The 55,164-nt window shown below is 64.7% G+C and carries 55 protein-coding genes and 6 pseudogenes; 29 read left to right on the top strand and 32 right to left on the bottom strand.

Annotated features, from left to right (window positions below):
• Positions 1–162 precede the first annotated feature (162 nt).
• A complete protein-coding gene (locus CXQ91_RS20210; protein WP_181038972.1) occupies positions 163–504 on the top strand; it encodes a RidA family protein in 342 nt (113 codons plus the stop codon).
• A gap of 2,189 nt (positions 505–2,693) precedes the next feature.
• Here CXQ91_RS20210 and CXQ91_RS24585 read toward each other — a convergent pair.
• The gene (locus CXQ91_RS24585) at positions 2,694–2,909 is read right to left on the bottom strand and encodes a hypothetical protein (RefSeq protein WP_146072390.1); all 216 of its coding nucleotides are present in this window, start codon (positions 2,907–2,909) and stop codon (positions 2,694–2,696) included.
• Positions 2,910–3,923: 1,014 nt separating this feature from the next.
• Between CXQ91_RS24585 and ppk2 (CXQ91_RS20200) the strand changes: the two are divergent.
• Positions 3,924–4,816 (top strand): annotated as a pseudogene (gene ppk2 / locus CXQ91_RS20200) (polyphosphate kinase 2).
• A gap of 227 nt (positions 4,817–5,043) precedes the next feature.
• On the opposite strand, the gene CXQ91_RS20195 reads toward ppk2 (CXQ91_RS20200), so the two are convergent.
• On the bottom strand, positions 5,044–6,147 hold the full coding sequence (locus CXQ91_RS20195) for a type I restriction enzyme HsdR N-terminal domain-containing protein (protein ID WP_104175673.1): 1,104 nt from the start codon (positions 6,145–6,147) through the stop codon (positions 5,044–5,046).
• A gap of 383 nt (positions 6,148–6,530) precedes the next feature.
• Here CXQ91_RS20195 and CXQ91_RS20190 point away from each other — a divergent pair, with 383 nt between their 5' ends.
• From CXQ91_RS20190 to CXQ91_RS20165, 6 genes are all read left to right on the top strand, one after another.
• Positions 6,531–7,121 carry a TerD family protein gene (locus CXQ91_RS20190; protein WP_104175672.1) on the top strand — a complete coding sequence of 197 codons (591 nt, stop codon included), beginning with the start codon at positions 6,531–6,533 and terminating at the stop codon, positions 7,119–7,121.
• A gap of 21 nt (positions 7,122–7,142) precedes the next feature.
• On the top strand, positions 7,143–7,724 hold the full coding sequence (locus CXQ91_RS20185) for a TerD family protein (protein WP_104175671.1): 582 nt from the start codon (positions 7,143–7,145) through the stop codon (positions 7,722–7,724).
• Between the two features lie 38 nt (positions 7,725–7,762).
• Positions 7,763–8,344: a TerD family protein gene (locus CXQ91_RS20180; RefSeq protein WP_104175670.1), complete on the top strand. Its 582-nt coding sequence runs from the start codon at positions 7,763–7,765 to the stop codon at positions 8,342–8,344.
• 121 nt (positions 8,345–8,465) lie between these two features.
• The gene (locus tag CXQ91_RS20175) at positions 8,466–9,659 is read left to right on the top strand and encodes a toxic anion resistance protein (RefSeq protein ID WP_104175669.1); all 1,194 of its coding nucleotides are present in this window, start codon (positions 8,466–8,468) and stop codon (positions 9,657–9,659) included.
• Between the two features lie 29 nt (positions 9,660–9,688).
• Positions 9,689–10,192, top strand: coding sequence for a hypothetical protein (locus tag CXQ91_RS20170; RefSeq protein WP_104175668.1), 504 nt, complete (start codon positions 9,689–9,691; stop codon positions 10,190–10,192).
• Entirely contained in the window at positions 10,192–10,743 is a 552-nt protein-coding gene (locus tag CXQ91_RS20165; RefSeq protein ID WP_104175667.1) for a TerD family protein, read from the top strand. The genes CXQ91_RS20170 and CXQ91_RS20165 overlap by 1 nt, the downstream gene beginning before the upstream one ends.
• A 41-nt stretch (positions 10,744–10,784) precedes the next feature.
• Here CXQ91_RS20165 and CXQ91_RS20160 read toward each other — a convergent pair whose 3' ends face one another.
• A complete protein-coding gene (locus CXQ91_RS20160; RefSeq protein WP_104175666.1) occupies positions 10,785–11,171 on the bottom strand; it encodes a hypothetical protein in 387 nt (128 codons plus the stop codon).
• Between CXQ91_RS20160 and CXQ91_RS20155 the strand changes: the two genes are divergently transcribed.
• Genes CXQ91_RS20155 through CXQ91_RS20140 form a run of 4 tightly spaced genes read left to right on the top strand, consistent with a single transcriptional unit; the run spans position 11,158 to position 16,096 of the window.
• Positions 11,158–11,526, top strand: a complete 369-nt coding sequence (locus tag CXQ91_RS20155; protein ID WP_146072389.1) for a hypothetical protein — start codon at positions 11,158–11,160, stop codon at positions 11,524–11,526. The genes CXQ91_RS20160 and CXQ91_RS20155 overlap by 14 nt on opposite strands.
• A 9-nt stretch (positions 11,527–11,535) precedes the next feature.
• Positions 11,536–12,744: an HpcH/HpaI aldolase/citrate lyase family protein gene (locus tag CXQ91_RS20150; RefSeq protein WP_104175664.1), complete on the top strand. Its 1,209-nt coding sequence runs from the start codon at positions 11,536–11,538 to the stop codon at positions 12,742–12,744.
• Positions 12,741–15,290: a phosphoribosyltransferase domain-containing protein gene (locus CXQ91_RS20145; RefSeq protein ID WP_104175663.1), complete on the top strand. Its 2,550-nt coding sequence runs from the start codon at positions 12,741–12,743 to the stop codon at positions 15,288–15,290. Before CXQ91_RS20150 ends, CXQ91_RS20145 begins: the two co-directional genes overlap by 4 nt.
• Positions 15,287–16,096: an HAD family hydrolase gene (locus tag CXQ91_RS20140; RefSeq protein ID WP_104175662.1), complete on the top strand. Its 810-nt coding sequence runs from the start codon at positions 15,287–15,289 to the stop codon at positions 16,094–16,096. The genes CXQ91_RS20145 and CXQ91_RS20140 overlap by 4 nt, the downstream gene beginning before the upstream one ends.
• A gap of 257 nt (positions 16,097–16,353) precedes the next feature.
• Here CXQ91_RS20140 and CXQ91_RS24870 read toward each other — a convergent pair whose 3' ends face one another.
• From CXQ91_RS24870 to CXQ91_RS20130, 3 genes are all read right to left on the bottom strand, one after another.
• A complete protein-coding gene (locus tag CXQ91_RS24870) occupies positions 16,354–16,530 on the bottom strand; it encodes a hypothetical protein (RefSeq protein WP_181038971.1) in 177 nt (58 codons plus the stop codon).
• 126 nt (positions 16,531–16,656) lie between these two features.
• A complete protein-coding gene (locus tag CXQ91_RS24865; RefSeq protein WP_258074154.1) occupies positions 16,657–16,935 on the bottom strand; it encodes a hypothetical protein in 279 nt (92 codons plus the stop codon).
• Between the two features lie 52 nt (positions 16,936–16,987).
• Positions 16,988–17,464, bottom strand: a complete 477-nt coding sequence (locus CXQ91_RS20130) for a universal stress protein (protein ID WP_104175661.1) — start codon at positions 17,462–17,464, stop codon at positions 16,988–16,990.
• A 169-nt stretch (positions 17,465–17,633) separates the two neighbouring features.
• Between CXQ91_RS20130 and CXQ91_RS20125 the strand changes: the two genes are divergently transcribed.
• The 3 genes and pseudogenes from CXQ91_RS20125 to CXQ91_RS25805 all read left to right on the top strand — a co-directional run bounded on the left by CXQ91_RS20125 (position 17,634) and on the right by CXQ91_RS25805 (position 19,591).
• On the top strand, positions 17,634–18,038 hold the full coding sequence (locus tag CXQ91_RS20125) for a nuclear transport factor 2 family protein (RefSeq protein ID WP_104175660.1): 405 nt from the start codon (positions 17,634–17,636) through the stop codon (positions 18,036–18,038).
• Between the two features lie 198 nt (positions 18,039–18,236).
• A pseudogene (gene ppk2 / locus CXQ91_RS20120) lies at positions 18,237–19,127 on the top strand (polyphosphate kinase 2).
• A 143-nt stretch (positions 19,128–19,270) separates the two neighbouring features.
• A complete protein-coding gene (locus CXQ91_RS25805) occupies positions 19,271–19,591 on the top strand; it encodes a prolyl oligopeptidase family serine peptidase (protein ID WP_374953686.1) in 321 nt (106 codons plus the stop codon).
• A 47-nt stretch (positions 19,592–19,638) separates the two neighbouring features.
• Here the strand turns inward: CXQ91_RS25805 and CXQ91_RS20115 are convergent, their stop codons facing one another.
• The 3 genes from CXQ91_RS20115 to CXQ91_RS20105 all read right to left on the bottom strand — a co-directional run bounded on the left by CXQ91_RS20115 (position 19,639) and on the right by CXQ91_RS20105 (position 25,142).
• Positions 19,639–20,058, bottom strand: a complete 420-nt coding sequence (locus tag CXQ91_RS20115; protein ID WP_181038969.1) for an SRPBCC domain-containing protein — start codon at positions 20,056–20,058, stop codon at positions 19,639–19,641.
• Between the two features lie 155 nt (positions 20,059–20,213).
• The gene (locus CXQ91_RS20110; protein ID WP_104175704.1) at positions 20,214–24,134 is read right to left on the bottom strand and encodes a Pls/PosA family non-ribosomal peptide synthetase; all 3,921 of its coding nucleotides are present in this window, start codon (positions 24,132–24,134) and stop codon (positions 20,214–20,216) included.
• Between the two features lie 156 nt (positions 24,135–24,290).
• Positions 24,291–25,142, bottom strand: a complete 852-nt coding sequence (locus tag CXQ91_RS20105; protein ID WP_104175658.1) for an amino acid-binding protein — start codon at positions 25,140–25,142, stop codon at positions 24,291–24,293.
• 253 nt (positions 25,143–25,395) lie between these two features.
• Between CXQ91_RS20105 and CXQ91_RS20100 the strand changes: the two genes are divergently transcribed.
• The 5 genes from CXQ91_RS20100 (at position 25,396) to CXQ91_RS20075 (ending at position 29,225) form a co-directional block, all read left to right on the top strand.
• Positions 25,396–25,857 (top strand): hypothetical protein, encoded by a 462-nt coding sequence (locus tag CXQ91_RS20100; RefSeq protein WP_104175657.1) that lies wholly within the window; start codon positions 25,396–25,398, stop codon positions 25,855–25,857.
• 268 nt (positions 25,858–26,125) lie between these two features.
• On the top strand, positions 26,126–26,392 hold the full coding sequence (locus tag CXQ91_RS20095) for a hypothetical protein (protein WP_104175656.1): 267 nt from the start codon (positions 26,126–26,128) through the stop codon (positions 26,390–26,392).
• 5 nt (positions 26,393–26,397) lie between these two features.
• The gene (locus CXQ91_RS20090) at positions 26,398–27,918 is read left to right on the top strand and encodes a CYTH and CHAD domain-containing protein (protein WP_104175655.1); all 1,521 of its coding nucleotides are present in this window, start codon (positions 26,398–26,400) and stop codon (positions 27,916–27,918) included.
• Positions 27,919–28,497: 579 nt separating this feature from the next.
• Positions 28,498–28,734, top strand: coding sequence for a hypothetical protein (locus CXQ91_RS20080; protein ID WP_104175653.1), 237 nt, complete (start codon positions 28,498–28,500; stop codon positions 28,732–28,734).
• A complete protein-coding gene (locus tag CXQ91_RS20075; protein WP_181038968.1) occupies positions 28,731–29,225 on the top strand; it encodes an SRPBCC family protein in 495 nt (164 codons plus the stop codon). Before CXQ91_RS20080 ends, CXQ91_RS20075 begins: the two co-directional genes overlap by 4 nt.
• Positions 29,226–29,258: 33 nt before the next feature.
• On the opposite strand, the gene CXQ91_RS24860 is transcribed toward CXQ91_RS20075, so the two are convergent.
• Together CXQ91_RS24860 and CXQ91_RS25405 are read right to left on the bottom strand one after the other, a co-directional pair.
• Entirely contained in the window at positions 29,259–29,420 is a 162-nt protein-coding gene (locus tag CXQ91_RS24860; RefSeq protein WP_181038967.1) for a hypothetical protein, read from the bottom strand.
• 83 nt (positions 29,421–29,503) lie between these two features.
• Positions 29,504–29,713 (bottom strand): annotated as a pseudogene (locus CXQ91_RS25405) (PhnE/PtxC family ABC transporter permease); the annotation flags it as partial.
• A gap of 216 nt (positions 29,714–29,929) precedes the next feature.
• Here CXQ91_RS25405 and CXQ91_RS20070 point away from each other — a divergent pair.
• On the top strand, positions 29,930–30,523 hold the full coding sequence (locus tag CXQ91_RS20070; protein WP_374953685.1) for an HAD family hydrolase: 594 nt from the start codon (positions 29,930–29,932) through the stop codon (positions 30,521–30,523).
• Positions 30,524–30,614: 91 nt separating this feature from the next.
• Here the strand turns inward: CXQ91_RS20070 and CXQ91_RS20065 are convergent, their stop codons facing one another.
• Entirely contained in the window at positions 30,615–30,869 is a 255-nt protein-coding gene (locus tag CXQ91_RS20065; protein ID WP_258074152.1) for a hypothetical protein, read from the bottom strand.
• A gap of 159 nt (positions 30,870–31,028) precedes the next feature.
• On the opposite strand from CXQ91_RS20065, the gene CXQ91_RS20060 reads away from it, so the two are divergent.
• Positions 31,029–31,247 carry a three-helix bundle dimerization domain-containing protein gene (locus CXQ91_RS20060; RefSeq protein WP_104175702.1) on the top strand — a complete coding sequence of 73 codons (219 nt, stop codon included), beginning with the start codon at positions 31,029–31,031 and terminating at the stop codon, positions 31,245–31,247.
• A gap of 52 nt (positions 31,248–31,299) precedes the next feature.
• Here the strand turns inward: CXQ91_RS20060 and ppk2 (CXQ91_RS20055) are convergent, their stop codons facing one another.
• The 3 genes from ppk2 (CXQ91_RS20055) to CXQ91_RS20045 all read right to left on the bottom strand — a co-directional run bounded on the left by ppk2 (CXQ91_RS20055) (position 31,300) and on the right by CXQ91_RS20045 (position 33,271).
• Complete coding sequence (gene ppk2 / locus CXQ91_RS20055) at positions 31,300–32,235, bottom strand: polyphosphate kinase 2 (protein ID WP_104175650.1); 936 nt, start codon at positions 32,233–32,235, stop codon at positions 31,300–31,302.
• A 108-nt stretch (positions 32,236–32,343) separates the two neighbouring features.
• Entirely contained in the window at positions 32,344–32,730 is a 387-nt protein-coding gene (locus CXQ91_RS20050; protein WP_104175649.1) for a hypothetical protein, read from the bottom strand.
• A 79-nt stretch (positions 32,731–32,809) separates the two neighbouring features.
• The gene (locus CXQ91_RS20045) at positions 32,810–33,271 is read right to left on the bottom strand and encodes a DUF1772 domain-containing protein (RefSeq protein WP_258074151.1); all 462 of its coding nucleotides are present in this window, start codon (positions 33,269–33,271) and stop codon (positions 32,810–32,812) included.
• 129 nt (positions 33,272–33,400) lie between these two features.
• Between CXQ91_RS20045 and CXQ91_RS20040 the strand changes: the two genes are divergently transcribed.
• Positions 33,401–34,372, top strand: coding sequence for an AraC family transcriptional regulator (locus CXQ91_RS20040; protein WP_104175647.1), 972 nt, complete (start codon positions 33,401–33,403; stop codon positions 34,370–34,372).
• Between the two features lie 44 nt (positions 34,373–34,416).
• On the opposite strand, the gene CXQ91_RS20035 is transcribed toward CXQ91_RS20040, so the two are convergent.
• From CXQ91_RS20035 to CXQ91_RS20005, 7 genes are all read right to left on the bottom strand, one after another.
• A complete protein-coding gene (locus CXQ91_RS20035; RefSeq protein WP_104175646.1) occupies positions 34,417–35,040 on the bottom strand; it encodes an HAD family hydrolase in 624 nt (207 codons plus the stop codon).
• Complete coding sequence (locus CXQ91_RS20030; protein ID WP_104175645.1) at positions 35,037–36,173, bottom strand: ABC transporter ATP-binding protein; 1,137 nt, start codon at positions 36,171–36,173, stop codon at positions 35,037–35,039. The genes CXQ91_RS20035 and CXQ91_RS20030 overlap by 4 nt, the downstream gene beginning before the upstream one ends.
• Before the next feature lie 2 nt (positions 36,174–36,175).
• Positions 36,176–37,474, bottom strand: a complete 1,299-nt coding sequence (locus CXQ91_RS20025; RefSeq protein WP_104175644.1) for an ABC transporter substrate-binding protein — start codon at positions 37,472–37,474, stop codon at positions 36,176–36,178.
• 77 nt (positions 37,475–37,551) lie between these two features.
• Positions 37,552–38,373, bottom strand: coding sequence for a carbohydrate ABC transporter permease (locus CXQ91_RS20020; protein ID WP_104175643.1), 822 nt, complete (start codon positions 38,371–38,373; stop codon positions 37,552–37,554).
• The gene (locus CXQ91_RS20015; protein WP_258074150.1) at positions 38,370–39,314 is read right to left on the bottom strand and encodes a carbohydrate ABC transporter permease; all 945 of its coding nucleotides are present in this window, start codon (positions 39,312–39,314) and stop codon (positions 38,370–38,372) included. Before CXQ91_RS20015 ends, CXQ91_RS20020 begins: the two co-directional genes overlap by 4 nt.
• Positions 39,311–41,488, bottom strand: a complete 2,178-nt coding sequence (locus CXQ91_RS20010) for a PQQ-binding-like beta-propeller repeat protein (protein ID WP_104175641.1) — start codon at positions 41,486–41,488, stop codon at positions 39,311–39,313. The genes CXQ91_RS20015 and CXQ91_RS20010 overlap by 4 nt, the downstream gene beginning before the upstream one ends.
• A 41-nt stretch (positions 41,489–41,529) precedes the next feature.
• Positions 41,530–42,408: a MurR/RpiR family transcriptional regulator gene (locus tag CXQ91_RS20005; protein ID WP_104175640.1), complete on the bottom strand. Its 879-nt coding sequence runs from the start codon at positions 42,406–42,408 to the stop codon at positions 41,530–41,532.
• A gap of 207 nt (positions 42,409–42,615) precedes the next feature.
• Here CXQ91_RS20005 and CXQ91_RS20000 point away from each other — a divergent pair, with 207 nt between their 5' ends.
• On the top strand, positions 42,616–42,924 hold the full coding sequence (locus CXQ91_RS20000) for a hypothetical protein (protein ID WP_146072388.1): 309 nt from the start codon (positions 42,616–42,618) through the stop codon (positions 42,922–42,924).
• Positions 42,925–42,956: 32 nt separating this feature from the next.
• Here the strand turns inward: CXQ91_RS20000 and CXQ91_RS19995 are convergent, their stop codons facing one another.
• The 4 genes from CXQ91_RS19995 to CXQ91_RS19980 all read right to left on the bottom strand — a co-directional run bounded on the left by CXQ91_RS19995 (position 42,957) and on the right by CXQ91_RS19980 (position 44,751).
• On the bottom strand, positions 42,957–43,391 hold the full coding sequence (locus CXQ91_RS19995) for a low molecular weight phosphatase family protein (protein WP_104175638.1): 435 nt from the start codon (positions 43,389–43,391) through the stop codon (positions 42,957–42,959).
• Positions 43,388–43,708, bottom strand: coding sequence for a hypothetical protein (locus CXQ91_RS19990; protein ID WP_258074165.1), 321 nt, complete (start codon positions 43,706–43,708; stop codon positions 43,388–43,390). The genes CXQ91_RS19995 and CXQ91_RS19990 overlap by 4 nt, the downstream gene beginning before the upstream one ends.
• 117 nt (positions 43,709–43,825) lie before the next feature.
• Positions 43,826–44,386 (bottom strand): hypothetical protein, encoded by a 561-nt coding sequence (locus CXQ91_RS19985; protein WP_258074164.1) that lies wholly within the window; start codon positions 44,384–44,386, stop codon positions 43,826–43,828.
• Positions 44,387–44,418: 32 nt separating this feature from the next.
• Positions 44,419–44,751 carry a hypothetical protein gene (locus CXQ91_RS19980; protein ID WP_181038966.1) on the bottom strand — a complete coding sequence of 111 codons (333 nt, stop codon included), beginning with the start codon at positions 44,749–44,751 and terminating at the stop codon, positions 44,419–44,421.
• Positions 44,752–45,258: 507 nt separating this feature from the next.
• Here CXQ91_RS19980 and CXQ91_RS24580 point away from each other — a divergent pair.
• The 3 genes and pseudogenes from CXQ91_RS24580 (at position 45,259) to CXQ91_RS25400 (ending at position 47,483) form a co-directional block, all read left to right on the top strand.
• Entirely contained in the window at positions 45,259–45,906 is a 648-nt protein-coding gene (locus tag CXQ91_RS24580; RefSeq protein WP_146072387.1) for a hypothetical protein, read from the top strand.
• 247 nt (positions 45,907–46,153) lie between these two features.
• Positions 46,154–46,876, top strand: a pseudogene (locus CXQ91_RS25800) (acyltransferase family protein); the annotation flags it as partial.
• 106 nt (positions 46,877–46,982) lie between these two features.
• Positions 46,983–47,483: a hypothetical protein gene (locus CXQ91_RS25400; protein ID WP_258074149.1), complete on the top strand. Its 501-nt coding sequence runs from the start codon at positions 46,983–46,985 to the stop codon at positions 47,481–47,483.
• Between the two features lie 72 nt (positions 47,484–47,555).
• Here CXQ91_RS25400 and CXQ91_RS19960 read toward each other — a convergent pair whose 3' ends face one another.
• The gene (locus CXQ91_RS19960; RefSeq protein WP_104175634.1) at positions 47,556–48,500 is read right to left on the bottom strand and encodes an alpha/beta fold hydrolase; all 945 of its coding nucleotides are present in this window, start codon (positions 48,498–48,500) and stop codon (positions 47,556–47,558) included.
• 26 nt (positions 48,501–48,526) lie between these two features.
• The gene (locus tag CXQ91_RS19955) at positions 48,527–49,507 is read right to left on the bottom strand and encodes an alpha/beta hydrolase (RefSeq protein WP_104175701.1); all 981 of its coding nucleotides are present in this window, start codon (positions 49,505–49,507) and stop codon (positions 48,527–48,529) included.
• Between the two features lie 333 nt (positions 49,508–49,840).
• Here CXQ91_RS19955 and CXQ91_RS19950 point away from each other — a divergent pair, with 333 nt between their 5' ends.
• Positions 49,841–50,353, top strand: coding sequence for an Hsp20/alpha crystallin family protein (locus tag CXQ91_RS19950; RefSeq protein WP_104175633.1), 513 nt, complete (start codon positions 49,841–49,843; stop codon positions 50,351–50,353).
• A gap of 34 nt (positions 50,354–50,387) precedes the next feature.
• On the opposite strand, the gene CXQ91_RS19945 is transcribed toward CXQ91_RS19950, so the two are convergent.
• On the bottom strand, positions 50,388–50,609 hold the full coding sequence (locus CXQ91_RS19945; RefSeq protein WP_258074148.1) for an acyl carrier protein: 222 nt from the start codon (positions 50,607–50,609) through the stop codon (positions 50,388–50,390).
• 73 nt (positions 50,610–50,682) lie between these two features.
• Positions 50,683–52,167 carry a glycosyltransferase gene (locus CXQ91_RS19940; protein ID WP_104175631.1) on the bottom strand — a complete coding sequence of 495 codons (1,485 nt, stop codon included), beginning with the start codon at positions 52,165–52,167 and terminating at the stop codon, positions 50,683–50,685.
• Between the two features lie 58 nt (positions 52,168–52,225).
• Between CXQ91_RS19940 and CXQ91_RS25795 the strand changes: the two are divergent.
• Positions 52,226–52,426, top strand: a pseudogene (locus tag CXQ91_RS25795) (hypothetical protein); the annotation flags it as partial.
• A gap of 53 nt (positions 52,427–52,479) precedes the next feature.
• Here the strand turns inward: CXQ91_RS25795 and CXQ91_RS25790 are convergent.
• Both CXQ91_RS25790 and CXQ91_RS19935 read right to left on the bottom strand, forming a co-directional pair.
• Positions 52,480–52,823: pseudogene (locus CXQ91_RS25790) on the bottom strand (IS5/IS1182 family transposase); the annotation flags it as partial.
• Positions 52,824–53,293: 470 nt separating this feature from the next.
• Positions 53,294–54,229, bottom strand: a complete 936-nt coding sequence (locus CXQ91_RS19935) for a PASTA domain-containing protein (RefSeq protein WP_104175630.1) — start codon at positions 54,227–54,229, stop codon at positions 53,294–53,296.
• Positions 54,230–55,164: the final 935 nt, after the last annotated feature.

Raw genomic sequence — 55,164 nt, 5'->3', positions numbered from 1 at the left:
TCTCCCGAGGAATCCTCATGAACTCAACGCCGGAAACGGACCCGTCAGCTAAAGGCGGCGGCTGAGATCCGCAGGTGCGCGCACCCTTCCACGAAAGGGTCGGAAGACGGTATCCGCTTTTGCAAGTGTGCCGTCGGTAGGAGGCCAACACCGCCTGCTAGGGTGGCCCCAATATCCCCGCTACAAGCCGAAAGCCGCCCGAAGGAAGCCATTCCTCGCCATCGCTTCAGTCCTCAGCTCCACCAGTCAAAAGCCCCGTTTTCCCATTACGTTGAACATGAAGGTATCGGATATACCGCGGGAATCATTGGCCAGCGCCGTGATTCCGGAGAGCTGGTTTCTGACGATGTGTCCCAGCAGTGCGATGCGATGCTGGCCAATCTCCAGATCCTGCTCGATGAACAGGGACTGACGCTGAATGATCTGCTGCGCACCACTGTATATCTGACTGATTACCAGGATTTCGAAGCCATCAACCGGCGTGTATTCCAGGCGCCTGTCTGAACCGTATCCCGTCCGCACCACCGTTCAAGTGGCAGCCCTTCCACTGGGCGCCAAGGTGCAGATTGAATCAGTAGTAGCTGTCTCCTGAAAGGCTCGAGTCAGGCTGTACCGTCCCGGCGATTGCGTGCTGGGACCGTCCGGGAGATTGCGAGCCTGACTTGCCGATGTCGCCGCGTGCCATACAGCAGCCCGTGCCACGGTGATGCCCGTCAGCCGGGCCAGGATGGCCGGGGGCAGCTGCATCGCAAGTTGGCCCATGGCTGCACTGCGCGCTGGCGCCGGTTCCAGTCCGATCGCGCGGAGCCGCCGGGTCATGGTTGACGTTGTAATCGGACGGCCGTGGATCGGCCCGGGGAATAGCCATTCGTGGTCTTCGCCGATGCCGCCAAATCGTGCCACAGAGCGTGCGGCTATGGCCGCCCGGGCCGGGATTTCGAGCGCTTCGGGAAGTTGGAGGGGCTCCGGACCGAAACGGATGTGGATGGTGTCTTCGCCACTCGGAATCAGTGCCACGTTTCCATGCCTTGTTGATCCGCATCGTTGCCGGCTTGGACATGAGGTCGACGTCTGCAACGGTCACAGCAGTTGCCTCGCCAAAGCGGGTTCCCGTCATGACCAGGAACTCGGTGAAAGCCCGGTACCGCTCCCCCATACCCTCAAGGATTAGCCCGAATTCAGCATGCGTCAGGAACCGGGTCTCGTCCTCTGCTTTTTCACCTGACGGGAGCTGAACATGTCGGCAAGGATTGTCCTTCCGATAGCGCAGCATGACAGCCGTCTCCATGGCCGCGAAGATCAGGCCGTGATTGTTCTTGATGGTCTTCGGAGACCTGCCCTTCCGCTGCATCGTCTTGATCCAGTAGGTCAGGTGCCGGTAGTCGAGCTTGTCGACCGGAATATGACCGATGACGTCCGCGATGGTGCAGCTTCAGCATCGTTTGGTACGTGTGCACTGTCCCGACGGACGGGCGCACAAGAAGGTCGATGTGCTCCTGAATCACTGCCGCCACAGTCGGTGATTTGGTCTGGTTCTTGACTATCGCATGCTGGGCGATCTCGAAGGACTGCTTGTTGGCATCAAGGAGTCGCTTGAGCGTGACGGCTTCTGCCTCGGTGGCGAATGTAATGCCTTGTTCTTTACTGGTGGCCGGGTCCCGCCAGCAGACCATGAAGGACGAAGTTCCGTCCTTTTCGTGCGCTTTCGAATGCTGGCCATAGGAAAAATGCTACGCCGCTGTCCACACATTTTGGAGATTTGTCCACAGTCAACGGCCCATTAGGCCGCTGACCTGCGGAAACACTGTGCCCGAGGTGGGACTCGAACTGCATTCCCGGCCCTGCGAATTCGGGCCTCCCGCGGAAACCTGCGGAATCCGCCCCGATCCAACCGATGTACGACCCGATCCGAAGCCGAAACTGTGGACATTGTCCACACCCCTTTCTGACACATTTTTGAGTAACGCAGAGCGACTGCCGCGCTCCCCAACCTGGGGCGCGGCAGCTCTGTGTGTGCCAACGAGACTTGCGCACGCGATTGCCCTGCACCCGGCTTTGGACCCTGCTCTTGCAGCACATGCGCGGACTCTAAATTCGTCACCGGCCGTTCTTCCTTTAGACCCTTTCATCGACTGAAATCGGAAAATCGCATGACCGGACACCCAAACAGCGCCGTAGCCAGGGTCTGTCCGCTCACAGAGTCAAAAGCCATGGGTCAAGGTCGTAGAACTCAGCGAAAGGGTCCAGTCAACACTGCTGAATTAAGTTCGAGCTTCCGTGAAAGAACCGCTGGTGTAGGCGCCGAAGCCTCCCACGAGAGGATGATTCTCCCGCCCCAAATGCCCTGAACCGGGACGCACCGCGCGTTGTCTCATCCAGGCCGGGGCAAAGTCAGGAATCCGGCACGCGCCTGTCTCACGTATGCCGCAGTGCACCGCCCCGGGTTCAAAGAATCCCAACGACCAACCTCACCGACATGCCGTAACCGGAGCGCCGGGTTCACGCGTGTCCGCCCGGCCAAAAGAGAACGGCGCCCAAGCAATTCGAGGTTCGTCGTTGCGGAAGCCCCGGAACCGGAGCCGCTGATCCGGAGGTTGGCGCTGTCGGCACCGCGGAACAGCCAGACGGAGCTTCGGCCGGTTTGATGGGCTCAATTGCCCGAATAGTCAGCGTCGGCCACGGTATATGGACTGCTAAGCCCACGGCGCCGACTCAACGGACTCTACGGCGTAGGGTTTGGTCGCCGACCGCTGCAGTGGACGACGCAGGCGCACCTGGTACGGGCCATCGCGGAACGCAGCGCGTGGATCCAACTGGACAACCAGGAGTGGTTCGTCGCGTGCGGCGTCCACCCGCACCACCATCCCGGCCCGCCGACCGTCCACCAGCAGCGGGGTCGCCGGCTCCACCGCCGCCTCCCTAAGGCGATCCTGAAATTCCGCCGCCGCCGCCAGAAAGAGGATTCCATGGGCGGTCCCAACGACCCTAAGCGGGATCACCGCATCAGGCGGCGGGGATGCCGGAGAGGGCCGGGGTTGCAGGTGATATTCCTGGGCAGACGACGCTCCGGCCGACGTCAAGGCTCGTTCGCATTCTAGGCATCGGGTCCGCACCCCGACGTCGGCCAACAAGGTCACGAGCAGTCCTCTGGGTGCGTGTGCCCATTTGTCGGCCACAACCTGGCACCACGCCGTGTGGTACTCCCTGCCGTACTTCATCACATAGACCTGATCATCGCCGAGGAGGGGCATCCCCTCCCGCCGGGCGGCCGGCTCGATCGGTTTGAGGCCGCCGAGACCTCTGGTCTCTGGATGGGCGGGGTGGCTGGCCTTGAGGTACTTGCGCATCAACGGATTGAGTTGCCGTTTTGGTCTTGGAATTCCAGGGCCTTCCTGTGGCGGCGGGAGTGCGATTCGCTCACACCTCTCATTTCCCCCTATCCAGCTTGCGGCCTTTTCTCGCAAGTTGCCAGCCGAAACCACGACTGTTGGTGGGAAAGGCGGGTTCTTCTTTCATCTTCGATTGGCGGTTCCGGACCGGGGCGTGCCTGGTCTTGTAATCCGTGTCCGCTATCTAGTTATGACGAGCTCGTCACCAACGGAGGAAACTTCCCGGTCTGGGACTCAAGGACACGGCCGGCGGCCCGCTCCGGGGCCCGGTGCGGAAACCGGCGCCCGGCCCTGACCGGATACGTCGACGCGGTCAAGTTCCGGGCCGAACTGCTCAGCTTCCACTTCGAAGGCGGAGTCTTTCCAGAATGCCTAGCGCCGGCGTCGCAATCCCGCGACCCAGCGACCGCGGCTGACTGGGTTGTCCCGCTAACCTCCCCTGTCCGGGACCGAACCCCGCAGCCCAACGGTCACCGGAACCGCTGCGGCCGATGTGTTCACGCAACGTTCATGCCAGCGAAGTACGTTCAGCTGATGAACGTTTTTGACCTGGCCCGCCACGGCTTCACAGTGCTGGATGAAGATGACGACGACCCTGTCCTGCTGACCCCCGAGGGCACGCCGGTCGACACCTGGAGGGAGGGTTATCCCTACGGGGCCAGGATGACCCGGGAGCAGTACGAACTGGAAAAGCGGCTTCTGCAGATCGAACTGCTGAAGCTGCAGAAGTGGGTCAAGGCCACGGGCCGTCGCCTTGTCGTGCTTTTCGAAGGCCGGGACGCCGCGGGCAAGGGCGGCACGATCAAACGATTCACCGAGCACCTGAATCCGCGCGGCGCCCACGTTGTGGCGCTGGAAAAGCCCAGCGAACGTGAACAGACGCAGTGGTACTTCCAGCGCTACGCCACCCACCTGCCGGCTGCGGGAGAGATCATCATGTTCGACCGCTCCTGGTACAACCGTGCCGGGGTGGAGCGGGTCATGGGTTCTGCACCGATGAGCGGTACCAGGGCTTCCTTCGCCAGGCCCCGGCCTTCGAACAGGTTCTGACCAACGACGGCATTGACGTGGTGAAGTTCTGGTTCTCTGTGTCACGGACAGAGCAGCTGACCCGGTTCGCGATCCGCCAAGTCGATCCCGTGCGGCAATGGAAGCTCTCCCCTATGGACCTGGCCTCACTGGATAAGTGGGATTCCTACACAACTGCCAAGGAGACGATGTTCCTGGCGACGGACACCGATTGGGCGCCGTGGACAGTGGTCAAAAGCAACGACAAGAAGCGCGCCCGGCTTGAGGCCATGCGCCACGTCCTTCATATGTTTGACTACGACGACAAAGACACTGAACTGGTCACCGCACCGGACAGCCTCATTGTCGGCCCGGCCTCGAGAATCTTCGAAGACGGCGAAAGGCCCGGAGCACATTAGGCCCAGCCGTAGCCGGCAGTCCTGCTGGCATGGCCCGGCCCGAAACGGAAGTTAATGCCGACTTGGTGATCTGCGCCTCGGTTTTACCCGTATAGCGACCGGGAAATGGCTGTGTCCAGCGGCTTTATGCTGTTCCGGCAGCTCCCGCATATAGGCCCCTGGGGCAATGACTCGTGAAGACAGCAGAACTGAGCCGGAAAACCATCCGCTGAGTACCCGTGGATTTACTACATACTCCGAAGCTTAGGGTCAACGATCTCGGTCCGGATCACTGCCGCCAGCGTCTGGGCCGTGGTGGTGATCCCGGTATTCCGCTTGATTTCCTTGCGGATGACGTCCAGCACCGAGTCGGACAGGATGATGTCCAGAAGTGCATCCGGCGACGTTGCCGCGCGGTGCTTCCACAGCTCATCGATCCGGCGACGCTTGAGCGCCTCCCGGTGGAGGAAGAACATTTTCTCCGCTTTTTCCTCCACCGATTCTGGGCCGAGGAGGTCAACCTCGAAGGCGAGATTCACAATCACGGGGAGCCCGCCGGTGAGGTGGTAGGCCTGCCAGACCTGCCCGTTGGTGAGGATCATCCATTCCACACCCTCGTTGACCGCATACATCTGGACTTGGCGGAGGTGGCGCTCACCGAGTTTCTGGCTTACCCGCTTGACCTCGATGAAGGCAATCAGCTGCTTATCAATTCTGACGCCGTAGTCCGCGAAATCCTGCTTGACCATGTACTCGGTGGTCAGGTCGCGGAATTTGTCATAGCCCAAACCCTCGCAGAGCATGTCCGTGATCAGAAGACGGGTGTCGCCCTCATTGGCGTCCCGGGCCAGGAGATCGTGGAGCGGCCTCGTGAACCGCTGCACGGCAGCCTTGACCTGCTCATGGGCCTCGGACTCCCACTTCGGCAATTTGGCGGCCGGCGGCGCGGGTTTGATCTCTGCGACCACTGTGACGGCTTCGGCGGCGTCGACTGCCACGAGGCGCACTTCCAGAGCCGGCGGTGCTGGCGCTTCAGCGGAATCGTCGCCGGCTGACTCTTCGTCGGCAGGAACGGCTTGGGGAGCATCGACAGCACCCATGGGACGCGACAATTCGTCGGGGAGTTGAACATGTGCGTCCACCACACCAAAAGCCGCTTGCTTCAACAGCCACTGGATTGTCGGCAACCAGGGCTCCACGGCCTCCCTGCTTACCCCCGGGGCCTCGACGGTCCTCGCCGCGGAGATGGCCTCCAGATCAGCGGTGCGCGGAACCAGGTGACCCTGCCCGGCTGCCTCAGTGGCCCACTGGGAAAGCACCTGCAGGCGCGCCTGATACTTAATGTCTGTCATTTTCCCCCCCAATTGAATTCAGTCCCTTCTGAATTCGTCAATTAGACGAGACCATACACCGCCGCCTTGTCCGCCTCCGCCCGCGCCACGACTGCAATTGCAGCGTACCCGTGCCGGACGCCGGATTGACCGAAATTCCGCAAATGCACTGGCGTTTACCGCGAGTTCATGCATTCGCCACCTCTTTGATTTTGCCGCCAGCGAAAGGCGGCTTCGAACTTATCTCCATTCAGGCTAGGATCGCTCTCGAACCCGGCCTGATCGGCATGGTCTGCGACCTCCGCTTCGCTAATGTCACATGTGCACAAGGAACTAGCGCATGGGCGGGCTCGTTGGGACTTGAGGACGCAAGTATTTTCAAACTAGCTGGAGGTTGAAAAATTATGGGATTGAGCTTGCAGAAGGGCCAGTCGCTGTCGCTGACCAAAAAAGACGGCGGTTCGCTCACGAAAACCAAAATGGGGCTGGGCTGGGACTCGGCGGCTCCGGTCAAAAAGGGCTTTTTCGGAAAGGCCAAGACCGTAGAGGTCGACCTCGATGCGTCGGCCATTTTCTTCGACGCGGCCGGCAAGTCGCTTGACCAGGTCTGGTACAACCAGCTGCAGAGCAAGGACGGCTCCACGCGCCACACCGGAGACAACCTGACGGGCGACGGCGCCGGCGATGACGAGACCATCCTGGTCAACCTGGAGCTCGTCTCCCCGGCCGTGGCACACATCGTCTTCGTCATCAGCAGCTACACCGGCCAGACCTTCGACCAGGTACAGAATGCCTTTTGCCGGCTGGTGGACGACTCCACGGCAGGAAGCCCGGAGATTGCCAAGTACCAGCTGACCGACTCGGGGACCCATTCGGCCATGATCATGTCCAAGGTATCCCGTGAGGGTGCGGGCTGGACCTTTAAGGCCATCGGGGAGCGGGCCCAGGGCCGCTCGGTTGCGGACTTGATTGCACCGGCCGCCGCCGTCCTCTAGCCGTTCGAAGGATTCCTTATTTTGTCGAGTCTGACCCTTACCAAAGGTAATAATCTCTCCCTCACCAAGGCCGATCCCGGGCTGGAACGGGCCCTGATCGGCCTGGGCTGGGATCCGAGGACCACCAGCGGCCAAGCCTTCGACCTGGACGCTTCGGCGCTCCTGGTCGGCGCGGACGGCAAGGTCCGGTCGCAGGACGACTTCATCTTCTACAACCAGCTCCAGGCCAAAGACGGTTCGGTGGTCCACCAGGGCGACAACCGCAGCGGAGTGGGCGAGGGCGACGACGAACAGATCCTGATCGACCTCAGCCTGATCGCAGCGGACGTGGACCGCGTTGTCATCGTTGTGTCCATCGACCAGGCGGATGCCCGCGGCCAGAACTTCGGCCAGATCCGTGGCGCGTACTGCCGTGTCCTGAACCAGGACACGGACCAGGAAGTGGTCCGCTACGATTTGAGCGAGGATGCGGCACCTGAAACGTCAATGATTTTCGCCGAGATTTACCGCAACCGTGCCGAATGGAAATTCCGGGCGGTTGGCCAAGGCTATGCCACGGGACTGCACGGCATCGCCACCGATTTCGGCATTTCGCTGGACTAGTTCGCAAGACCGATTCAACACGAAGGAATGGTACAAACATGGCAGGACTAACCCTTACCAAAGGCAGCAATCTGTCCCTGACGAAGAGCGCACCAGGCCTGTCGAAGGCTGTAGTGGGGCTGGGCTGGGACCCGCGTACGACGACGGGTGAGGCTTTCGACCTCGACGCCTCCGCCCTCCTGGTGGCCGCGGACGGCAAGGTCCGATCCTCCGCGGACTTCATTTTCTACAACCAGCCCGCTGCCGCGGACGGCTCCGTCACCCACCTGGGCGATAACCGGTCCGGCGAAGGCGCCGGCGACGACGAACAGATCCTGGTCGATCTCTCCCTGGTGGCCGCCGACGTCGAGCGCGTTGTCATTGTGGTCTCCATCGACCAGGGTGAAACGCGCGGCCAGAACTTTGGCCAGGTGCGCAGCGCGTACTGCCGCGTGATCAACCAGGTCGATGACAAGGAAATCGTCCGCTACGACCTGAGCGAGGACGCAGCGCCCGAAACGTCGATGATTTTCGCTGAGGTCTACCGCAACAACGGTGACTGGAAGTTCAAGGCCGTCGGACAGGGTTACGCCACCGGCCTCGCCGGCATAGCCAAGGACTTCGGCGTCGACCTTAGCTGATTAGTTTGCCGGACTGATTAGGGTCCGGGCAGACTCCTTCCGCTCCGCATCGTTTCCACCTGAGGTGGTGTCCCGGCCAATCGAAACCGGGACACCACCGAACTCTTGAAAAGGCAGCATCATGAATTCTCCGTTGACTCCCCCCGACGCCGCTGAGGCTTCATTGGTGCTTCACGCTCCGGAAGCCCCTGCCATTGTTCAGCCCGAAGACGCGCTCGGCATGGTGCCGGTTCCCGACGAACGGCGCGCCGAGATCAACAGGCAGGCCAGGGAGTTCGTGGCCGGCCTGGCCAAGCTGGACGCGCGCAGCCCGGAGTTCTCCTCACAGGTCGATGGCATTAACAAGATCGGCAGCGCCGAGATCACAGCGTCAAGCAGCTCCTCCAGCAGGCTGCTGGAGCGTTCCTCGACGTCCATTGCCGGCGCCAAGAAGTCCGGGAACAGCGCTCAGGTGGCGGTCGCTAACACCCTGGGTGAGCTGCGGAGCACAGTGGAGGACCTCACTCCCAACCAGGCCAACATGAGCGTGGGCAAGAAGATCCTGGGCTTCATCCCCGGCGGCAATAAGCTGGCCAAGTACTTCCAGAAATACGAATCGGCGCAGACCCAGCTGAACCAGATCATCAAGTCCCTGATGACGGGCCAGGACGAGTTGCTCAAGGACAATGCCAGCCTAGCCAACGAAAAAGTCCAGCTCTGGGAAACGATGCAGGCACTGAGTGAATATGCCGTCTTCGCCAAGGCACTGGACGCCGCCTGCGTGGAGAAGATCGACTCCGCACGCGCCGCCGGGCAGATTACCGAGGCACAGAAGATGGAGGCGGACGTCCTGTTCCCCGTGCGCCAGCGCCACCAGGACATCCTGACCCAGCTCGCCGTCTCCGTTCAGGGGTACCTGGCGATGGACCTGATCCGTAAGAACAACGTTGAACTGATCAAGGGTGTGGAGCGGGCACGCACCACCACCATCTCGGCACTGCGTACGGCGGTGATCGTGGCCCAGGCCCTGGCCAACCAGAAGATGGTCCTGGACCAGATCGACGCCGTCAACACCACCACCAACAACATGATCCTGAGCACCAGCGAAATGCTCAAGGACCAGACCGCGCGCATCCACCAGCAGGCGTCCAGCTCCGGGGTCAGTGTGGAGACGCTGCAGAAGGCCTTCGACAATGTGTTCGCCACGATGGATGCCATTGACACGTTCCGGTCCGAGGCAGCCAAGAACATGGAGAGCACCGTCGGGGCCCTCGAAGCCAGCGTCCAGAAGGCCAGGCCGTACCTGGAACGCGCACGGCAGGGCCAGACAGACTAAGTGACAGCGAAGCAGCAGGCGGTACCGCAGTGATTGGTAAGTTCATCGGCTCCCTGTTCGGCGGCGCCCCCGCACCGGGCATCGCTGAACAGGCGCCCGAGCCAACGGCCGAGGCCGAGCTAGCGCAGACCACCGGATCCCTGGACAACCTGCGCAGCGCCATCCGCCGGGCCGGTGCTGAGCTGCCGACGTCGGTGTCCTCGCAGCTGCGCCAAATCGACGATGTGCTGCGTCCGCTGGTCAGCCACATGGCCGAACACGGTGCTTCGATGGAGCAGCAGGTGCTGCTGAACTCCATCGTCTGCAGCTACATCCCGGACCCCCTGCGCACGTACCTGGCGCTCCCGGACAGTGCCAGGACTGAGGACTCCGGACCAACGCAGCTGCTGGCGGAGCAGTTCGCCACGCTCGAGGAAATAGCCCGGGACCTGGCCAACCAGGTGCGGATCGGTGCCATTGCCGAGCTGTCCACCCACGGCCGGTTCCTCGAAGACAAGTTCGCGCCGTCCGCGCTTCGGTTGGAAGGCCGCTGATGGGCAACCTTGTGGCCGGGGCTAACGCCGCCCTGACGGCCGAGAACCCGGGACTGAGCAAAGTCATGATCGGCTTGGGCTGGCAGTCCATCCCCAGCCGCGGGCCCCAGTCTGAGCTGGTTCCCCTGGCCATCATGTGCGACGCCGGCGGCCGGGCCGTCTCGAACGATCACCTGGTGTTTTTCAACCAGATCGCGAGCCCCGAGGGCTCGGTGGCCTTCGCCGGCACCGAGGACCAGGAGCAAATCGACGTGGACCTGTCCCTCGTACCGGACAGCGTCGCCAAAATTACGTTCATTGTCTACGTCGACCCCGATCTCCGCGGGCCCGGCACCTTCGCTGCCATCCGCGGCCAATACATCCGGGTGGCCACCGCACAGAATCAGGAGCTGGTGCGCTTCGATATTCCCCAGTCCCCGCAGGACAACATCACGGCCATGATGTTCGGTGAACTTTACCGCCACCGCGAGGACTGGAAATTCCGGGCCTTGGGCCAGGGCTACACAACCGGCCTGCGCGGCGTGGCGGCCGACTTCCGGTTCGATGTCTAGGCGATGGCACTGAACAGGTCCAGCATCCGCACGGACATAACCTACCTCAGCCGCAGGGTCAGGCCGGCCGCCCGCGATGAAATATCTGCCGCGGCAACGTTCGCTCCGGCACCCGTCCCGGCGGCAGCGCCGCCGTCGTCCCCTGCGGCACCAGCTGCCACTACGTCGCTGTCCCTCAGCCGGTCGCCCGCGCCCACATCCGCGGCACCAAACACGTCAGCTGCCGCCCCGTCGGCCGTATCCCGGCCCCGGGCCGCGGCCCGGCCCACCAGGCTCTTTCCGGCTCCCGGGATCGGCGCGACGAGGCTGCTCAACGCCCAAACGCCGATGATCCGCCTTGACCGGCGCCAGTCGGCGATCGGCAGCTTGCTGGTGACGGGGGCAACCTCGGCGGCATGGGAAAGCTCAGAACACGTGACCGGGGCCATGAGCGTGGACGGCGCCGTCTCCGGCACCACCCTCGAATGCTCGGGAAACCGCCCGCTGGTCGGCTACGTGGACGGGACGGCCGCCGTGGCGCTTCGGCATATCCGGGAGCTGCGCCGGGCGCTGTTTATCGGACAGCCTTTCTCCCCTCTGACCGTGGAGATTTTCGACGGCGGCACCGTGACGCTGCCCGCGGCTGACGGAGAGCTCAGATACATCCTGTCCCTGACCGCGATCGATGGCGTTATCGAGCTACGCGCCGAACCGGTGCCCGCCCGCGCCGACGCCGCCGAGCTCTGGCAGGAATTCGGCTTTTCCATGACCACCAAAGCTGCCGCCCGCCGGCAGGAACCGTGACGGGACGGCATGCGCCATTTCAGTTTTCTTAGCGACGAGCACGCCTCGCGCCTGTTCCACATCGCGCCGCAGGAGCTGAGCCTGGGCTCGGCCCCCGCGGTGCTGGCCGTGGCCCTGGGCGCCACGCTCTACACTCCGGCGGACCGCCCGAACCTGGCGCAGGATATCCGCAAACAGGCGGCCCGCGGCTGCCTGAGCATGGTGATCTGCCTCGAGGATTCCATCGCCGATGATGCTGTGGACTCCGCCGAAACCAACGTTGTGGACACGGTGACCCGGCTGCATGCCGGTTCCGCCGGGCCGCGCGGCGACAGCGGCCCCGACGGCGACTTCCACTCCGACGCGGGGCCATTGCTGTTTCTCCGCGTCCGCACCCCGGAGCAGATGCTGAGCCTGGCCCGCCGCTGCGGCAACGCGCTGGACCTGCTGGTGGGCTTTGTCATTCCGAAGTTTGAAAATGAGACCGGCCGGGCGCAACAGTTCCTGGATGCCCTGCATTTGATCAACGCTTCCCGCGGCGGCGGCCGCAGGATGCGGATCATGCCCATTATGGAATCTCCGCTGATGATCCACGGCGAGACCCGGGCCGGGACCTTGTCCGGTATCCGGGACCTGCTGCAAGCCAACCGGGAGGATGTTCTGGCCGTCCGCGTGGGCGCCACGGACATGTCCAGTGCTTTTGGCCTGCGCCGCTCCCGGGACCTGACCATCTATGATGTCAAGGTGGTTGCCTCCGTGATCGGGGACATCGTCAATATGCTGGGCAGGCCGGACAACGGATTCGTGATCTCCGGCCCGGTCTGGGAGCACTACAGCAACAGCGAGCGGGTGCTGCGCCCGCTGCTGCGGCGCACTCCCTTCGCCGACGCAAATGAAATGCCCCTGCGTGACCGGATTCTGACGGCCAACCTCGACGGGCTGATCCGCGAAATTGAACTCGATCTGGCCAACGGGCTGCTGGGCAAGACCGTCATCCACCCGACCCATGTCCCGCTGGTCCATGCCATGTGCGTGGTCAGCCACGAGGAATACGTGGACGCGCTGGAGATCGCCGGCAAGAACGGCGGCGGCGCCTCAGCCTCGCCATACGGCAACAAGATGAATGAGATGAAGCCCCATCAGGCCTGGGCCGTCCAAACCCTGCTGCGTGCCGCAGCATTTGGCGTGGCCGCCGAGAACATCACCTACGTTGACCTCCTGGAAGCGAGCATGAATTGAGCCAGCACCCCTGGACCGGCGGCTTTGTGCGGGACGCCCTCGGCGTCGGCATCAAGACGGACCACTCCGCCAGCCTGCTGCCGGTCGAGGCCCTGGTGGGACTGGCCCTGCGTCGCAACCCCAAGCGGGCCCATCTGCTGGTGTCCCGGGTGCTGGGCAAACACGTCCCGTCAGAACCCGGGCTGGTCATGGCCGCCGGTGAGCTGCTGGGGGTGCTCGTCGGCGAGGCGCTCTGCGACTCCCCGGAAGCGTTGCCGGCCTCCCGGACCATTGCTGCCGGGCTCGCCGCGGTCCTGCGAGGGGACACGCACGACGGCGCCCGGCGGGCCGCGCTGCAGAGCCTCCGGCGTCAGTTGGCCGGGTTGAAGTCCCGCAACCAGCAGATCATTACCATCGGCTACGCGGAGACGGCCACCGGCCTGGGGCGGCTCGTGGCCGACACGATCGGTTCGTATTACATCCACTCATCCCGGCACGCCCCGGCGGGCGCCGCCGCCTACGGGTCCTTCGAGGAAGCACATTCGCACGCCACCTCACACCGGCTGCTTCCCACGGACCCGCGGCGCCTGAATGCCCACGAACCGGTGGTGCTGGTCGACGACGAACTCAGCACCGGGGCCACGATCATCAACACCATCACCGAACTCCACGCCCTGGCACCGCATCCCAGCTACACGGTGGCCGCGCTCGTGGACCTGCGGACACCGGGTGACCGGGCCAGGTTCGACGAACTGGCCGATCGCCTCGGAACCCGCATCCGGGTGGTGGCCCTGGCCACGGGACAGATCACCTTGGGCACGGACATTCTCCAGCGCGCTGACGAGGTGGTGGCGGCACTGCCGCAGGCGCCGGCAACCCCCGAGGGGGCACCCGGAACGGTGACCTTCCTCGAGCCCGGGACGGCCGGCGCAGCTGTCCGCAGCGACCGGTTCGGCAACGGCGGTTCCCCCTCGGCGGCCACCCTGGCCGACATCGGGGAATCGATCCACCTGGTGCTTCCACAGGCGGCTGCCGCGGAGTCCGTCCTGGTCCTGGGCAGCGAGGAGTTCATCCACGTGCCCCTGGCCGTTGCCGATGCGCTGGACCGGCTGAATCCGGGCCGCGGCGTACGGTTCTCCACCACCACCCGATCCCCTATCGTCGCCCTTGATCGCCCGGACTACGCCATCACCAGCACGCTGCGGTTCGCCAGCCATGACGCCACCGTGGACGGGCCCGGTGTGCGCTTCGCCCACAATGTTTCCCCGTCCGGCCGCAGATTCGGCACGATCGTCCTGATGCCCGAACCTGGAACCACCGCGGATGTCCTCTCGGGTCCCGGCAGTGTGACGGAGGCGCTCAGCGCCGTCTGCAGCGCGGTCGTCGTCGTCCTCCTGCCTGCCTCACCCATCCTCCCGGCGCCGCTGGCCGGACCGGCGTTTGGGTCCTACGCCCCGGAGGAAGTCACTTGGCTGCTGAAGGACATCGGTGATGCCGCGTTGGAAGCGCCAGCGGCCGATCGTGAAGCCGCCATGCAATCGGGCGGGGCGAACTATGCCGAGTCCCTGCCGATCGAATATTCGCCCTCTGAGCAGTACCAGCAGCTATACCGGGACGCCTTGGAACGTTCCTCGGCGCGCGTCGCGCAGGCCGTGGGCACTGTGACCGAGATGGCGCTGGCCGCGCGTCGCAACCGGCCGGTGCTGGTTTCCCTGGCCAGGGCCGGCACACCGGTCGGCATCCTGATGCGCCGCTGGGCGCAGCAGATCCACGGCATCGACCTTCCCCACTACACGATGAGCATCGTGCGCGGAGTCGGGCTGGACCAGACGGCGCTGCGATACCTGGCCTCCCATCATGACCCGGAACAGATCCTCTTTGTGGACGGTTGGACCGGCAAGGGTGCGATCACCCGCGAGCTCTCGGCCGCCCTCGACCGCTTCGCCGAAACCGACGGCATTGCCTTCCCGAAGGACCTCGCCGTGCTCGCCGACCCCGGGCACTGCGCCGCCATGTACGGCACGCGGGAGGACTACCTCATCCCCTCCGCCTGCCTGAACTCGACGGTGTCCGGTCTCGTGTCCCGCACGGTCCTCAACGCGGAGTTCATCGGCCCGGACGACTTCCACGGGGCCAAGTTTTACCACCAGCTGCGCGGTGACGACGTCTCGCGGGATTTCCTGGCGGCCGTTTCCGCCCATTTCCCAGCAGTCGAAGCGTCCGCCCGGGCAGCAGCCCAGGCCCTGCTGGCCGCGGACAGGACGCCCACCTGGGCCGGCAGGCTCGCGGTAGAAATCCTCGGCCGGGAACACGAGATCGACGACCTGAACCTCATCAAACCCGGGGTCGGCGAGACAACCCGGGTGCTGCTGCGCAGGGTGCCGTGGAAGGTCCTGGTGCGCCCTGATGCCGCGCCCGAGATAGCCCACATCCTGTTGCTGGCTCAGCAGCGCGGTGTCCCGGTGCTGGAGGTGACGGACCTGCCCTTCAGCTGCGTGGGGCTCATCGATCCGACGTTCAGCGGGGTATCCGGTGCCGTTGGAGTTCCTGCGGCGGCGGCCCTGTGAATTCCGTCCTGGTGGCCTCGGACCTGGACCGGACACTGATCTACTCCGCGAAGGCCTTTTTCCTGGACGTCCCCGACCACCTTGCACCGGACATGGTGGTTGCCGAGCTCCACGAGGGGGTCCCGATCTCGTTTATGACCCGCACCGCGGAGCGGCTGCTGCTGGAACTGACACGGACAACCATCTTCGTCCCGGTGACCACCCGGACCGAGGCCCAGTACCGGCGGGTCCGGCTGCCCGGTGCCGTGCCTGAATATGCGGTCACCACCAACGGCGGTGTCCTGCTCAAGAACGGTGAGCCGGACATCGAATGGCAGACCACAGTGGGGCAACGGGTCTCGGAGGGCTCCGCGCCGCTGGCCGTCGTCGAGGAATTTCTGTCCCGGGAGGCCTACCGGTCCTGGATCCTCCGGCTGCGCCGGGCCGAAGAGCTCTTCCTCTACGCCATGGTGGACCGGGAGCTTATGCCTGTGGAATTCGTGCGGGACCTGGACGCATGGTGTGCCTCGCTCGGCTGGACGGTGTCCGTCCAGGGCCGCAAGCTCTACTGCGTACCGCACGCGGTGACGAAAAACAGCGCCGTCGCAGAAGTCGCCCGGCGCACTGGGGCCTCCCGCGTGATCGCCGCCGGGGACTCGCTGCTGGACGGTCCGATGCTGGCCGAAGCTGACGTCGCCTTCCGTCCCTCCCATGGAGAACTCGCCGCCATCGACTTCCGCAGGCATCATTTACGCGTGACCGATGCCCGAGGCATCTTGGCAGGCGAGGAAATCTCCCGGCGCATCCATGCGCTGGTCCAGCGCTAAGGCACGCGTCTGCGGATGGCAGCCCGGCCGGCCGTGGACAGTGCCCGGGGCAGCAGTTCCCGCTAGATTGCTGGCCGGCCGGCAGACCAGATCCGGACGCGGTGTTCGGGTCGGCACAGGCTGACGGCCGCGCTGTCAGCCAAGAGCCTCGCAGACCTCACTCGGGTCCCGGCCGTTTTCCTGTTGAGATGGTGCTTCTTGAGCCGGCATGGGCGGGGTTCTGCCGTCCGGGGTGCAGCCTGATGTTCCAGCGGAGATCATGACGCGGCAGCGGCGGGTACTTCCTGGTTCAGCTCATGTTCCGAGGCCGGCGACTGGTCTCTCAGTGGCTGGTGCGGGCTTGTGTCGGCGGTCCTGGTTTCGTTCGCGGTCCGGCTGGGGAGCAGGTTCATGGCGTCGGCGGACGGAGTGGCGGGTTCGGCGAAGTACGTCATGAGGCTCAGGCCGGGGCGGACGCTAGGGCTAGGACTTCGTAGCCGATGGTCATGTCGCAATTCGGTTATCCACTGCTGAAATTGGGAGCCACTGGGGTACTGAGATTTCGGCGTTGGCACCCGGGGTTACTGGCTGCGGATTTGATTCTGTTCAGGCTCGGCGATGGCGGGCACGTCGGTTGTTTTGCGGCTGGCATCGTGACGGACCGTGGCGTTCCAGGTGGCCAGCAGGTTCAATGCGTCATACCCGGGGGTGCCTGGCTCGGCGCTGTAGGCGATGAGAGTAAGGCCTTCATCGCCGGGCAGTTGCATGGCCTGGAATGTCAGTTCAAAGTCCCCCACGACCGGGTGATGATAGCGTTTCACCCCGGTGCGGTGGAGCCGCACGTTTTGCGCGGCCCACATGGTCCGGAAGTCCTCGCTTCGAGTGGACAGCTCTCCAATGACTAGAGTCCACTCACGCGCAACCCGGAACAATAAGAACCGGCCGCCCCTGTGAGCGGACCAGGACAGCGGACACCGAGCCTTCGAGGAACCGGTCCATTGCGGCAAGGATGCCGGGCCGGCGGCCGCCCACGATGATCAAGGATGCGCCGGCGCTCTTCGCCAACCGCCCGAGGGCCGGCGCAACGTCACCATTGAGCACCCGGAACGACCACTCCGCGCCCGGCGATCCGAGGACGGCTTCAACCCTAAGCAGGAGCTCACCCGCGGGAAAATCAGTCTCTTCGTTGGCCGCGGGGTCCAGCGAAAGAGCTGTGCGCGAGCCGCCCGGCTCCCACTCCGTCAGGTAGCTGGCAGGATCCACGAACGCACAGACAAGATGCAGACCCAGACCGGCAGCGAGGTTCGCCGCTGCCACGACCAGCCTCTCCGAAAAATCCCAAGCCACGCCCACAACGATCGGCCCGTCCGGCCAACTCTCATCGGACATGAATCTGCAATAGCTCAACGGGCCCACCGAATAATCCGCGCGACCGCTCAAGCTCAACGACGTCCATAAGCGACAGGATAGCCAACCCAGGTCTGGCTTGCACCGGAAGAGCGACCTGTCCCCCGGCACGCAACTGCAACGAACGGGCCAGCGGTGGTAGCGTTCCGGCATGAATGACGCCGCCGCATTGGCCGTTGGGTTCAACGAATGCATCAACGCGCGGAACCTGAAGGGGATGACGCGACTTATGGCCAATAACCATACGTTCATCGATACGGCCGGAACGGCAGTCATAGGCAAGGCTGCCTGCACTGAAGCCTGGCGCGGCTTCTTCGAGTCTTTTCCCGGGTACAGGAACATCTTTGAATCCGTATTGTCCCGCGGCGGCCAGGTCACAATCGTCGGCCACACCGTGTGCCCAGGCGTCCCCTCGCTCGCGGGACCTGCGCTGTGGACAGCAATTGCCGTCGCGGACGGGCTAAGTGAATGGCGCGTCTACGAGGACACTCCGGAAGAGCGACGCCGCCTGGGCATCGACGATGAGTGGTTTACCCATGCCACCGCGCGTTCCTGACTGCAGGCCATGGCCGCAGATCTGGCGCGCCCTGATTGTCTTAGGAGTGGAAGACCTACTGTTTTGCCGCGGACGGACGACGGCGACGTCCGTTCGGCAGTTGCGCCCGCCGCAACGCATGACGGGGTTATACGGGGGCTCCTCCTCCGCGTCCGGTGTGTTCACGAATTGTTCATGGGAGCAAAGTATGTTCGGTCGATGAACGTTTTTGACCTGGCCCACCATGGCTTCACTGTGCTGGATGACGATGACGACGACCCCGTCCTGCTAACTCCCGAAGGCACACCTGTCGACATCTGGAGGGAGGGTTACCCCTACGGGACCAGAATGACGCGGGAGCAGTACGAGATGGAAAAGCGGCTGTTGCAGATCGAACTGCTCAAGCTGCAGAAGTGGGTCAAGGCCACTGGCCGACGTCTCGTGGTGCTGTTTGAGGGCCGGGACGCCGCGGGCAAGGGCGGCACGATCAAACGATTCACCGAGCACCTGAATCCGCGCGGCGCCCACGTTGTGGCGCTGGAAAAGCCCAGCGAACGTGAACAGTCGCAGTGGTACTTCCAGCGCTACGTCACCCACCTGCCGGCCAAGGGAGAGATCATCATGTTCGACCGCTCCTGGTACAACCGTGCCGGGGTGGAGCGGGTCATGGGGTTCTGCACCGATGACCAGTACCGGGGCTTTCTCCGTCAGGCCCCGGCCTTCGAGTAGGTTCTGACCAACGACGGCATTGACGTGGTGAAGTTCTGGTTCTCTGTGTCACGGACAGAGCAGCTGACCCGGTTCGCGATCCGTCAGGTTGACCCGGTGCGGCAATGGAAGCTCTCCCCTATGGACCTTGCCTCACTGGATAAGTGGGATTCCTACACCACTGCAAAGGAGACCATGTTCCTGGCTACGGACACGGCGTGGGCGCCGTGGACCGTGGTCAAGAGCAACGACAAGAAACGCGCCAGGCTGGAGGCCATGCGCCACGTTCTGCACATGTTTGACTACGACGACAAGGACACCGAACTGGTCTCCGCACCGGACAGCCTCATTGTCGGCCCGGCGTCGAGAATTTTCGAAGACGGCGAAAGGCCCGGAGCCTAAGCCGACCATCCACCGTCGGGCCCACGGTTCCTGCATTCGGCTGCAGGAGGTGCCGGCCGCCACAAGCGCCCGGCCACCCGTCCTCCCTGAAGTCCGCGTCACCGGTGCTGGTGAACTCGACCAACACCTAGCGCGCGGTCTCGCTGACGTTCGAGCAATTCATCTACGGATGGGCAAACGCACTACCAGCAGATGAAGCCCGCGAACTGTACGAGACCTTCCGTCCTTTCACGGAGGCCAAGGTTTACACCCAAATCCTGAATGGGCCACTGCTGATTTTCTCCGGCGAAAAGGACCACACCGTTCCCTGGTCCATCGCCCACGCGTCCTTCAATCGGCAGGAGCGCAACCCGGGACTCACCGAGATCAAGGAAATACCCGATCGCGGCCATTCACTGACCATCGACCACGGCTGGCGCGACGTGGCGGACACAGCCCTGGAGTTCATCAAACATCACGGCTAACAGGCCGCTGCGCGCCAGGTTGAGCTGCCGGTCACGTCCGGGAGGCGTCAGCCGATCAGTTCCGCGCGTTCCTTGACGGCGTTGACGTAGCCTGTGCAGTCCTGTCCGAGGTCCGGCACGGTCCGCCAGATCATTCCCAGCAGAGGGCCGCTGAATTCCTCTCTCACGCGCAATTGAGTTTTCCCTCCCTGAGGCGAGAGCGTGAACGTCCGGACACCGGTGAACAGGCCCATCGGCAGGCCGCCGGTCCAGGTCATCACCTCTCCGGGGATCTGTTGAACGCGCAGGCGGAAGCTTCGGTGTCCGCCGGTGATGGTTCGGATTCTGATGGTGCCGCCGTTGCGTATCTGTCCCTCGATACGTGTGATTCCGGAGTCCCAGACGGTGTAGTTACCTTCATCGGTGATGATGTCCCACACGGTGGAGGAGCGGGCGTAGATCATCGTTTCTGCCTCAAAGGATTTCATACCCCGACAGACTACCCAGCGCAATTTACGACTGTCGCTGGACTTCGGGCTACTGCGGTGAACAGCACATGAACAGGGCGGGTCTGACGGTTGCGATGATGTTGACGCAAGCGCATACCCGCTCTCTCCGGCTGCCGCCACCACCATGGGGCGCGTTACACGCTTTGCGGAACGCTGACGGCGGTGGCGCCGGGTGGGGTGGTCCAGGGGCTGACGGGGTTGCCGATCCAGTAAGTCCCGGCGGGGACGGTTTCCCCGCGCATGACCAGGGATGCGGGCCCGACGGTGCCGCCGGCCCCGATCCGGGCGGCGGGAAGGATGACGCCGTGCGGGCCCATGGTCGCGCCGGACTCGAGGGTGACGGTGTCGATGCTCATGACCCGGTCGTGGAAGAGGTGGGTCTGGACCACGCAGCCGCGGTTGACGGTGGAGTTCGCGCCGAGGGTGACCAGGTCCGCTTCGGGGAGCCAGTAGCTTTCGCACCAGGTGCCGGATCCGATCCGGGCGCCGAGGGCACGGAGCCACCAGACCAGGGCGGGGGTGCCGGCCGCGGCCCGGGCGAACCAGGGGGCGGTGACCATTTCGATGAAGGTGTCCACGACCTCGTTGCGCCAGATGAACGAGCTCCACAGCGGATGCTCCCCTGCGCGGATGCGTCCCACGAGCAGCCATTTGGCCGCGACCGAGCTTCCGGCGGCCACGGCACCGGCGGCCAGGACCACCACGGTTCCCAGCAGCGCCGCGGCAAGGTAGCCGCCCCGGGTGGCGATCAGGTCAAGGACTGCCAGGACACCGGCGGCGATGGCAGCGGTCAGGATCACCGGAACGGCGCGGCCCAACTCCCAGCAGGACCGGTAGATCTTCAGCCGCAGCGGGGGGTTGAAGGTCAGGCTCTGGTCCATATCCATCCGTGCCCGGCGCAGCCGGACCGGCGGGCTGCCCAGCCAGGACGTCCCGGACTTGGCCTTGGACGGTGTCGCGGACAGGACGGCGACGAGGGAGTTTTTCGGGACGCTGCGTCCGGCCCCGGTCATCCCGGAGTTGCCCAGGAACGCCCGTTTGCCGATTTTGGCCCGTCCGATCTTCATCCAGCCTCCGCCGAGTTCGTAGGAGGCGATCATGGTGTCATCGGCCAGGAACGCCCCGTCCCCGACCGTGGTCATCGAGGGCAGCAACAGTACGGTGGACGCTTCCACGTTCCGGCCGACCGTGGCGCCGAGGAGCCGGAGCCAGACCGGGGTGAACAGGCTGGCGTAGAGCGGGAAGAGCAGGTCCCGGGCGATGTCCAGGACGCGTTCGGTGGCCCAGACCCGCCAGCCGGTGAGGCTGCGGACCCGGTAGTGGCCCGGGGCCAGGCCCAGGCCCAGCAGCCTGACGATGGTCACGATCAGGATCATGTTGGAGGCGAACCAGATGACGGCCGCCACCGGGACCGCCCACAAAAGCACCGGCCAGGAGGAGGCGAGCGAGTCCTGGCCGTGGATGGCCCGAACCACGACCAGGGCCCCTGCTGCTGCCGAGATGTAGGGAATGGTGGCCAGCAGCGCGGACGCGACGGCGTAGACGGGGAACCAGAGCCGGGCACCGGGGCGCAGCGGCGGCGGGGCGGGCCAGTCCTGCTGTGCTTTGCCGAGGCGTTGTGCCGGTGAACCGGCGAACCGCTGGTTGGCTTTGACTTTGCCCAGGACCGCCGAGCCGGGGGCGACTTCGGCCCCGGCACCGATCCGTGTGCCGGGCATCAGGGTGCTGCGTGAACCGACGGTGGCGCCCGGTCCGACCCGGACGTGTCCGATATGGACCAGGTCTCCGTCGATCCACCAGCCCGACAGGTCCACTTCGGGTTCGATCGAGGAGCCCGTGCCCAGGCTCAGCATCCCGGTCACGGGCGGGACGGAATGCAGGTCCACGTCCTTGCCGATCTTCGCGCCCAGGGCACGCGCGTAGTATGGCACCCAGGGTGCGCCGGCGAGGCTGACGGCGCCGGAGAGGTCGGCGATCTGTTCGGCGAGCCACAACCGCAGGTGGACCTTGCCGGAGCGCGGGTAGCTGCCCGGGGCGATGCCGCGAAGCAGGATCCGGGCTGCTGCGGCGGAGAGGGCCATCCGTCCCCATGGGCTGACGAACACGGCCCAGGAGGCCAGCACCCACCACCACGACACGGTCGGGGCTGCGCGAAGCACCCCGGTGGCGAGGATGTTGTTGATGGCCATCAGATAGGTCAGCCAGCGCATGGACACCAGCAGCTGCAGCGGGATCCCTGCCAGGAGCTGGAAGATCCTAGATTTCAGTGCGGTCGGCTGCACGTGCCGTTCGGCCGCCTGGATGGCTTCGTCACCCCCGTCGGGCTGGGACAGCCGCGCCAGCTCGGCCAGGGCGCCCAGTCGTGGCTGCGCGTAAATGTCCGCTACCGTGATCGTCGGGTAGCGCACCCGCAGGGCCGAGACCAACTGAGCCGCGGCCAGGCTGCCGCCGCCGTGGGCGAAGAAGTCGGCGTCCAGGCCCTCCGGAGCTGAACCGAGCACCGCAACCCACTGCCCGGCAATCCACGCGGTGCGTTCGTCAAGGTCCGCCAGAGGCACCGCGTCACCCTCCGGAGGGTTTCCCAGCGGCCAGGGCAGGGCATTGCGGTCCACCTTGCCGCTGGTCTTGACCGGCAGCGAGTCAATGACGGTCAGCATGGGAATAAGGGGCGCCGGGAGGCGGCCGGCCAGAAGTTCCCGGGCCCGGGCCAGATCGGGAACGACGCCCGGCGCCGGTGCAAGGTAGCCGACGAGGATCTGGTTGCCTGCGGCTGTGGTTTGCACGGCGACGGCGGCCCCGTGGATGCCGGGCAGGGACTGGAGGGCTGCGTCGATTTCGCCCAGTTCGATCCGGCGTCCGCCGAGTTTGACCTGTTCATCGGCGCGGCCGACGAAGATGAGTCCGGCCTCCTCGTAGCGGACCAGGTCACCGCTGCGGTATGCCCGGTCCCAGCCCAGGGTGTCCATGGGAGCGTACTTCTCCGCGTCCTTGGCCGGGTCCAGGTACCGGGCCAGGCCCACACCGCCGATGATCAGCTCCCCGATCTCACCTTCTACCACGGGGATCCCGGCCGGGTCGACGACGGCAAGGTCCCAGCCGTCCAGGGGCAACCCGATCCGCACCGGGCCTTTTCCGTCCATTTGCGCGGCGCAGGCCACCACGGTCGCTTCGGTCGGTCCGTAGGTGTTCCAGACCTCGCGTTCGTCCACGGCGAGCCGGGCGGCAAGTTCCGGCGGGCAGGCCTCACCGCCGAAGATCAGCAGCCGGACCGCCTCGAGGGACTCAGCCGGCCACAACCCGGCGAGGGTAGGGACCGTGGAGACAACGGTGATGCCGTTCGTGATCAGCCACGGACCCAGGTCCATGCCGGTCCGGACCAGGGACCGCGGGGCCGGGACCAGGCAGGCGCCGTTGCGCCAGGCCAGCCACATTTCCTCGCAGGAGGCGTCAAACGCCACGGACAGCCCGGCCAGGACCCGGTCCGAGGTGTTCACCGGCTCGACCGGCAGGAACAGGCGCGCTTCGGCGTCGACGAACGCCGCAGCGGAGCGGTGCGTGACCGCCACACCCTTCGGCGTGCCGGTGGACCCGGAGGTAAAGATCACCCACGCATCATCGGCCGGCGTGGCCTGCCGCGGCGCCGGGAACGGCCGGACCCGGTCCGGGGAGGTGATGACCTCACCGGCACGCAGGACCCCGGCGACCCCTGCCTCATCAAAAACCAGCCGTGCCCGCTCGTCCGGGTCATCGGCGTCAACCGGAACATAGGCCGCACCAACATACAGGGCGGCCACGATCGCGACGTACAGCTCGTTCGTTCCGGACGGGATCCACACTCCGACCTTGTCACCGGCGCCGATCCCGGCCTGATGCAGCCGCACGGCGTAGGCCTTCACCTCGCGGAGCAGCTCCGCATAACTGAGCGAGGCCCGACCGTCGTCGAGCGCGGAGGCATCCGGGAACCGCCCTGCGGTTTCCAGCAGGATCTGAATCAAAGTACGCGGCGGGGCAGCGTCAGCAGCACGTGCCAGTTGCGCGCGAGGGGTTGTCACCATCCCATTGTGTCCGAGGCCCGGCGCGGCGGCATCGATCCTGCCGTAAGAGTCAGGCTCGCCAACGGATGTGACGTTCATAGTACTTCTCCGATCCGGATCGCCAGGGAGGCACGGCACCCGGGAGAGCCCGCCCTTCGTGCTCCGACACCGTCGCAGCTAGTCGAGGCCGGCATGGGGAACCGGGCGTCCCCTGGACAGTTCGGTCAGCTCGGCCAGTTCGGCCAAACGATGTGCCCGTGCGGACTCTGCAGGGGTGAAGGGCGCCTGCGGGCGGGCGAAAAACAAGGGCCCCAGCCGAGGCGACGGTATCTTCAGCAGCAGACCCTTCGGGTGATGCAAGTGCGCACCGGGCGGGTCCGGCACCAGTTCTGCCCCGAGGAGGTCAGCGACGGCAAGCTGCAGTTCGTCCGGATTCCCCGCCACCCGCAGAGCAAGGCTCAGGGCTTTCGTCTGTCCGTCGGCCAGGGCCAGCGCAGTGGTTGGCCAGGCCGTGGCACTTCGGCCCCCGCCGGCCTCCGCGGCGCCGAGCAGATCAAGCTGTGTCACGTATTCCGGTGCAGAGATAAGGAGCTCCGTCAGGACCCCGCCGGGGACCGGGTGGAGCTGCAGACCGAGCACATCGGTCTTGCTTCCGGCCAGGCTGCGGGCCAATTTTCCCTGCGCCGACGCGTGGTCATCCACAAGGGTCCGGACCCGCCAGAGTGTGGCTGACGTGTGCAGCCGCCGCTGGTGGCGCAGAGCCGGCGCGTGCAGCCAGTCCCGCAACGCACGCCTGACGGACGGCTCGGCCACCCAGATCACCAGAACCGTCGCCGTCAGGGTTAACACCAGCACCTTCTGAAAATAGGGCATTTCGGTGTTCACCACCGCGGCGTGCACCAACAGCTCCACGGGCAGCATCACAGCGACGTTCGCAAGGGTGAGGCGCACCTTATGCGGATGGGGCAACTGCCCGCAGACGTCGCAGGCCAGCGCCGCGCTGGCCGCATCCCGGTCCGTTCGTTTCATGGCTTCATAATCCCGCTCCCGCCTTTCGTCCGGATGACGGCCGGACCAACACCGGATCAACGGTTAACCCGGCCCCTTCACAACCGCCGGTAGACCCCCGGACCCCGACCCTGGTGTGACATGCCGGGCACGTCACACAGATCACATGAGCCACAACGGCTCTTTGAAGATGCGCCACAGGACCTGCGGATAACCTTGCAAGCATGAAATCGTTCGAGGCGGAGACCCTAATCCTGGCCGGATCCGGCACGGTGTGGGACATCATCACCGACGCGGAAACTACCCGGTCTGGGATTCCGGAATCACAGAGGTCAACGGCAAGGTGGGCCACGGCGAACGGATACGGGTCCGGACCCGGGACGGCGGCAAGAGAACCTTCCGCCTCCGGGTTGATCAAATCCCCGGAAAGCTCACGACATGGACCGGAGGACTTCCGCTGGGACTGCTGCAGGTCGAACGCACCTTTACGCTGGCGGACTACACCGGGATCACCCATCTGAAGGTCAGGGATACGGCCAAAGGTCCGCTGACCGGACTGGTCCGGAAAACGGCGCGCGGCACCCACCCGGCCCTGACCGGCTACGTTGATGCGGTCAAATTCCGGGCCGAACTGCTCAGTTTCCACCTCGAAGGCGGAATCTTTCCCGGCTCGCCCGTCCCCGGCACGCCGGACGACGCAGAGACGCCAACCGAACCGCGCGGGAGCGCCCGCTAGTCCCATCCGCTGCACGGGCAGCTGCCGGGTCGGCAACCCGGTCATGCCGGGGACCGACCTACTCCGACGGCTTCGAGGACCTGTAGGGGCCTGTACCCGGCATCCGGTGCAGCCGCCGGTTCGGACTTTCCGGCCCGGAGACCTGGCCTGTTCCTGCCGCCTCCGGAGCCCTACAATCGTTGTGGACGCAACCGGTCAAGGCACCCCCGGGCACCGCCCGCAGGGGGAACCACAGCACGTTCCAGCGGTGCCGGCAAGGATGCGGACAGTGACAGACATTCAGGGGCTCATCAGCTCCCTCGAGCCCGAAGACCACGCCCTGCTCCAGGAACGAGGCCCCGGGCAGCTCCTCAGCCCCGACATGCTCGATGCCATTGACCGCGCAGCCGGCGGCCCCGGCGAAGGCCGCGGCTACTACGTCGTGCGCGGCAGCCTGGTACCGCTGGAACGACGCCAGTACTACCTCCGTGATGACGTCGTTGCCGCACTCTTTGCCCCCTCAACGCTGGAAGGCGCCGCCGGGGCGGACGCCTGACCGCCGTGACATCCGACGACCAGCTCGAAACGGAACAAAAATACGACGCCGAGACCTCCACTCCGCTTCCGGAGCTAGTGGACATCCCTGGTGTGGAACGCGTCGCGGTGCCGGTGTCAGACCATCTCGAAGCCGTGTACTTCGACACCCCGACCCTTGCCCTCGCCGCGCGGCGCATCACCCTGCGCCGCCGCACAGGAGGGGCCGACCACGGATGGCACCTCAAACTCCCCGCCGGCGATGACCGGCGGCAGGAACTCCACGCCCCGCTGGGCCAACCGGACTCCGTGCCGGAGGAGCTGGCCAACCACGTGCACGTCTACACCCGGGGTGAGCACCTCGTGCCCGTCGCCCGGCTGACTACCCAGCGCACCACGCACCGGCTCTACGGGCCTGGCGGCGAGCACCTGGCCGATTTCGCCGACGACCGGGTGCATGCCCAAGCCCTGCACCCGGCACAGACAGAGCAGCAGTGGCGTGAATGGGAGATCGAACTCGTTCATGGCGCCGACCGTCTCTTCGCGGCAGCCGAAGGAACCATCACCACAACGGGCGCGGTCCGCTCGGCGCAGGCCGCCAAGCTGGCACGGGCACTGGGTGAGGCCTGGCCGCCCGAACGCGTGCCCGGCATCCGGGAGCCGAGGAAGAAGGGACCGTCAGCCGACGTCGTCACCGCCTACCTGAACGACCGGATCACCGAATTCCTCATCCATGACCCGGGCGTACGCCGCGAAACCCCGGACGCGGTCCATCAGATGAGATCCGCGACGCGACGCGCCCGCTCAGCCCTGACGACGTATCGCCCGCTCTTCGACAAGTCCGTGGTCAAGCAGCTTGCGGATGAATTGAAGTGGCTGGCCGGGATCCTTGGGCAGGCTCGGGACGCGGAGGTCATGCGCGAACGCCTCCACCTTCACCTTAGTGACCCGCCGGAGAAGGACAGCACAGGCCCGGTCCGCGCGACAATCGAACGCGAGCTCGACACTAAATACAACACCGGATATCGGAAAACACTCGAAGCCCTGGATTCCGGGCGCTACTTCCGGCTCCTGAAAGACCTCGAAAACTTCCGCGACGACCCGCCCACCAAGCCGCGCGCCGCCAAGCCCGCCCGCGGCGTCACGGCCCGGCTGGTAGACGAGACAGCCAGACGCCTCAACCGTGCGCGCAAAGCCGCTAAGCGGGCCAGATCGCGGCGCGACCGCGACACCGCACTGCACCAGGTGCGCAAAGACGCCAAACGCCTCCGGCACGCCGCCGAATCCGTCGCCTCGATCCACGGCAAACGCTCCGCGAAACTGGCGACGGCAGCCAAGCGGCTGCAGCAGATCCTGGGCGACCACCAGGACAGCGTCCTTGCCGTGGCGCTGCTGACACGCCTCGCCGCCGCACCGGACCTGCCCCCGGATGCAGACCGCATCTACGCCCGGCTGCTGAAGATCGAGGAGCGCATCTCCCGCGACACCGAAACTGCGTACCGCAAAGCCGCCACAAAGAACGCGCTCAACATCCGGCTGCGCCACTGACGAGGGACCCGCGGAGGCCAGGCCGGCTCAGGAGATCCCTGCACGTCCTGCCAGACGAAGCTTCAGGCCGGGCCAAGCACCAGCGCCTGAACGGTCGCTACTTCCGAATGTCCCGAAACGGCCCTGATGCTGAATATCTCCGTATCAAGCAACCGCCTGTCTCCAGTGCGGGGATCCCTGATCCAAAACAGATTTCCCGACTGCGGGGTGTCCGCCACGCTGCCCCGGTGAACAAGTTGACCGCCAGACCAGGCTTCAATCTCCTGGCCCACAGCCGGCACAACGCAGGAACCGATTTGAGGGGCCTCGCCCGTCTCAACCAATGCATTCGTCCGTTCAAGGCAATCCGTCACCGCTCAACAATGCCCGACACACGTTGACCCTTTCTTTCGAGGGGATGACCATCTGATGTCGGCAGGCATTCCCACAAAGGAATGCTAGGGCGGCGCGCCTCCTTGACTTCGCTGCCCCCGCATCATGAACTGAACCTTGCCGTGTGATGAAGCAGGCGTTGGCGGCTCCAGTCATTCCCGTCCCGGAAAACACACCGGAACGGGCCGGAGAAACAGGCCACAGCAGATGAAAACCAGCAACAACAACGAAACCCGGCTCGAAGCGGTACGCGCCGGCGATACCCTCACATTGCAGCGCTTCCGCTTCAGGGTCCTGTCCTCGCACCTGCAGGAAGATCTGGTCACGCTGGAACTGGACGACGCCCCCGAACAGCCACTGACGCTCATCGGGATCCCCTCCATGGCAGTCACCATCGAATCCCCTCACGAGAGCCAAGGCCGTAGCGAAACGAATTCTTGGTGAAGCCTGACACCATCCGGCCGGCATTGGCGGCAACCGAAAACCTCACTGTCTACTCTGGGCTGGTGGATTATTTTGAGTCGGAAGCGCTGATCAATGCACGGGCCTCGACGGTGTGGGAAGTCATCACCGACGCCGGGAACCTCACCGTCTGGGAATCCGGGATCACCGCCATCGACGGAGAACTGCGCAACGGTGGAACGGTCCGGATAAAAGCCTCCGACGGTGGCGTGCTCCGGACCCGGATCCGCGTCCAGCAAATGCCGGGCGAAGTAATGACCTGGACCAGTGGCCTGCCGCTCGGCCTGCTGAGACGGACCCGCACCTTCACGCTGTCGCCACAGGCCGGACTCACCCACCTCACGGTCAAGGAAGAAGTCAGCGGGCCACTGGTGAAGTTCCTCGGAAACACCGGCCCGGACACCGCCCAGACCCTGAATGACTACGTCGGCGCCGTCACGAAACGCGCCGAGCTCATCGACCGGAGCTCATGAACCACACGGTCAGCTCAGCCTGGGCACCGGATTTCACGCGGCCAGCCGGCGCCGGATCCAGGCGGAGAACTGGTCCACCACGATGATCAGCGCCAGCACGATGACAATGTGGGTGAGCATGGCATCGAAGCGGAAGGATTTGATGGCCTGATTGATGAGGAGGCCGATGCCGCCCGCGCCCACGAGCCCCAGCACCAGGGATGACCTGCGTTGACATCGAACCGGTACAGCAGCAGGCCCACGAACTGGGGAACAACCATGGGCAGCGTCGCGTTGGCGACCTGCTGGATCCGGCTGGCTCCGGCGGTGCGAAGCGCTTCCTGCGGGCCGGCGTCGATCTCCTCCATGGACTCCGCCCACAGCTTCCCCATGACGCCCGTGTTGTGGCAGATCAGAGCCAGCACGCCGGCAAAGGGGCCCAGGCCTACGGCCGTGACGAAGATCAGCGCGAAGACGATGTCCGGAACCGCCCGGAAGAAGGACAGCACGGAGCGTGCCGCCTAGTAGACCAGCCGGTGCGGGGTGGTGGTGTTGGCGGCCAGCACGGCCAGCAACAGGGCGAAGGGCACCGAGAGCGTGGTTCCCAGCAGCCCGATCCACAGCGTGACCAGGGTGGCTTCGAGCCCGGGTTGGACGGTCTGTTCCCAGTCCAGGTCCGGCGGGAAACCGGCGCCGGCACCACCGCCGAAGGCGTCCAGGCGTGGATGGGCGCAGACAAGGTCGAAGCCATTACCGCCCTGATCGAAGCCGGCGGCGGAACCGCGTCGGCGAAAACTGTCCGGAACGCCTTCGCCCGGTTCAAAAAGCTGCTGGCTGATTCCTACGCGGCCAACCCGCCCAAGCCATTGCCCGGGGTCGAAGACGCCATCCGCGAACTGCAGGGCCGCGGGGTCAAGGTCGCGCTCACCACCGGGTTCTCCCGCGATGTCGCGGAGCCGCTACTGGCGGGGCTGGGATGGACCATAGCGCACGACGGCGGCAGCACGGGCGGCGGTTCCGGCACCACCGGCGGCGCGCCAGGCGGCATCGTGCTTGACGCGGTGGTCTGCGCCGATGACGTTGCCGCCGGGAGGCCCGCGCCGTACATGATCCACCGCGCGATGGAAATCACCGGAATCCAGGACGTCCGGGAAGTGCTGGCCGCCGGGGACACCTCAAATGACCTGCTGGCCGCCACGCGCGCCGGCGTCACAGCCGTGGGCGTGCTCACGGGGAAGCTTGACCGGACCGCCCTCCAACAGCACCCGCACCACCACATCCTTGATGGCGTCGGGGACATCCCGGCGGTTCTGGTCTAGGGGCACCGCCTGCGCCGGAGGTCCGGCGCATCCCCGCAGTCGATTCCGTCAGCGCCCTGGCTGACACAACGGGTCACCGTGGTGGTTTGACTCAGGCGGCGGCCGGTTCCGCTCCCGGATCCTGTGCGGTGACGTCACTGCGTACACGGCCGATCTCCAGATCGGCCATGTCCAGCAAACGCCGGCCGCCGGCCAACTCGTCCAGGATCCAGAACAGGCCGTGCTCGGGGACCCGCTCGGTCACCCGTCCTCGGTGAACGAGGGCACCCTTGTACCGGGCGACGATGAAATCCCCGGCAGCGAGTTCATGGCACGTACCAACAACAGTCTCTTCACCCATGGTCATGAGTCGCATCCCTTCCGAAGCGTTCCGCTCTCACAGAGTGCACGTCCAAGGTTGCCCGAAAGTTTCCGCCGCATGATTTCTTCGTGCCCCGCGCACGGAGCCGCGAAAACCCTAAGGAAGCTGATGGACGCCTCCGGTTCCGGGCATCAAACTGTTTTGATGGACGACACGGAAAAGCACGACACCATCGCCAAAGTCACTGACCGGCTCGCTGCACGCTACCCCGACGCGCCCCGCTCCCTCGTAGTCCGGGTCGTCGCGGAGGAATACGAGTCACTGGACGCCAGCAGGATACGGACCTACATCCCGACTCTCGTCGAACACGGAGCCAAGAACAGACTCAAACGCGAGTTCGCCGCCGAATCCGCGGAACTCTGACGCCCCAGAAGCCTACGCCGGAAGGGTTCAACTCCACCTGGTCGGATCGGGTTCAGTCTCCGACGGCTTCGCGGCCGCGGCGCACGATGAGCGGATCAGCGTCATGAACGACCGAGGTGTTCTTATCGTCATAGTCGAATTGGTTGAGGAAGAAACGGATGGCGTTGATGCGTCCGCGTTTTTTGTCGTTGGACTTGATGGTGATCCACGGCGCGTGGTCAGTATCGGTGCGCAGGAACGTCTCTTCCTTGGCTTCCGTGTAGGCCTCCCACCGGTCCAGGGAGGCCAGGTCCACGGGCGAAAGCTTCCAGCGCCGCACCGGATCGATCTGGCGGATTGCAAAGCGGGTGCGCTGCTCGTGGCGGGTCACCGAGAACCAGAACTTGTTCAGGTGGATTCCGGAGTCCACCAGCATCTTCTCAAAAACCGGCGCCTGCTCCATAAAGGTGCGATACTCCTCGTCGCTGCAAAAGCCCATGACCCGCTCCACGTTCCCCCGGTTGTACCAGGAACGGTCGAACATCACGATTTCACCCGCGGTGGGCAGGTGCTGGATGTAGCGCTGGAAGTACCACTGGCCCTGTTCCCGGTCCGATGGCTTGCTCAGTGCCACGGTCCGGGCCGAGCGGGGATCCAGGTGTTCGGTGAAACGCTTGATCGTCCCGCCTTTGCCAGCAGCGTCGCGCCCCTCGAAAACGATCACGTTCTTGAGACCGTGGTCCTGGCCCCAGTACTGGAACTTCAGCAGTTCGACCTGCAGGCGGTATTTCTCGAGCTCGTATTCCTCCCGCGACATCCGCGCCTCGTACGGGTAGTCCTCGCGCCAGGTCTCCACCGCCGAGCCGCCGGGATCGATGAGTTCAGGGTCTTCGCCCTGCCCGCCCCGCACGGTGTAGCCCAGCTCCACGAGACGGTCAATGGCGTGGCGGAGGTTGTCCCTGACCCACCACTGGTCCCCGGGCGTCCACGGCATGCCTGCCTGAGCCATCCGGGTCTCCTTCCGGCTTCGCCTAAGCGTCGACGGCAGTTTACAGCACGGATCGAGAGCCGGAGAAGGCACTTCGAAAAGCCGGTCCACACAGACACAGGCCGGGAATCAGCCGACCGCAAGGATCAGGAAAAGGGCCGCGAGAACCAGAGCGGTGGGCGCCATGATGAGGCGCTCCGGTTTGCTGCGGGAGATCCCGTTCATGATCACACCGAGGACGAAATAGGCTGTCAGCACCCACATGGATACTGACGTGACACTCTCGCTCACCAACGGAGGGACCAAGCCGGCTTTGGCCACCGCCGCGTACCCGAACAGGGCGTAGAGGACTATGGACACAGCACTGCCGACCCTCAGTCCGGCCGGCAGCACATCGTGCTGTCCGCCCCAGGCAAACCTCCCAAGTGACGCGCCGCCGATCAGCGCGCCCTGAAAAACGGCCAGACCGGCCAGAACCGCGCAGGCGGCCACCGCGGCGAATTGGTCAAGCATCATAAAACCCCCATCTTCCTGTCCCGCCAAGAGAACCCTTTTATGCGAAATAGCTGTACCAGCACAAGGTGAACACTCAGTGTCAGGGATGGGGAATGGGGATCAACAGTCCCACCGCGCCGGCGATCGAGAGGGCGGCGCGGACGTGGTTGGCTGGAATCCAGGATTGCTCGAAGCTGTGCCACTGCCGATCCGGCCGGCCACCGCCATTCCTGGACAGACGGTTGTTCAGCGGGACGTTCACCAGCATGGTGGACGCCCACCCCGCCAGATAGGCTGCCGCTCCGGCGACCCGTATCGGTGACTGGGCCAGCGGATCGGTGGCCGAGACGACGGCGAAGGCGCCGCAGGCCGCCGCGGTGCCGAAGAACAGGATCATGAATGGAGGCCTCACCGCCTTCTCGTTGATAGAGACCATGGTCGCGATGGCCTCCGCCGCCGGCCGCCCTCGAAGGGCAGGCATGACCACAGTGGAAAAGGCGAGGTAGAAGCCGCCCGCCACTGCGGAGCCGGTACCCGCGATCACGGGCAGCCACCCGTTCATTGAAGGCCGCCGGGGACAAGGACAGGAGCGAGTACGGAATTCGTCATAACTCCTAGCCTGCCTCGACATGGTTGGACGATGAATGCTTCAAAGTCCACCAGACATCTGCCACCGTCTATTCTGTGAAGCATGGATCCCTTGTCACAGTTCCTCACCGGACCCCGGGCGCAGTCCGCGTTCACACTGCGCGTAGTGATGGACCCGCCCTTCTCCATTGACGTTCAGGACGGAGCAGCGCTGACTGTGATCGTAGCGGTCAGCGGAAAAGCCTGGATCACCGCAGAGGGAAGCGCCCCGCGGTCCCTGAGTCCAGGACAAGCGGCCACTGTCCGCGGTCCTGCCCCTTACTGTGTCACGGACACGCCGGGCCGGGCCCCGACAGTGGTGATCGACGCCGGGCAGTCGTGCCGGACCCCAGATGGGGAACACTTGGAGCTCACGATGTCCCATGGTGTGCGGACCTGGGGTAATAGCCCCGATGGGGCCACCGTCCTGTTGATCGGCACCTACCAGACAGCGGCGGCGGCCGGCCAGCTGGTTACCTCCGCCCTGCCTGCACTGGCCGTCTTCGACAGCGAGGAGACCGACCCGGTCCTGCTGAAACTGCTCGAGCGCGAGCTCACCCACCCCGGGTTGGGGCAGGCGAGCGCCCTGGATCGGGTCCTGGACTTGTTGCTGCTGCATCTGGTGCGCGTCAGGGTAGACCGTGCGGAGGATGCGCTCCCCAGCTGGGCAGCAGGAACCCGAGACCCCATAGTTGCCCATGCCCTGGCTCTCCTGCACGAGGAGCCGGCCGCGCCGTGGACTGTCGCAGAGCTGGCAAGGCGGGCGCATGTGTCCCGGGCTACCATGGCCGCCCGGTTCCACACCGCTGTTGGGCAGCCGCCAATGTCCTACCTGACTACTTGGCGGCTGGCCCTGGCTGCAGACAGATTGGCATCCAGTGCCGCTACCACCGCGGTCATTGCCGGCGAGGTCGGCTACAGCAATGCCTTCACGTTCAGCACCGCCTTCTCCAGGGTCTACGGTGTCAGCCCTACAGGCTACCGGCGCTCCGCACACGGCTCGGGCCTTCCCGAGGACAGGATGCATCCGAACTAGACATCCCCGGCTCCTGAAACGGAGCCGGGACGCTTTTTCGGACGCTACGGCGTGGCGTAGCTGCCGAAGAGCCTGCGGGCAGTCGCGCCGTCCATTCCGTCGTAGTCCATGATGATGTGCTGTGCGCCGGCGCTTCGCAGCCGGTCTTCGGGACAGTAGCCGCTGAGGACCCCGACTGCGATGCACCCCGAGGCGACGGCGCTGGCGATGTCGTATTCCGTGTCGCCAAAGTACAGGGCCTGGCCGTCCTGCCGCAGGCCCTCCAGCGCCCCGACCTTGTCCGAGGCCCCGGTGAGGACCTCGTCGAAGCAGTCAGCGAGGCCGAAGTACTCCAGTTCTTCGCGCAGGTATTGCTCTCCGGCCGCGGAGATGACCGCGCAGTACTCGCCGGCGTCGTGCAGGGCCCGGAGGAATCTGGCCGCGCCGCCGCGGATCGGTGCGTTCCGTGAGGCCATGGCCCTGTTCCAGTGGGATGCCGCCGTTCCAAGGTCGTCCCCGGAAACACCGAGTCGGAGAAACATCTCGTCCATCGGGAGGATGAACTTGCGGTCGAACTCAAGGGGATCGATGAGCGGCGCCCCGACAGCGTCCAGGGCCGTGTTGGTGGCGAAGCATGCTCGCGCGGCGTCGTCGGCTATGGTGCCGTTCCAGTCGAACAGGAATTTCATACGGCACCCGCCATTGCCGCCGCCGTGAGGCCCAGCCCGGCAGCCGTTCCGGCCCGCAGGCCCTCGGGGCCGCTGAACCAGTGGATCTTCTCGGGGAGGGCCCACAAGCTCACCCTGGAGTGGAGATCCGGGCGCTCGTCCGGGCGGCACGAGAGCAGCACGACTTCACCTCCCAGATCAACGTGGACGGTCCGTAGCGGACCGTTGGGCTCCACCAGGATCGCCGTCCCTTCCGATGCCCAGGCGTCGGCCCGGCTCGGAGTGCCCAACACGACATCCTCTGGCCGGATGCCCACCTTCGCGTCGGAACCCAGCCCGGATTCCGTCCCGGCAGGGCCTCCTTCCGGGAGCTGGATGCGTCCGAACGCTGAGGCCAGCTGACCCGGCCGGTGAGGGATGGCTGCCAGCAGGTTCATCGGGGGTGCCCCGATGAACCCGGCCACGAACGCCGAAGCCGGCTCGTCGTAGAGTTCGTCCGGAGTTCCCAGCTGGATGATGCGCCCGCGGTTCATAACGGCGATCCGGTCGGCTATGGACATGGCGTCCTGCTGGTCGTGGGTCACGGTGACCCCCGTAGCTCCTTCCTGGCTGATGAGCTGGTGGATTTCCGCCCGCAGCGAGATGTGCAGCTGGGCGTCCAAGCCGGACATGGGCTCGTCCAGGAGGACGACGCCGGCGTGTCTGGCCAGTGCCCGGGCCAAGGCTATGCGCTGACGCTGGCCACCGGACATCGCCTTTGGCCGCCGGTCCAGAAGATCTTCGACGCGCATGCGTACCGCGGTCTCACGGGCCCGCTCTTCGGCGTCCTTCTTGGACAGGCCAAGGCCATGGCGCAGCCCCAGCGTGATGTTGCCCAAGGACGACAGGTGGGGATAGAGCGCGAAGTTCTGGAAGACGATGGAAATGTCGCGCCGGTGGGCAGGGACGCCGTTCTGGTCCTTGCCATCCAGCAGGACACGGCCGGTGTCGGGGTCCTCCAGTCCTGCGATGATGCGCAGGAGTGAGGACTTGCCGGAGCCGGACGGGCCCAGGATAGCCAGGCTTTCGCCGTCGTGGATGTCCAGATTTACGTCGTCAAGGGCCGTGACTTGGCCGAAGCGCTTGGAGATGTTTTGGACTGAGATGGAGGGCATGCCTATTTCCCGAGGAGGGCGTTGATGGTTTTTGCTGCTGCCGGCACTGCATCTTCGGCGGACTTGCCGGTGCCCATCTGCTGGAGCATGGTGCGGAGGGTGTCGACAATGGGGGCGGTCTGGGCTCCGGCGAATCCGCTCCAGACGGTCAGCGCCTTGTTGTAGGTCCAGGCGTAACGCATCTGCGGGGCGATGTTGTCGCCCTTGAGGAGCTCTTCCGTGGCGAGCTTGTTGACCGGGATGTAGCTGTAGTCCTTGCCGCTGCTCAGGAGCGAGGCATCCTTGGTCAGCATTTCCGCGACCATGGCCTGTGAGAATGCGGCCTTGCAGGAGTCTTCGGAGATGACCACCCAGCCGTTGCCGCCGGCGGGGAGGACGCCCTCCGGGCCGTTGAGGCCGGGAAGGTCGATCGGGGTCCAGTCGAGGTCCTTCGGGGCGTTCTTCAAGACCTGGGCGATCCGGGAGGTGGTGGCCATCTGGAAAGCCAGGTTTCCGGCGACGAACTGGGCTTGGCCGTCGTCCATCTTGACATTGAGGGCGAGCTTTTCCTTTGCAAGGGTGGAGATCAGGCCAATGGCCTCTCGTCCCTTGGGGGTGTCGAAGCCGAAGGATCCGTCGTCGGCCACGAACTTTTCGCCCGAGGACTGGACCAGGGCCTGGGAGAACCAGTCCGGGAGGTCGTCAGAGGCGATGTTGATGCTGGGCTTGCCGGTTTTCTCCGTGACCTTCTTGGCGACCTCGACCACTTGGCCGAAGGTTTTGATGCTGGCCGGATCAGTGATGCCGGCGTCGGCCAGGAGCGTCTTGTTAACCAGCATCACGGGGGTGGAAATCTGGAACGGCGCCAGGTAGCTCTTGTCGCCCACCTTGCCGGCGGAGAGGAACTGTTTCTGGTAACCGTCAGGAAGCGTGGCGGGGTCAATCGTGGCGGGGTTGAACGTGTCCGTCCAGAAACGCAGCTGCCCGAGGCCGGTCATGATGAGGTCCGGCCGTTTGCCGACAGCGGAATCCGCCACGATCTGCTTGGTAAGGTCCGAGTAGTTGCCGCTCTGCGCGGCCACGGCGTCGATTTTCAGCCCCGGGAACTTCTGTTCCATGACCTTCTTGGCGTGCTCGACGGCGGGCGTACCCTGCGGCGCGAAGGCCAGTTTGATGCTCGACTCGGCGGGCTTGCACTTGTCGATCGCTGAGGTCGCGGCAGCCTGGTTGGCGGGGGCGGATTCGGTGGACGTTCCGCAGGCGGACAGGCCCAGGGCGACGGCGGTCAGAACGGACGCCGTGGCGATTGCTTTGGTGCGCATTGTTTTTTCCTTGGTTAGTTGGTGGCGCTGCTGTGGGAGGGGTTGGAGGAATGGGGATGGAGGGAATGGTTTGGGGGCTAGCCGGCGACTTCCGGGCCGGCCATGCCGCGGACAAAGTGCCGTTGGGCCAGGAGGAACAGGATGATGACAGGGGCCGTGACGATGGCCGCGGCCGCGGAGAGGGCCGGGTAGTCGAAGCCCGTGTCCGCGTTCTGGAAAATGGCGAGGGTCAGCGGTGGTGTCATGATTTCCGGGCTGCGGGCGACCAGGAGCGGCCAGAGGTAGTCGTTCCAGTGGGTGAAGATGGACAGCATCGAGAAGGCTGCGATCGAGGGGGCGGACATGGGGACCACCACCGAGATGAGGGTCCGAAGCGGTCCGAGGCCGTCGGTGCGGGCAGCCTCCATGATGGCGTCGGGGATGGACAGCATCTGCTGCCGAAGCATGAAGATACCGATGGCGCTGGTGACGAAGGGCAGCACCAGGCCGATCTTGGTATCGCCGAGGCCCAGCAGGTTCAGGCCCACGAAGGTGGGGATCAGTGTGGCCTGGCTCGGGATGAGGAGGCATGCCAGCACGAGGCCCAGCAGGACCCCGGCTCCGCGGAAGCGGAATCTCGCCAGGGCATAAGCGGCCGGGATGCACGTCAGGAGCTGCAGAAGCAGGATCCCCAGGGTCACTGTGATGCCGTTCAGCATCGCGGAACCCAGATTGGCGCGATCCCATGCCCGGGCGAAGTTGGACAGGTCCAGCTCCGCCGGGATGAGGCTCAGCCCCGTCAGGGCATTGCCATCGGCGGGCGCCACCGCGGTGCGGAGCATCCAGTAGAAGGGGAACAAAGCGAGGATGACGGCAACGGCTCCGAGAACCAGTCCGAGCAGCTTATAGAGACGGATCATGACTCTTCCTTGGGGCTGCGGCCTCGGCCGATGATGCCGATGGCCAGGAGGATGGCGATGAGGGTGAAGGACATGGCAGAGGCTTCGCCCACGCGGAAATACTCGAAGCCGACCCGCTGGGCGGCGGTCATGGCCACCTCCGAGCTGCCCAGCGGTCCGCCGTCGGTCATAACATGGACGATTTCGAACACCTGCGCCGCACCAGTGATTGAAAGGACGGAGACGAACACGACCGTGGGCTTGAGCATGGGCAGGATGATCGTGCGGAGCTTCGCGAAGCCGCGGATTCCCTCCACCGCTGTGGCCTCGTGGATGGAGCCGGGAATGGTGGTGAGACCGGCCATGAACAGCAGGGTACACAGGGATGTTGCCCGCCACAGTCCCACCAGGATCACGGTAGGCAACGAGGTTTCGGCCTCCTCGAGCCAGTTGAAGGGGGCCAGCCCGACGATGGCCAGGGTCTGGTTGGCCAGGCCGCCCTGCAAGGCGAAGATCCATTTGAAAACCACCGCCATCGCCACCATGTTGGCCGTCATGGGCAGGATCAGCGCAGTCTTGGCCAGCCAGCCCATTCGGCCCACCCGCTCCATCAAGAGAGCCAGCAGCAGGCCCAGCACCATGGACGGAATGATCGTGGCCACCGAATAGACGAGCGTGTTCCACGCCGCCTGCTGGATCAGCGGATCGCCGAGCACGGACTCGTAGTTGTCCAGCCCGGCGAATTTCCAAGGTCCCTTGGACAGCGGGATGATGAAGAAGCTGCCGATCAGGGACAACAGTGCAGGGCCGTAGACAAACAGCAGCATGGCCAGCAGCGCGGGCAGGAGCAGCAGGTAGGGCGTGAGGCTTGGCTTGGGCGCACGCGGTTTTTGGGGTGCCAGACCCTCTCCCGGCACTACTTGGTCAAGCGATGGGCGCTCGTTCATCACGGGCGTTGTCATGATGAGGCGCCGTTTTCCGCTGTCGGGCCCGAGGGCAGGTCCAGCGACAGCACGCCGCCGTCGACGCCGACCGTCAGGTAGCCGCCGTCGGCAGCTACCAGCGGCGCGGCGAGCGGGACGCCGATCCGGAACTCGCCCTCAGGCGTGCCGTCCAGGCGGTAGCGCCGGATGACGCCGTCGAGCCCGGGGAGCAGGAGTGACTCCTCCGATTCAAGGTACAGAGGCGCAGCCATGACCGGGTGGGCCTTCTTGCGGTAGGCGGTCATGGGGAACGGCGCGAGTCCGTCCACGGCGACGTCCCAGAGCAGGGCGCCGGTTTCCCGGTTCAGCATGCGGATCCCGCGGCCGGTGACCGTGACGACATAGCCATCGGGCGTCACGACGGGTGTCGACGGGCTGTACCCGCCTTCATGGTCCGCCGTCCACAGCACCCGCCCGCTTGCGCGGTCCAGCTTGACGGTGCCGGCGATGGCCGGTAGGAGGATACTGTCATCGGCCCCATCGAACACGGCCGTGCCCGTCACCCGGAGCTTCCGTGCGGTCTCCCACGGGTCGTCCTTCAGCGGCGGGACCGTCCAGAGGGATTCGCCGGTGTGGAGGTCGACGGCGATCGGCGCATTGGGCGTCGGCCAGAACCCGACCACAACTGTCCGTCCGAGGATCAGCACGCTGGAGTGGGTGACGATGTTGTGATGCGGGGAAAGATCGGTCCTGCGCCACAGGACTTCGCCGGTAGCGGCGTGGAGGGCCCGGAGGTCGCTCTGGTCGCCCAGGACCACAATCCCTTCCGACTCCACGGGCGATTGCCAGGCAAAGCGCCGATACGGATCAGCGGAGGGTGTGGTCCACCTGCGCTCGCCGGTGGCGGCATCGAGTCCTGCGACTGCTCCGTTGACTTCGGCGGCGACGACGACGACGCCCACCTTGAGGGGTCTGGTTTTGACGGCCGACGCCGTGCGGGCCGACCACAGCCGGTGACCGGTCCCGGCGTCGAGCGCCTCGACACTGCCCGCGGGCTGGTCTTCAATCTGGGACCCGGCCAGGACCATGCCGTCCGCAAGGGCCACGCCCGCGCGGTGCCCGGCACCGGCCAGCTGGTGCCGCCAGCGGACCAGCGGCTGTTCGGGCTTGGCGGTGTAACCGGCGATGGTGGCCTTGTCCACGTCGAAGACGTGTTCGGGGTTGTGGAGGTAGCGTGCCGGCATGGTGCGTGAGTTGAGCGTGATTTCCGTGCCGTCCCAGACCACTTCGCGGAACATGGGCGGGGAGTAGTCCAGACCGGCGAAGAACGGCGTGGGGCTGTTGACGTGCAGGACCCCGTCGATCTCCACTACGCGGGAGGTGTGCCAGTGTCCGGAGAAGGTGGCCAGGGGCTTGCGCGGCAGCCAATCCATGATGGAGTGGCCCGGCTGGTCGTGCATGCAGAGGATGTACGGGGTGTTCTCCCCCGCGGCCGCGAGGTCGTTCCGGAGCCATTCCTCCTGGGCTGTGTGGTCCAGGCCGAGTTCGTGCGTATGCCAGTCCATCACCACCACATGCAAGCCCGCGACGTCATAGGAGAACCAGCGGGGACCCACCATGGCCTCGTAGAGCTCCGGGTTGCCGTCGTTGATGATGTAGTTGTTGCGCGAAACCAGGCCTTTGAGTCCGGTGTGCATGTGGTCGTGGTTGCCGGGGACGAGGTTGACGGAGACCGGGGCATCCGACACCGCATCCATGAGCTCGACGAATTCGTCCGGGCTGCCGTGATCGACGAGGTCCCCCGTGATGACCACCGACCGGCTTGCCGGGGACAGCTGCGGAAGGTCCGCCAGGAACTCCTTGAGCTGGCTGGCCTGGGTGAGGCGGCCGTAGTCAAAGGACCACTCGGACTCGCGCTTGGCATCGATGTGCGTGTCCGTGATGTGCATGAACTGGTAGGGCAGCGATTGCTCTTCGCGTTCCAGCACGAAAGTGATGGCAGTTTCCTCAGTAGCGCCGGCGTCGATCCGTACGAACCAGCGGTCCGTAGTCCACCCCGTGGGGCGGGTAATGGCAATGAAATGCCCGGCGGGCACCAGACTGAACGAGCCGCCGCCGTCCGTGGTGATGACGTCGCAGCCATTGGTGACGGCGACACCGGCAAGCGGCGCTCCGGCGCCGTCAGTCACAAGGCCGTGGATGGTTTTGGGCATGGGTGTCTCCCGGGAATGAGGTAGGGATTGGGAAGGAGTGGCTAGATTCGGTGGCCGCGGGCCAGGATTTCGTTGCTCGCCGCCAGGGTCTCGGACCGCTGCGGCGAGGCGTGCGCCAGCACCACCACGAGGGCATCGAGGACGGCCAGATGCACCATGCGGCTGGTCATGGCGTCCACGCGATAAGCGGTTTCCTGGCTGCCGGCGACAACCACGTGGTCCGAGATGTCGGTCAGGGGTGTTCCGGCGAAGCTGGTGACCGCGAGAACCGTGGCCCCGGTTTCGCGCGCCGCACCGGCGACAGCAAGGGTTTCCACGGTGGATCCGGTATGGGAGATGACCAGGCAGGCATCCCCGGCCGTCAGGTGGCTGGCCATGACGTGCTGGACGTGCGCGTCCACCGGAAACACGGCGTCCACGCCGATCAATGCCAGCCGATAGGCCACATCCGCGGCAAGCGGAGCAGAAGTGCCGATGCCGGCCACCAGGACCCTACGGGCATCGCCGAGGACTCCGGCAGCAGCAGCAATGGCGGCGTGGTCGATGTTGCCGGCCGCCGTGGCCAAGGCCTCCGCGGATCCCAGCACCACTTTGCGGCTGGCTGTCTCCGGTGAGTCCGCGGCGTCGACATCCGTTGCCGCCCGGGCCGGGTGCGCGGGTGCCGAGCGGCTCAGCGTCAGCTTGAGTTCCTGGAAACCGGCCAGGCCCATGGCCCGGCAAAAGCGCACCGCGGACGCCGCGGACACCCCGGCCACGACAGCGAACTGGCCGATGGACTGGTTGATCAGCCCTGCGGGATCGTTGAGCATCGCCTTGGCGATTCTCAGTTCGACGGAGGTAAAGGAGGCCAGGTTCTCCCGCACCGCTTCCAGGAACTGCTCGCGGTGTGCAGGGGCCGTTGCCAGGTCATTTGTTGTCACACCAAGAAAGCTACGGATGCCAGGTCAACGGGGAAAGGCGCAAAGGTAAACGGAGAAAAAATCTTTCATAGACGACTGCGACGGGAAACATAGTTTCACACCACCAGGGCTGCTCATCCGTTCTACGGGCCCGGGGTCATCCCACCCCAGGCCACCTTCATTGACCTGCCGGTACGGGCTGCCATCTAGAGCAGCACAGTTCGGCCGGTGACGCGGGCCTTTAGTGAGGGAACGGTCTACCTCGACTTCCTGTTGCCACGGTTTCAGTCCGTCACGAACAGCACCTGGAACGGAGCGGCCATCGTCGTCGTCTTCTGGAGTTCCCAGCATCTGGTGATCCCCTTCATTCCCGACGGAACCCACCTCGTCTCACGGTTGCTCGGCGCCCTCCTGATCACCGCAGGCCTGACTCTGACCTTCGTGCTGCTGTGCCGCCGGCTCCCGGCTGCCACGGCCGTCCACTGGCTCAGCGACGCGTCGACCGCAATCCTTGCCGCCTTCGCCGTCAATCGCTGACAACGAGCGGTTCAGAGCGGTCGGGGGCCTGACTAGTTCCCGGTGAGCTCCGCGTAGAGCTTCTGGACGCGGGCCTGGATGTCGTCCCGGACCAGGTGCCTGCGTTCCCTGCCTTCGATGCCGCGTTCGGAGGGCTCATCCGTGTCCCACACCTCGAAGCGGGTGCCGTCGCGGGGTTCGAGCTTCGCTTCGGTGCCGAGGATGATAACTGCGTCCACGGTGTCCAGGACTTCGTCCGTGACGGGTTTGGGGTGTTCTCCGGTGATGTCGATGCCGAGTTCGGTCAGGGACTCCACGGCCTGCGGGTTGAGGGACTTTCCGGGTTTGGTGCCGGCTGAGTAGACGGTGACGGCTCCGCCGGCGAGCTGGTTCATCAGGCCGGCGGCGAGCTGGGATTTGCCGCTGTTCTTGCTGCAGACGAAGAGGACCGAAGGGGTCTTCGCTGCGTTCGTGGTTTCGTGAGTCATGGGAGCGTGGTTTCCTTTTTGAGTGAGTCGACCAGGGTTTTGCCCCTGGCGTGGATCTGGTCCCGGATCTCCCGGACCGTTTCGAGGGGCTGGTGGGCCGGGTCGGGAAGTTCCCAGTCCTCGTACCGTCTACCGGGATGGATGGGGCAGGAGTCGCAGCAACCTATGGTAATCACTACGTCGGAGGCGCGCACGACGCCGTCGGTGAGTGGCTTGGGATAGTTCCCGGACAGGTCCAGTCCCATCTCGGACATCACTGTCACGACGGCGGGTTCGAGTACGGATGCCGGCAGGGAGCCGGCGGAGCGGACGTGGATCCTGCCCGAAGTGATGAGTCTATCGAGGACGCACGAGCGCTATCGCTCGACCAGGCCATCGAGCTCCGGATGCGGACGCGGCGATGGAGCCGATGTTGCTAACGCCACCTGAAGTGATCAGTGGACGGCGAGCTCGATGGCGAGCACCGCGAGTCCAAGCGCCGCCATGATGGCGAGCACCAGGATTTTGAGCCATGGCTTGACGCGCAGTCGACGCACGGCGAAGAGCGCGACGACTACCAGGGTGGCGACGAGCGTCACGGCGATCACCCGGAGCGCGGGCGCCACGCCGATCAGGCCAAGCGCGCTGAGCCCGAGGATCAGCATCGGCGCGACGATGACGCCTAATGACCCGAAGCTCACGTGTATGAGGTGGGCGAGTTCGGCCCGGGATGGCAGCGAGCTGTCCCGGACCATGTACGCGATCACATCCGCAACAAAGACGGCCAGCAGCGTGCCCAGGACGGTGAGCAGGAGCGTGAGTGCAGCGCCGGCCACTGTCGCATGCCCGGCGTCGCGTTCGAAAGCGATCGTCACGGCCAGCGCGGTGAAGGTGACGTACACACGCTCCTTGAGCGCCTCTGAGCGTTGCTGCGCATCCGTGCCCGGACGACGGCTTGACGGAAGGGGCGTCCCCGGCCGCTTGTCGCCGACATCCGACAGGCGGTTAAGAACCATCACTGCGCGTGGGACGGTGGGCAGGTGACCTTTCATCGCTCTGCTCGCTCGCCGTTCGCGGTTGCCGAGTGGAACGACGGCAAGCGCGCGAGGCTCCCGGAGACGGAGCCGGAGGTGAACATCACGGTGCGATCCGGGCGGACAACCGCAGCAGGAACTCGATGTCGGACGAGCCACTGATGGAGTTCAGATCCGGGGTCGGGGACGACGGGCGCCGCGCCCTTGTGCAGGATCCGTTCGCGTTCCTCGGGAGTGATCGCGAGAGCTAGCAGCGCGAATCCGTTTCCGGCGACGTCGTCGAATCGGTTGGCGTCCGGGGTGACCGTGGTGGGGGCGTTGGGGCAGAGAGCCGCAGTGCCGTCCATGTACGGCGGACCGGCGGACCCAAGTGGCTTCTACAACGCTGCCGGGTGGGGGCCGATCATCGCCGCGAACTTCCCGCCCCTGATATGGATCGTGCTCGCAGCAGTGCTGCTGCTCCGCCGTCGAGCGCTCCACACAAACCGGGTCCCCTTCAGGGACGAGCGTCCCGGTGGAAACACTCCCTCGTAAACGCTCCTCCCGTTGAACGTTCGACCTCAGGGGCAGGGCCGTCAACCCCGCAAAGAGCCAAGAGGACCAGTCCGGTCTGCGTCGACGGTCTCGGTGGGAGGGTGTCGAGGTGGTCGTGGGTTTGGATGTGCTGGAATCTGGGGCGAGCAGCCGGTCGGAGGTGGAAGTGCCGGCAATGCGCAGACTGCTGCAATCGCTTTGACTTGGGGCCGGAGTTTTGTGTCGCCTCCGGTCTTCACCGCCGGGGGCGCCACCGCCCTTCGCGCCGGCGATGATGCTGGTGACGGCGACGCGGCGGTCTCACGAGGTCTTTCGACCCTATGGGACTGGGCAAGGGAAGCACCTGCTGGGAAAAGAGACTCCTCGCCCGGAAAGCGTCGGCTGCCCCCAAGATTCCCCGCAAGACCGTCTTGCGTCTGTCGGTGCCGATGTCTCCAAGCCTGCACAAAGGGAGCCCCGTCATTTCCGAGGAGGGAGATCGTCATGCGTGTACTTCGAATTGGTGGGCAGGGTTTGGTGCCGAGTTCCGCCCCTCCTGCCGGGTGGCTCCGACCCATGGGGCGCTTCGTCCTTCACTTCATCCAGATGTGTCTGGTGATGTGCGCGGGCGGGTTCTCCTGAGTCTGGTGTTCTTCGGCGCCGCGGCCCTGCTGGGCTATAGCAACCTGGGTCAACTGGCGCCTGAGCTGACGGTGCTGGTCATCGCGATCAGCCTCTCCCTCCAGATGTTGGCCTGGATGCGTTTCATGGGCATGGGTTGGCGCCCCACGCTGGAGATGTCCGGTGCAACGATGGTCGCCGGGCTTCTGCTGATCACGGCGTACAGGCTTGACCTCGTGGCCGGGAGCGAGCTGATCCCACTGCAGACCGGCCTGCTTGCCTGCCCCTCATGCTCCTGGTCATGCCTGTTCCGGTTCCGTCTCTACTCGGTTGGTCGCATGCACCACCGGCCGGATGCCACGGAATGAACAGATTCTATTTGTGCCCCCGCCCCTGACTTCTGACCTAGTCCACCGGCTGCTGGGACATGGCCCGGACACGGGGCGGACGCTGCCGGAATCGTCGCTACGGTCCAGGAGTCCTCCCACCGCCTCGATCGGCCGTCGGACGGCTTCGCAGCTCGAACTGTTGAGGTCATTGGGCTCTGGCGCGACGGTGCACCTGTAAACAAGCATTGGTCCAAATCCACCATGACATGGACGGAAAGGACAAGTGATGTCCGGGACGGCAGCATTCGGGCGTGTGGTCTTCCTAGACGTCCTGAGGGTGCTGATCATCTCTATGGTGATCATTCATCACGCGGCGCAAGCTTACGGGCCCACCGGTGGCTTCTGGCCTGTCAAGGACACGGCCACGAGCGACTGGTTCCGCCCGTTCTACACGGTTAACGCAGCTGTAGGCCTTGGTCTGCTGTTCCTGCTGGCAGGTTTTCTCCTCCCTGGACCGTACGAGCGGAAAGGTTCCCGTCGCTTTCTTAAGGAGCGCTGGGCGCGCCTAGGAGTGCCACTTGTATTTTTCATTCTGGTCGTGAACATCCCGCTCATGTACTTCATGTCCGGACGTCCTGACCCGGTCGACCTCATCCGGGGGCTCTATAACGGAGCCTGGCAGGGCGCCTATCTGCACCTGTGGTTCCTGGGGCATCTGCTCCTGTATTCCGTGGTCTACGTAGTTTGGGCGCGCCGCGCTGGTTCGCCCGGGCGTGCAAGGATGCTGCCGCCGCCCAGCCACACCGTCATACTCGTGTTCGCCGCCGCTCTGATCTTGGTCACGTGGGTAGTGCGGTGGTGGTTCCCCGTCGATCATTGGGTACCGCTGTTCTATGTGTTGCCCGCTGAGCCAGCGAACCTGGCGCAATACCTGAGCCTGTTCGTGCTTGGGATTGTGGCCTTCCGCAACGACTGGTTCCGGCGGATTCCACTCAGGGTTGGTCTCGTGTGGCTCGTCGTGGGGGGGCGGAGCCGCCGCAGTCGTCTACTCGCTCCAGGCGTCCAACCTGTGGGACGCCCTTACGGCGATCGGCGGCCTCGATTGGCGTTCGCTCGTGCGCGTCTCATTGGAAGCGCTGATCTGCACTGGACTGTCCGTGGGACTCGTGGTTTCGTTCCGCGAGGTATTCCGCAAAACCACACCGTTTCTCGCCGAAATGGCCACCGCCAGCTACGCCGCCTATATTCTGCACGTCTTCGTCGTCGTCAGCCTTCAGATGGTGCTTCTCCAGATAGTTTCGCCGCCGGGCGCCAAGTTCTTAATTGTCTCCGTCTTGGGTCTCTTCTTCTCCTTCGGAATCGGTCACGTCTCGCGCTTTGTGCCGGGACTCAGGGTGTTGCTCGGGACGACGCCACGGCACGCTGAACCGGCAGGAGCGCCTGGGGAAGGCAGAGAAGCGGGCGGTTCATCTGCTCAAAATCGGGTGACGCCTTCGGAACCGCAAAGGCGACGGGGTCTCGTCGCGGCCGTTCGCGAACTGGCCATCGCTGAGGCGGCGCCTCGAGATGTCCCTTGTGACATTCAGGGTCGAGTTCAGGGAGGAACCGCCGCTTAAGCGCCGCTTGGGACGTATACACTGGCAGCGCGTGCATGGGGGGGCCGCCGATGACGCGTGTTCCGACGCCGTTCAGCTATCCTTCCCGTAAAGGACCAGCAGGTCACGGCTGAACTGGTGTGGCGAAGTTTCACAGGGACTGTGCCCGCCGCGGTAGACGGCGATCCGGGCTCCGATCGCCTGCGCGAAACGCCGGTGCAGGTGCAAAGGCCATAAGTCATGCTCACCGACCGCAACGAACTTCGGGAGTGCGGCGTCGGCCAGGAATTTCCTCAGGTCCGGTGCATTCTTCATTAGTCCATAGATGTCCCGGACAGAGGCCCGGCGGGTAAAACGGAAGCGGTAGTTGACGAACCGCCGGCGCCCCTTGGGAACCGGGACAAAACCCCTGCGAATGCCCCAAATCAGCAGGGCTGCCCCGATCCGGTCATTGGCCCAGCTGCTGAAACGGCCGATCCGGCTGACGCCACGGAAGCTTTGCCCGGGCTCCGGCGGGCAGCTCAAAAGGGTTAGGGTCTCGAACAGGTCCGGTCTCTTCGAAAAGGCGATTTGGGCAACAATGGCGGCGAAGGAGTAAGCCACTATGTGCACGGGTTTGCCGGCGGCCTCGATGACTGCAAGGAAATCCTCGGCAAAGAGTTCGTAGTCGTAACGCCGCTTTGGTGGAACCAGCTTCTCCGGCCCCGCTGCTGCTGACTCATACTGACCGGCCAGGTCATAGCTCAGTACAAAAAAGCCCCCGCCGGCCAGGTCCGGCATCATGAGCGAGAAGTCCTCTTTCGAGCCAGTGGCGCCCGGAACCAGTACGATCCATGGATCGTCGGGGTCACCCATTGCCAAGGCCGCAAGTTGACCGCTGGGTACGGGGATGCGCATGGTCACGGAACCAGCAGGCGGGATGGTCCAGTCTACGTCCCCCAGTTGGGCATCCCGCAGGGCAGCCGTATCAACCCTCGCGGAGCCATTCCCCTCTGGATCGACCCCGGACGGTTCCTGACCCTGCGTCTGCGCTGCCATGGTCCAAACATAGCCCGGACGGCTGCCTATGGTGCGGGGTCATGGTCAACAGGCTGCTGTGAGACATTCCGGACGAAAGCGCGCAGGCGCCGGTATACTTCCTGGGATTCCGGATAGCGGTAGTCCTGCTGCCATGTGTGTTCAGTGTTGGCGTTCGCCCAGGAGTAGATCAACATGTCTACTGGCACGGCGTTCTGTTGAAGCCGTTTAATGAAGTTCACGTTCGCCTCGTAAAAGAAGTCGCGCTCGGACGTAGTGACGAACACCGGTGGGAAGCGGCCGTCGAGCCACTCAATGGGAGACACGAAGCCGGTCGCGGCCCTTAGCCGTTCCATGCCCGGGCCAGTGGAGAAGGCACTCTGCATCCAGCCCCTAGCCTTGCCGGCCGATGGCAGCAACATTCGGACGAAGTTCAGGCTGAGGACAAAGCCGCTCTTGAAAAACACAGAGAAATCAACCACGCTGCAGTGCTGAACCAGTCCCTTCAGGTGCTTCCCGGGGACAGCTGGCTTCAAGGAGTAGTGCGCGGCGAGCTCAGGCCTGAAGATGGTAGCGGTGAGCAAAGCCGCGATCTGACCGCCGGCGGAGTCACCCCCTAAGATCACGCATTCCGGATCCCCGCCGTATTGGCCTATGTTCGCACTTACCCACGCCAAGGCTGCATTTGCATCCCTCAGAACATGGCCCATGTGGAAACGGGGAGGCTGGCGGTAGTTGACGTTGACCACAACCATCCCGCCGAGCGCCTGGTTCGCGCAGTACTTGGTCAGCGCTGACTTGTCCCCGGACGTCCAGCCTCCGCCGTGGAAATAGACGTAGACAGGAAAGGACTTTTGGTTCCCGGCTCTCCCCTCAGGGCTGTCCACAGCCGGAGCAGCAGGGGTGAGCACGTCCAGGTGGTGCGCCCGCACATTGTCGCCCAGGTAATTTATGTCGTGGACGTAGTCCACTTCCGTGATGGGTTCGCTGTTAAACTTCGTCCGCTCACGTGAGCTCACCGAGCGCATGAGGAGCCGCCATGTCCAGACCGGGACGCGGCGCACCACTCCTCGCGCCCGGCGTGCCAGCGAGAAGGCATTTTCGGAATGGTGGACCGCAGTGGTCATCCAATAATGCTAGCCGGAAGACCAGAAATGCCGAACGTCGGCGGGCCCGGGGGCCTTTCGTCCTTGTTGCCTGTTTCGCCCGCAGTATCTATTGGAGGGACACCGGTCCGCTGAAGGCCCTTCCTTGCCCAGGGTCTGGGGAAGCTGTCATGTCTGATCTGCTGAAATGGTGTCCTTTCGCGACGACCCGTTGGACCTTGCTATTCAACACGCTTATGCACCCCGTCTGGGCTGATGCACTCCCTGGACAGACTGTTTGACTCCAAGCGCTTCCGGTCCGAATTCCGGTACGGACCCTTCAGCCGCAGCGTCCCGCTTCCCGACGATGTTAAGGAAGGAGATATCAAAGCCACCTACTCCGACGGGGTATTGGAAGTCCCTGCCCACCTTTCGGACCAAGCAGCGCAGCCGGCGGCCCCGAAGACACCGGCAGTGGTTCATGGACCATACCGGCGCAGCCGCCCCGCCCACACCATCACCGCCGTGCTGTTCCAGGCAGCTGGCCAGCTCCTGTCCCCGGGATTCACGGCCAAGTCCGGCTCGCCGCGGACGACATGCTGTTCACGCGGAACCGGGCCCAAAGCGCCTTCGCCGTCCATGACACCGAACGGCTCTTTGAAAGCTGCATTAGAACGGCCTCAGCAGCGGTCGCCACGCAAATGTGCTGCCGGAGACCTGGTAAGCACACAACAGTGGACACCCAATGGCAATGTCGAGCACAGCAGGTATGGCACCCGATTGCGATGACAGCGGCAGAGGGCTACCACCTTGGTCGGCCAAGTTACCTTGAGCCGTGGCTGGCCAGGTAGTTGACCATGCCGTCAACCGTTGCCACGGCCGGATAGTCGCGTTCCGGAATGTCACCGCCCATGGTCTTTGCGATGATTTCCACGAGGTGGAGAAAGTCGAGTGAGTCGAGCTCTAGGTCCTGTCGCAGCCGGACGCGGCCGGCGAGGTTTTCAAGCTCGACGTCGGGGGGCACCTGGCAGATAGCTGCCTGCACGGCCTGACGGGCGTCCTGTCCTTCATAACTCCTCCGGTGACTGCATCCTCCGGTGACTGCAGCAATTCAGTCCTTAAGGGTCGTGTCCGGCCGGTCCCGCGGGAACGATGCGAGGGGGTGGCGAGGGCCCCTCGACGCGGACGGGCAGCTCGTCGTCCCCCCGAAGAATGGCGCGGAGCAGCCGCCGCTCCTCTCCCCTGAGCGACATGAGCGCGTCGCCGCGCCGCAGTACCAGACCCCCGTCCGGGGTGGCATACCGCTTCTGCAGATCTCCCAGCTCCTCGGCTCGCAGCAGCGCGACCGTGCTAGCCCCAGCCAAGTCGACCACGCGGACCAGCGAGGAGGGTCCCGTCAGATCCGTCGCAACGACGCGCCGCTCGCTCTCGGCGAGTATCGTCTTCTGCGCTGCGCGTGTCACGACCAGGGGACGGGACGGCCCGTCCAGCAGTCCGGTCAGCACGTCCGCTGCAGCGTTAGGGCGGCCCGTTCTCCGCGCCGCCGCCTGCATCCGCTGCAGGCGACCCGGCTCCCGCAGCAGCTCGTCGATCTTCCAGCCGATCGTCGCGGGAGTGTTGCAGCGGACCGCCGCCCCCTGTTCCATCAGGTAGTCGCCGTTGCGAACCTCCTGCCCCGGGATGGTGTTCACAAGCACCATGGGCAGTCCTGCAGCCATGCACTCCGACGCCGACAGGCCGCCCGGCTTGCCCACAAACAGGTCGGCGCGGCGCAGCAGCTGCGGCATCTCCGCCGTGAAGCCGAGCACGCGGTAGCGGTCGCCAGCGGGCGCCACCAGCTGCTCGATACGCTGCCGCAGCGCATTGTTGCGTCCGCACATGACCGTGGCCGTGAAGGACGAGCGCATGTGCAGCGTCTGCCGCACGACCGAGACGGCATAGTCGCCGCCAGTCGCACCCGCCGAGATCAGCAGCATCGGGGGCTCGTTTGCATCGCGCGCAGGCGCTACGTTCAGCTGGGTAGCGATAGGGATCCCCGTGGCCGCGACGCGGTCGGGGGGCAAACCCAGCGCCATCAGTTCCACCCTCCCCTCCTCCCTGGCCAGGAAGAGCGCGTGGAACGCGCCCGTAAGCCATAGGCCCTGGAAGTCGTAGTCCGTTGTAACGACGGCGGTCCTCGCGTCAATCACGCCGCGAAGGAGCAGTGACGCCAGCAGTTGAGCTGGCAGGAAGTGCGTGCAGACGATCGCGGTCGGCCGGAATCGCTTGATCGCACCGATCACCGGAAGAGCGTTCACCCGTGTCCAGGGGTCTACTGGGCCCCGCCGCCGGAACGGACGGTCGTTGATGTCGTAGCCCCACTCGACCAGCCAGGGCAAGTCCTCGACCAGGACGAAGTAACCCTTGCCCAGCAGTGTGCGGTAGAGCACGCTGCTCACCTGCAGCACGTCCAGCACCTGCACCTCGTCGATGTCGGCGCGCGCGGCACACGCCTGCTGCACCGCCGCCGCGGCGCTGTTGTGCCCCGCTCCTACCCCTGCTGACAGGATAAGTACGCGCTCCCTCCCAGCGGCGTCGGGGCCTCGTGCCGACGTTCTGCGCATGAAGAGAGTCTAGCGGGCCGTATCACCACCGCCGGACCCCAACTTGTACTCGATCAGCATGGCCAACGTGCAACACACAAACACCAGGAAGAGCAGGGCCGTCGCCATATTGGTCGAGGAACTACCCAAAGTCATTGTCGGCGTTGATACCCACGCCGATACAGACCACGTCGCCGTTGTCACCGAATACGGCAAACCCATCGCTGATCAAAAGTTCGCAGCAACAGCCGCCGGCTACAGCAAACTGCTTCACTTCATCACCAGCCACGGCACGGTAAGCGCCGTAGGAGTGGAAGGGACAGGTTCCTACGAGTCGCCGCCCTGTCCCGGGCCAAGAATCATCGCCAGCGGCCGGCCTTACCGTCGTAGGCGCGATGGATCTTGGTGCCCAGCCCGCCCCTAGAGGGCCGATGGCGTGGTCGGACGGTTCAGCAAACAGTTTCTTGTAACGGGAGTTCCCCCTGTGGCGCGGGGAAGGTTCGTCCCGTGCTGGTGGGCCCGGTTGATGGTCGAGTCCACCGAAACTGTCAAGTCGATCTGCGCGCGGCGTCTGCTTCAGCCATAAGCTTTCTGTGGATCCGGTCCTAGGTCCCGTCGGAGGCGAACCGGCGGTGCCGCTTCCAAACCGTCTGCTACGGACCGAACTCCGCCGGAAGGAAATTGAAGACTGGATGTACGGCCCGGGCGGCAAAGTCCTCGGCGCGTCCTGGTCCTCCTCGGCATCTGGACCTCGGCCGGATGCTCTGGTCCTGATGAACGGGGTCTACGGCCGCGGGGCCACCGGGCTGAACAGAAGACTTGGGGTATTGCTGAACGGTTTCGGCAAGATGGCCGCCGTCCTGCACGACCTGCGCACCCGATGCCCGGCTTCAAAGCCAACGTCGATCACACCATCGTCTCAGGCAAGTCGGTCCTGCTGATCGACTCCAAGATATGGAAACCCGGCTTCTACGGGTCGCCACAGCGCGGTCAGCCGCCCTGTGTCCAGACGCCGCAGCTCTGGCTGACAAAACCTTCGCCTACGTAAACGGTGACCACCGGCCCTAGGGGTGCGAATGAGATGAAGTCGTTCGCAATCGTTTCACCCTGGGGGCCTGTGCGCTCCCAGTAGCAGCCATGGGCTCCATTAGCTCCAGCCGGTATTTTCAGCTGGTATGAGCCTTCGGCAATGTCCTTGCCGACAATGAACGTGCCGTCGCCCATGGAGGTTTTTGGGCGCGGGCGGCACACCGGCGGCGACCCTGATCAGCTCGGCAACGAACGGGGCATCCGGGCACATGGCCGCCGCGGCCTTCGCCTCGGACCTGATCTTCGGGCCGCCGGAAGGGTACTCGCCGTACTTGGTGTCCCAGCCATCCGCTGGCGGCAGAGCGCAGAGCAGCAGGACGCTTCCGTACGTCGAGGACGGAAGACTGATGTCACCACCGTCGGCACCAACCTGCTTCACGACGGAGGCCTCGTCCGGTTCCAGTGTGAACTTGTCCCGGTACCACGTCCCGGCGACGCGGAGGTCGCACGACATAAGCTTCAGGAAAGACGGGGCCGCCCAGATTTCCTGGAGCTTGGTGAACGACTGGTTGTCTTTCGCCGTGATTGCACTTCCCGAGGGTGAGCATTTGAAGCTGTACCGCAGCGACCGTACCCTCGCGGCTTCCTTGGCAGCCGCCGCTGCCTTTTTGGCGGCGGCCGCGGCAGTGACTTCCGCCTCGGTGCCGTTGATCTTGAAAGTTACAGCTGCACCAGGCTGAAGCTCCTCACCCGCCGCGGGGTCTGAGCTGACCACAATAACTGCGCCGTCGGGTCTTTCGGTGAATTTCACCCCGTCGCTGCCGACCGTCTCGTATGTGATGCCGGCCGCGGCCACCAGATCGCGGGCCTCCGAGAACGGCTTTCCGGCGACGTCCGGGACTTTCTTGGCCGCGACGGACGTGGTCGTACTTGGCGAAGTCGACGTCTCCGGAGGAGGCGTTCCGCATCCTGCCAGCAACAGCGCAACTGCTACGGCGGCCACCCCGATCATATTGAACTTCACGTCCGTGTCCCCCGTTATTGATGGCCGCATGTGCGCTCATCCTATGGCGCTGCCCGACGCTGGCCGGCCATGCATTCAATCGTGTCCTTGGCCAGGGATCCAGGTCTGATTGACAGCTGAAAATGGGAGCTTGTACTGGTCGAGTGCCTTCACTCTCCTGCCGCTCGTGGTACATGGCCGCGCGTCCGAGTTTGGAAAGGTGTGACGGATCACCAAACCAGGACCGGCCCCGGAAGAAAGCCCGGATCCCACACACCTTCACTCTGTCGACGAATCGCACGCCAGCCACAGATACCCCCAAAGACGTTCCCGCTGAACCCGGAGCGTCCAACGACACCGACGGTCCAGACCGCAAAGTCATGTCGCCTGCAACAGAGAACTGCATGAAGTAGTGAAGGCAAACCATGAGCAAGGGACCAAAATGTAGGTCGAAAAGCCGCCCGTGGACAGTGTGTGGACAATGTCCACACACTGTTTGGCCGGACAATCACTCGATGAGCGCACCCTCCTGGCTCGCCGAAGGTAGCTATCCGAGGAAATTCCTCGAAGAAAATACGTCTTGGTCATGTCGTCACCACAACTCCTGACCATGAGCGAGTGAAGGCCAACAACTGTCCACCGGAAACAGCAAGAAGGGACGACTCACAGCCCTAAATTCAGCAGGCGGGGGGCTCACCAGCCAGGACGCTGATCCCGCAACCCACACAACCGAATAGGCGACCGCGGGGCCAGGCACAGACCGCGGACAGCGTCAGAGGGACCGCGCAGGCTAAATGTCCACACATTAAAGCAAAAACCCCTCTGACGACGGGTTATGCGCGCCCGAGGTGGGACTCGAACCGGACTCCAGCCCCTGCAAACACTGGGAAGTCCCGGAAACGTGCGGAATCCCCTGTGTGTCAGGCTGTTGTGTGACAGGTTCCCTGTTGCTGGAGCCGGTGCTCGGAGCGGGGGAAGGTCCGTCA

Origin of the sequence: Arthrobacter sp. Y81 (assembly GCF_002929335.1) — a bacterium.
Taxonomy (GTDB): domain Bacteria; phylum Actinomycetota; class Actinomycetes; order Actinomycetales; family Micrococcaceae; genus Arthrobacter.
Note: the sequence above shows the minus strand (reverse complement) of the source record. Positions and strands in the feature narration are given on the sequence as shown.

What these genes read in the sequence shown, in the direction of transcription:
- CXQ91_RS20195 (WP_104175673.1), bottom strand. Translation starts at nt 6,147, where the DNA reads ATGACAGACATTAAGTATCAGGCGCGCCTGCAGGTGCTTTCCCAGTGG.
- CXQ91_RS20190 (WP_104175672.1), top strand. Translation starts at nt 6,531, where the DNA reads ATGGGATTGAGCTTGCAGAAGGGCCAGTCGCTGTCGCTGACCAAAAAA.
- CXQ91_RS20180 (WP_104175670.1), top strand. Translation starts at nt 7,763, where the DNA reads ATGGCAGGACTAACCCTTACCAAAGGCAGCAATCTGTCCCTGACGAAG.
- CXQ91_RS20175 (WP_104175669.1), top strand. Translation starts at nt 8,466, where the DNA reads ATGAATTCTCCGTTGACTCCCCCCGACGCCGCTGAGGCTTCATTGGTG.
- CXQ91_RS20165 (WP_104175667.1), top strand. Translation starts at nt 10,192, where the DNA reads ATGGGCAACCTTGTGGCCGGGGCTAACGCCGCCCTGACGGCCGAGAAC.
- CXQ91_RS20160 (WP_104175666.1), bottom strand. Translation starts at nt 11,171, where the DNA reads ATGGCCCCGGTCACGTGTTCTGAGCTTTCCCATGCCGCCGAGGTTGCC.
- CXQ91_RS20150 (WP_104175664.1), top strand. Translation starts at nt 11,536, where the DNA reads ATGCGCCATTTCAGTTTTCTTAGCGACGAGCACGCCTCGCGCCTGTTC.
- CXQ91_RS24870 (WP_181038971.1), bottom strand. Translation starts at nt 16,530, where the DNA reads ATGACGTACTTCGCCGAACCCGCCACTCCGTCCGCCGACGCCATGAAC.
- CXQ91_RS24865 (WP_258074154.1), bottom strand. Translation starts at nt 16,935, where the DNA reads ATGTGGGCCGCGCAAAACGTGCGGCTCCACCGCACCGGGGTGAAACGC.
- CXQ91_RS20130 (WP_104175661.1), bottom strand. Translation starts at nt 17,464, where the DNA reads ATGTCCGATGAGAGTTGGCCGGACGGGCCGATCGTTGTGGGCGTGGCT.
- CXQ91_RS20125 (WP_104175660.1), top strand. Translation starts at nt 17,634, where the DNA reads ATGAATGACGCCGCCGCATTGGCCGTTGGGTTCAACGAATGCATCAAC.
- CXQ91_RS20115 (WP_181038969.1), bottom strand. Translation starts at nt 20,058, where the DNA reads ATGAAATCCTTTGAGGCAGAAACGATGATCTACGCCCGCTCCTCCACC.
- CXQ91_RS20110 (WP_104175704.1), bottom strand. Translation starts at nt 24,134, where the DNA reads ATGGTGACAACCCCTCGCGCGCAACTGGCACGTGCTGCTGACGCTGCC.
- CXQ91_RS20105 (WP_104175658.1), bottom strand. Translation starts at nt 25,142, where the DNA reads ATGAAACGAACGGACCGGGATGCGGCCAGCGCGGCGCTGGCCTGCGAC.
- CXQ91_RS20080 (WP_104175653.1), top strand. Translation starts at nt 28,498, where the DNA reads ATGAAAACCAGCAACAACAACGAAACCCGGCTCGAAGCGGTACGCGCC.
- CXQ91_RS20070 (WP_374953685.1), top strand. Translation starts at nt 29,930, where the DNA reads ATGGGCGCAGACAAGGTCGAAGCCATTACCGCCCTGATCGAAGCCGGC.
- CXQ91_RS20065 (WP_258074152.1), bottom strand. Translation starts at nt 30,869, where the DNA reads ATGACCATGGGTGAAGAGACTGTTGTTGGTACGTGCCATGAACTCGCT.
- CXQ91_RS20060 (WP_104175702.1), top strand. Translation starts at nt 31,029, where the DNA reads ATGGACGACACGGAAAAGCACGACACCATCGCCAAAGTCACTGACCGG.
- ppk2 (WP_104175650.1), bottom strand. Translation starts at nt 32,235, where the DNA reads ATGGCTCAGGCAGGCATGCCGTGGACGCCCGGGGACCAGTGGTGGGTC.
- CXQ91_RS20050 (WP_104175649.1), bottom strand. Translation starts at nt 32,730, where the DNA reads ATGATGCTTGACCAATTCGCCGCGGTGGCCGCCTGCGCGGTTCTGGCC.
- CXQ91_RS20045 (WP_258074151.1), bottom strand. Translation starts at nt 33,271, where the DNA reads ATGAACGGGTGGCTGCCCGTGATCGCGGGTACCGGCTCCGCAGTGGCG.
- CXQ91_RS20040 (WP_104175647.1), top strand. Translation starts at nt 33,401, where the DNA reads ATGGATCCCTTGTCACAGTTCCTCACCGGACCCCGGGCGCAGTCCGCG.
- CXQ91_RS20035 (WP_104175646.1), bottom strand. Translation starts at nt 35,040, where the DNA reads ATGAAATTCCTGTTCGACTGGAACGGCACCATAGCCGACGACGCCGCG.
- CXQ91_RS20030 (WP_104175645.1), bottom strand. Translation starts at nt 36,173, where the DNA reads ATGCCCTCCATCTCAGTCCAAAACATCTCCAAGCGCTTCGGCCAAGTC.
- CXQ91_RS20025 (WP_104175644.1), bottom strand. Translation starts at nt 37,474, where the DNA reads ATGCGCACCAAAGCAATCGCCACGGCGTCCGTTCTGACCGCCGTCGCC.
- CXQ91_RS20020 (WP_104175643.1), bottom strand. Translation starts at nt 38,373, where the DNA reads ATGATCCGTCTCTATAAGCTGCTCGGACTGGTTCTCGGAGCCGTTGCC.
- CXQ91_RS20015 (WP_258074150.1), bottom strand. Translation starts at nt 39,314, where the DNA reads ATGACAACGCCCGTGATGAACGAGCGCCCATCGCTTGACCAAGTAGTG.
- CXQ91_RS20010 (WP_104175641.1), bottom strand. Translation starts at nt 41,488, where the DNA reads ATGCCCAAAACCATCCACGGCCTTGTGACTGACGGCGCCGGAGCGCCG.
- CXQ91_RS19995 (WP_104175638.1), bottom strand. Translation starts at nt 43,391, where the DNA reads ATGACTCACGAAACCACGAACGCAGCGAAGACCCCTTCGGTCCTCTTC.
- CXQ91_RS19985 (WP_258074164.1), bottom strand. Translation starts at nt 44,386, where the DNA reads ATGGTTCTTAACCGCCTGTCGGATGTCGGCGACAAGCGGCCGGGGACG.
- CXQ91_RS19980 (WP_181038966.1), bottom strand. Translation starts at nt 44,751, where the DNA reads ATGGACGGCACTGCGGCTCTCTGCCCCAACGCCCCCACCACGGTCACC.
- CXQ91_RS24580 (WP_146072387.1), top strand. Translation starts at nt 45,259, where the DNA reads ATGGGACTGGGCAAGGGAAGCACCTGCTGGGAAAAGAGACTCCTCGCC.
- CXQ91_RS19960 (WP_104175634.1), bottom strand. Translation starts at nt 48,500, where the DNA reads ATGGCAGCGCAGACGCAGGGTCAGGAACCGTCCGGGGTCGATCCAGAG.
- CXQ91_RS19955 (WP_104175701.1), bottom strand. Translation starts at nt 49,507, where the DNA reads ATGCGCTCGGTGAGCTCACGTGAGCGGACGAAGTTTAACAGCGAACCC.
- CXQ91_RS19950 (WP_104175633.1), top strand. Translation starts at nt 49,841, where the DNA reads ATGCACTCCCTGGACAGACTGTTTGACTCCAAGCGCTTCCGGTCCGAA.
- CXQ91_RS19940 (WP_104175631.1), bottom strand. Translation starts at nt 52,167, where the DNA reads ATGCGCAGAACGTCGGCACGAGGCCCCGACGCCGCTGGGAGGGAGCGC.
- CXQ91_RS19935 (WP_104175630.1), bottom strand. Translation starts at nt 54,229, where the DNA reads ATGCGGCCATCAATAACGGGGGACACGGACGTGAAGTTCAATATGATC.